We start from the raw sequence: 55607 nt of genomic DNA, 5'->3' as shown, positions 1-55607 counted from the left end.
GCGCAATCTGATCGGTCTTCTGGCCGGTGGGGCTGTGACAGCCGCCATTGGGTTGCTTTGTGTGAACTGGCTAAGCACCCGCACACGGCTGGCCGAGGATGCGGCAATTGGTGCTGTGCTGTCTGTGTTTTTCGGATTTGGCGTGGTGGTGCTGACCTATATCCAGACCATGTCCAGCGGACAGCAGGCGGGGCTGGAGGGGTTCCTTTTGGGATCAACGGCGGGAATGTTGCAAAGCGATGCGCTGGTTCTGGTTTTTGCGGCGGCGTTGACACTGGGGCTGGTGCTGATCTTGCGGCGGCCCCTGACGCTGGTGGCGTTCGATCCGGACTTTGCCCTTGCGACGGGTCGCAATGTAAACCGGATTGATCTTGCGATGATGGGTATCGTTCTGGCCGTCACGGTCGTGGGGTTGAAGATTGTCGGGCTGATCCTGATCGTGGCACTGCTGATCATTCCGCCCGTGACCGCGCGGTTCTGGACCGATCGAGTGGACCGCTTGCTGTTGGGTGCGGGTGTTTTCGGCGGGGTGTCCGGTTATGTGGGTGCCGCGATTTCGGCGGCGGTGCCGGATATGCCGACAGGGCCGATCATCGTGCTGGTGAGCTTTGCGCTGTTCCTTGTTTCGTTGCTGTGCGCACCGGGGCGTGGCGTGGTGTCGTCGGTGGTGCAACATCGCCAGTACCAACGCCGCGTGCATCTGCGTCAAGGACTGCTTGCACTGGCCCAAGGGCAACCGATCTACGAACGTCTGACTCAACGGCTGATGGAGCAGCGTGGGCTGATCCGTGGCGACGGTGTGGCAACACAAGCGGGGCGTGCCCATGCGGCCAAGGCGCTGCTGGACGAAGCACGCTGGCACGTTGTGCGCAGTGATCAGACCTATGCTGCGGCGGCGTTGCACTATGACGGGCTGACGGAAATGAACAGCGTACTGACCCCTGACCAAATCCGTGAAATTGACGCGCGACTGCCCGCGCCGCAGGTGATGTTGCCATGAACGGTTCCGAGTTTGTCCCGCTGTCACTGGTGCCGATGCTGATCGGCATCTGCGTCGCCATTGCCTGTGCATTGCCGGGAAATTTCCTGCTGCTCCGACGGCAGGCGCTGATTGGTGATGCGATCAGCCACGTGGTGTTGCCGGGGATCGTGGTGGCGTTCTTGCTGACAGGATTGGTCGCCAGCGTGCCAATGCTGTTGGGTGCGGCGGGCGCGGCGCTGGTTGCTGTCGCTGCAATCGAGGCGATACGGCGTCTGGGCAAGATCGAACCAGGGGCTGCGATGGGCGTTGTGTTTACCACGATGTTTGCAGGTGGTGTGTTGCTGTTGGAAATGTCGGATACGTCCAGTGTTCATCTGGACGTGGAGCATGCGCTGTACGGCAATCTGGAAAGCCTGATCTGGCTGGACGCGACCGGCTGGTCGTCGTTGTGGGATCCCGAGGCACTGGCCCATCTGCCGGTCGAGTTGCCCCGAATGGCGACGGCGCTGGTGGCGGTGGTGCTGTTTATTGCCGTGTTCTGGCGGCCCTTGAAAATCTCGACCTTCGATGAAGGCTTTGCGCGCACGATGGGCCTGCGCACCGGGCCGTTGGGGCTGGCGCTGGTCGTGGTTGCGGCGATTGCCGCTGTGGCTGCGTTTGATGCGGTGGGCAGTATCATTGTGATCGCAATGTTCATTTGTCCGCCTGCGGCGGCACGGCTGATGACCAACCGGCTGGAAACCCAAATCGCCTGGTCGGTTCTGTTTGCCACTCTGGCGGCAGTGATCGGTTATGTTCTGGCGGGTTATGGCCCGCTTTGGCTGGGCGCGCAGGATTCGGTGAGTGCAGCGGGTATGATTGCGACCGTTTCGGGTGTTCTGGTGGCAGGTGTCGCGTTAATGGGCCCCGCACGGAATTAGGGGGCTCTGCCCCCGGCGCTGTGCGCCGCCCCCGGAGTTTATCTGGCAAGATGAAGCAGGTCAGCTGCCACGATAGGTCGAATAGCCGAAGGGCGAGAGCAGCAGCGGGACATGGTAGTGCGCGTCAATGTCCGAGATGCCAAAGCGGATCGGGATACGGTTCAGAAAACGCGGGCTTTCAGGTAGCACACCGTTTGCATCGAAATAGGCACCTGCTTCGAATTCCAGTTCGTATTGGCCTTCGCGAAAGCCTTCTTTGGGCAGGATCGCGCTGTCGGTGCGGCCATCGGCATTGGTGACCATATGTGACACCTTGACCTTGGCGGTAGCTTCAAAGCGGTAGAGCGTGATGGACAGACCGGCGGCGGGCTGGCCCGTGCTGGTGTCCAGTACATGCGTTGTCAAATATCCCGAGGCCATTGCATTCTCTCCTGACTTTGGCACAGCTTGACCACAGCCGCGCCCGAAGCGCAAAAGGATTTCCATGAGTAACACACCCCCCAGATACCCGCGCAACATGATCGGCCATGGTGGCAATCCGCCCGATGCCAAATGGCCCGGCGGCGCCCGAATCGCCGTTCAATTCGTCATAAACTACGAAGAAGGCGGCGAAAATTGCGTTCTGCATGGCGATGCGGCGTCCGAGGAGTTTTTGTCCGAGATCGTTGGCGCGGCCCCTTGGGTGGGGCAGCGGCACTGGAATATGGAAAGCATCTATGAATACGGGGCGCGGGCCGGATTTTGGCGATTGCACCGTCTGTTCACCGGTGCGGGCATTCCGGTCACGGTCTACGGCGTTGCACAGGCATTGGCACGCAGCCCCGAGCAGGTCGAGGCGATGCAGGATGCGGGCTGGGAGATTGCCAGTCACGGTCTGAAGTGGATCGACTACAAGGATCACACCCCGCAGGACGAGGCGGCAGATATTGCTGAGGCCGTGCGTTTGCATACCGAAGTCACCGGCACCCGTCCGCAGGGTTGGTATACGGGGCGGTGTTCGGTGAACACCATACCACTGGCCGCCGAACACGACCTTGCCTACATCAGCGACACCTATGACGACGATTTGCCCTACTGGCTGGAGTTGGGGGCGCGCGCGCAGTTGATTATTCCCTATACTCTGGACTGCAACGACATGCGATTTGCCACGCCGCAGGGGTTCAACTCGGGCGACCAGTTTTTTGCCTATCTGCGCGATACCTTTGATGCGCTCTATGCGGAAGGTGTGGAGGGGCGGGCCAGAATGATGTCAGTCGGTTTGCATTGCCGTCTGGTCGGGCGGCCCGGACGGGTGCAGGCGCTGAAGCGGTTCCTGGAATATATTCAGAGCTTTGAAGGGGTCTGGTGTCCGCGCCGGATCGACATTGCAGATCACTGGCGCGCCGTGCATCCGCATCGGCGCAGGCTAAAGCCCAGCACGCTGGATCAGGCCGATTTCGTAACGCGCTTTGGTGGCATTTTCGAGCATTCGCCGTGGATCGCCGAAGGTGCTTTTGCGCTGGAACTGGGGCACGCACATGACACGGCGGCGGGGCTGCACAATGCGCTGTGCCGTGTATTTCGCAGTGCCAGTGACAAGGATCGCATGGGCGTGCTGCGCGCGCACCCTGATCTGGCGGGCAAGCTGGCCGAAGCCAAACGGCTGACCGAAGACAGCACCAGCGAGCAGGCCAGCGCGGGTCTTGATGCGTTGACCGATGCCGAGCGCGCTGCCTTTCAGGCGCAGAACGCAGCCTATGTGGACAAGCACGGTTTTCCCTTCATCATCGCGGTGCGTGATCATGACAAGGCGGGGATCATGCGGGCCTTTGACCGGCGTATTGGCAACGACACCGACGCCGAATTTCAAGAAGCGTGCAAGCAGGTCGAGCGCATTGCACGTCTGCGGCTGGAGGCCATTCTATGAGCTATGCGTTTCCCCCCGGCGGTCTGCCGGACCAGTCGGTCAATCCCGAAGGCAGTGCCGTGTTCACCACTGCCTATGCGGTACTGCCTGCGATCACCCAGCGTGATATCGTAACCAGCCTGTTGCCCGGATGGACCGGCATGCGAATGTGGCTGCTGGCACGTCCTCTGAGTGGTTTCGCCGAGACATTTTCGCAATATGCGGTCGAGTTGCAGGCGGGTGGCGGCAGCGATACGCCCGAAGTGGATACAGGTGCGCAGAGTGTTGTATTTGTGGCCAACGGGCAAGTGGTGCTGACCATTGGCGCGACGCACCATGACCTGACAGCTGGCGGCTATGCCTATATTCCGGCAGGTGTGGCATGGACAATCTGGAACCGGTCCGGCGCCGTGGCGCAGTTTCACTGGGTGCGCAAACGGTATGTGCCTGCCGAAGGTGTGGCGCATCCCGAAGCCTTTGTGACCCATGACGATGCCGTGCCCCCGACCGTTATGCCCGATTGCGACGGGGTTTGGGCCACCACGCGGTTTGCCGATCCGTCTGACCTGCGCCATGATATGCATGTGAACATTGTCACTTTCCTGCCCGGCGGGCGCATCCCCTTTGCCGAGACGCATGTGATGGAACACGGGCTGTACGTGTTGCAAGGCACCGCCAAATATCTGCTGAACACTGATTGGGTCGACGTAGGGCCGGGAGATTTCATGTGGCTGCGCGCGTTTTGTCCGCAGGCGTGTGTCGCCACCGGTGACCAGCCGTTCCGGTATCTGCTTTACAAGGACGTGAACCGTCACGCAGTTCTATGAGCCGCCAGATCACCTGTCAGCCGTTGATTGCTGCGGCCTTTGCCCCGTTCGGGGATGTGTTGGACTGTGAGGGCGATCCCGACAAGATCATCAACGCGGGTCTGTGCGGTCGGTATCATGACCGCGCGCAGATGGATTTTGGCGACGGGCGCGCGGGGATTAGCGTGTTCAACGCGCAGCCGCGCAGTTTGCCCTATACGCTGGATTTGCTGGAACGGCATCCGCTGGGCAGTCAGGCGTTCATTCCCATGAGCCATCAGCCGTTTCTGGTGACGGTCGCACCGGATGAGGGCGGCAAGCCGGGTGTGCCGGTGGCGTTTCTGACGGAGCCCGGACAGGCGATCAACCTGCACCGTGGTTGTTGGCACGGGGTTCTGACGCCACTTTCCGCGCCCGGATTGTTCGCAGTTGTCGACCGGATCGGCCAAGGCACCAATTTGCAAGAGGTTTTACTTGATCGGCCCTATATCGTGACCGCATAGTTCCCGTGGGTCGCATTCAAGACGGCCATGTTCAAACACTCAGGGACAGAGATTATGACAAACACCGCGCATGGGGCCTATGCGGACCCCAATGAGACACCCCCGATGGCGCAAGCGATTCCGCTGGGGTTGCAACACGTTCTGGCGATGTTCGCCTCGAATGTTACACCTTCGATCATCGTGGCGGGGGCCGCGGGGCTGGCCTTTGGCGGGCCGGAACAAGTGTACCTGATCCAGATGGCGATGTTGTTTGCAGGCGTTGCGACGCTGTTCCAGACCATCGGCTTTGGGCCCGTGGGGGCGCGGTTGCCGATTATGCAGGGCACCAGTTTTGCGTTTGTCGGTGTGCTGGCGGGGATTGCTGCGACCCAAGGGATGGGCGTGGCACTAACGGCCTGTCTGATCGGGGGCGTTCTGCACTTTTGCCTTGGCGCGTTTATCAAAAGCCTGCGTTGGCTGTTTCCGCCGCTGGTCACGGGTTTGGTCATTCTGGCAATCGGTCTGTACTTGATCCCGACGGCGATCAAATACGCGGCAGGGGGGGCAGCCGATTTCCAGATGGCGGCGCAAAGCTTTGGATCGTTGAAGCATTGGTCGGTTGCATTGACTGTGGTCGTAGTGGCGCTGGCGGTGAAGTTCTTTGCCAAAGGATCACTGAGCAATTCGGGCATCCTGATCGGGTTGCTGGCTGGCTATGTGCTGGCGTTTGTTCTGGGCATGGTCAACTTTGCCGCTGTGGGCAAGGCTGCGTGGATCACCGGAATTACGCCGATGCCCTTCGGGTTCGAGTTCAATCTGGGCGCTGTGATTGCAGTGACGCTGGTTTGTGTGGTGTCGGCAATCGAAACCGTTGGCGATGCCTCGGCCACCACCAAAGCGGGCGCAGGGCGCGAGGCAACTGATAACGAGATTGCGGGTGCGACCTATGCTGACGGGTTGGGCACAGCCGTGGCTGCGGTTTTTGGCGGGCTACCCAACACGTCGTTCAGCCAGAACGTGGGCATCGTCGGCATGACTGGCGTGATGTCGCGCCATGTGGTGACGATTGGCGCGCTGTTTTTGATTGTCTGCGGGTTGCTGCCCAAGATCGGGGCCGTGATCGCGTCAATGCCGTTGCCGGTTCTGGGCGGCGGCGTGATCGTGATGTTCGGGATGGTTGCGGCTGCTGGTATGAACGTGCTGACCGAGGTCAAGATGAACCGCCGCAACATGGTGATTATCGCCGTGTCATTGACCGCAGGGTTGGGCCTGAACCTTGTGCCCACGGCGGTGCAATACCTGCCGGGTGTGGTCAAAACGCTGGCGACCAGCGCCGTGGCTCCGACCGCGCTGGTGGCGATAGTTTTGAATCTGGTTCTGCCAGAGGATATCTGAAGTCCGGTTATGGCAAGATGACTTTTGCACCAAAGAAGAGGGCAGGGCGCGACAAGCGGCTTGCCCCTTTGATATGTGGTGCGGGCGGGATGGGTGTACAAAAGGCCGGTGGATAACTCTGGCTTCACGCTTTCAGAATCGGGGCGCTGCATGCTAGATATGGCGGCATGGCCATAGCAGACAACAATATCAGCGATTCACGCCCTGTAATCCGCCAACTGGATGAAAGCGCGATCAACCGCATCGCCGCAGGCGAGGTGGTCGAGCGCCCAGCCTCGGCGGTCAAGGAGTTGGTTGAAAACGCGCTGGATGCGGACGCGCGGCGCATCACCATCGACATTGCCGACGGCGGCAAGACACTGATCCGTGTGACCGATGACGGCTGCGGCATTGCCGGTGGCGATCTGGCGCTGGCGCTGAGCCGTCATGCCACGTCAAAGATCGACGGGTCGGATTTGCTGAACATCCATACCTTCGGCTTTCGCGGCGAGGCCTTGCCCAGCCTCGGGGCGGTAGGTCGGCTGAGCATTTCAAGCCGCGTTCAGGGCGAAGATGCGTTCCAGATCAAGGTAGAGGGCGGCGCGATGGGCAACGTGCGGCCTGTGGCGCTGAACGCGGGCACCGTCGTCACGCTGGGCGATCTGTTCTACGCCACGCCCGCGCGGCTGAAGTTCATGCGCACCGACCGCGCCGAGGCGCAGGCAATCACCGACATCATCAAGCGGCTGGCAATGGCAGAGCCCTTTGTGCGGTTCGAGTTGCGCGACATCACCAAGGACAGCCCGCGCACGGTGTTCGTGGCCGAGGCGCAGACGGGCGATATGTTCGACGCATTGCACGGGCGTCTGGCCACGGTCCTGGGCCGTGAATTTGCCGACAATGCGCTGGCAATAGATGCGGAACGCGACGGGCTGCATCTGACGGGATATGCCGCGCTGCCGACCTATTCGCGCGGTTCTGCCGTGGCGCAATATCTGTTCGTCAACGGGCGGCCCGTGCGGGACAAGCTGTTGGTCGGTGCACTGCGCGGGGCCTATTTCGATTTCCTCAGTCGCGACCGTCATCCAGCGGCGGCGTTGTTTCTGGATTGCGACCCGACGTTGGTGGATGTGAACGTGCATCCTGCCAAGTCCGAGGTGCGGTTCCGTGATCCGGCACTGGCGCGGGGTCTGATCGTTTCGGCGCTGCGTCATGCGTTGGCGGGGGCAGGGCACCGTGCGTCTTCGACTGTGGCGGGTGGGGTTCTGGATGCGATGCAACCGGAACGCACCGCCGCTGATGCAGGCGCTGCCCGCATCTATCAGATGGATCGGCCCAGCCTTGGCCTGCGGGCAGCGCCCTATCAGACGCCACAGCAGCACAGCGGCTTTGCCGAGATGGCGCGCGATTACAGCGGGCAGGTGGCCGCACCTGAACCTGTCGTCGAAAGCGATCCGCACGACCTGCCGCTGGGCACGGCGCGCGGGCAGGTCCACGAGAACTACATCATCGCCCAGACCGCCACGGGCATGGTCATCGTCGACCAGCACGCCGCCCACGAACGGTTGGTGTATGAAAAGCTGAAGCGTCAGATGGCCGACAACGGCGTCGCCGCGCAGGCGCTGTTGATCCCCGAGATTGTCGAGCTGAGCGACGGCGATTGCGCCCGTCTGCTGGATCTGGCGGATGATCTGGCGCGGCTGGGGCTGGGGATCGAGGCCTTTGGCGGCGGTGCCATCGCCGTGCGCGAAACCCCCGCGATTCTGGGCGAGGTCAACGCTGAGGCGATGATCAAGGACATTCTGGACGAGCTGGACGACATGGGCAGCAGCCAAACGGTGCAGGCGCGGATCGAAGCGATCCTGAGCCGTGTGGCCTGTCACGGCTCGATCCGGTCGGGTCGCTGGATGCGCGCCGAAGAGATGAACGCCCTGCTGCGCGAGATGGAGGCGACGCCGCATTCGGGTCAGTGCAACCACGGGCGGCCGACTTACGTGGAACTGAAGCTGTCGGACATCGAACGGCTGTTCGGGCGCACATGATCGAGATCGCGGGGCAGTCCTATGCGCTAAGTGATCCGCTGGTGCTGGCCGCTGCCGCGGCCGGGCTGATGTTGCTGCTGATCGTGGTGTTGCTGATCGCCACGGTACGGGCGGCGGGGCGAAGTGCGCGGATGGCGATGCCGCTGTCGCAGCAAATGCAGGTGCTGGGCCAGAACGTACATCAGTTGGGCATGGGGCAGGCGCAGTTGCAGGGCGGGTTGCAAACGGTCAGCGACACGCAGGCCCATGCGCAGGCGCAAATGATCCAGACCGTCGAGACGCGTCTGGCCCACGTTCAACAACAGATGCAGGACCGTCTGGCCGACAACGCAGCACGCAGCCAACACGCCATGACCGAGATGCAGGAGCGGATGCGCGAGACGCTGCACGGCTCGTCCAAGCAGACGACGACCAGCCTGACGCAGTTGCAGGAACGGCTGGCGTCCATCGACAAGGCGCAGGACAACATCACCAAGCTGTCGGGCGATGTGCTGTCATTGCAAGACATCCTGTCGAACAAGCAGACGCGCGGCGCCTTTGGGGAAATCCAGCTGACCGACATCGTCAGCAAGGCGCTGCCGCGCGACAGCTACCAGATGCAGGCGACGCTTTCGAACGGGCGGCGGGCCGATTGTCTGATTCACCTGCCGAACCCGCCCGGACCGATCGTCATCGACAGCAAATTCCCGCTGGAAGCCTATGAGGCGCTGCGCAAGGCCAAGACCGACTGGGAGATGAACGAGGCCGGCAAGGCGATGCGCGTGGCGGTCAAGAAGCACATCAACGACATCTCGACCAAGTATATCATCGAGGGGGAAACCGCCGATGGTGCGCTGATGTTTCTGCCCTCGGAAGCTGTCTATGCCGAGTTGCACGCGAATTTTCCCGAACTGGTTCGCGCAGGTTTCGACGCGCGGGTCTGGATCGTGTCGCCGACCACCTGTATGGCCACGCTGAACACCATGCGCGCGATTCTGAAGGATGCGCGGATGCGCGAACAGGCCGGGGCCATCCGCACCACGCTGCGCCAGTTGCACCGCGACGTCGAAATTGTGGTAGAGCGGGTGGACAAGCTGAACCTGCACTTTGGTCAGGCCCGCAAGGATCTGGACGGCATCAGCACCGCCGCCGAACGGGCAGGCAAACGCGCGGCGCGATTGGACAACTTCGATTTTGAGGAAATCGACGATGTTCCCGGCACGGTCGTACCGCTGACCACACCCGATACATGAACGCAGGCTTGTGCAGTGCTGCCGTTTGCGGCATAGGCAGCCATCCCCCAGCCGCGAAAGGCGACCCCCGTGGATTACAAGAAATCAGGCATGGCCAAGACCGGCAAGAACGCCCCGCGCCACAGCGAACACAACGCCAAGGGCACCGATAAAAACCCCTTTGGTAAAAGCACTGACAAAGCGGCCTTGTTGGCCCGCATGAAGGCCGCTGCCGAGGCGAAGAAGCCTCAAGGTTAAGCGGTCCTGTACCGTCCGGTCGTATCAATATTTCCGAAATGCAGCAGCGGCCCCGGCGATAGGCGCAGGGGCCGCTTTTGGCGCGTTTAGAAAAAGCCGAGCTTGTCAGGGCTGTAGCTGACCAACAGGTTTTTGGTCTGCTGGTAGTGATCCAGCATCATCTTGTGGTTCTCGCGCCCGATGCCTGACTGTTTATATCCGCCAAAGGCCGCGTGCGCCGGATAGGCGTGATAGTTGTTCACCCAGACGCGACCTGCCTCGATGGCCCGTCCGAAGCGGTAGCAGGTGTTCATGTCACGTGACCAGACGCCCGCGCCTAGCCCGTACATCGTGTCGTTTGCAATCGCCAACGCCTCGGTTTCGTCCTTGAAGGTGGTCACGGAAACGACGGGCCCAAAGATTTCCTCTTGGAACACGCGCATCTTGTTGTGACCTTTCAGGATTGTCGGCTGGATATAGTTGCCGCCTGCCAGTTCGCCATTGAACCGCGCCGCATCACCACCGATCAGAACTTCGGCGCCTTCTTCACGTCCGATTGTCAGATAGCTCATGATCTTGTCTTGTTGTGCCTTGCTGGCTTGTGCGCCGACCATTGTGTTTACGTCGCGCGGGTCGCCTTGTTTGATCGCCTTTACCCGTTCGATGCAGCGGCCGATGAACTCGTCATAGATGTCTTCTTGAACCAGTGCGCGCGACGGGCAGGTGCAGACCTCGCCCTGATTAAAGGCGAACAAAACAAAGCCTTCGACGGCTTTGTCCAGAAACGCGTCATCCTTGGCCATCACGTCGGAAAAGAAGATGTTGGGTGATTTGCCACCCAGCTCCAGCGTGACGGGGATCAGATTTTTGGTCGCGGCTTCCATGATTTTGCGGCCCGTGACGGTGGACCCCGTAAAGGCAATCTTGGCGATACGCGAAGAGCTGGCCAAAGCCGCGCCCACTTCTGCGCCAAAGCCGTTGACGATGTTCAGCGTGCCAGCGGGCAGCAGATCATTGATCAATTCGGCCAGAACCATGATCGCGGCGGGGGTCTGTTCGGCGGGCTTCATCACGATACAGTTGCCAGCCGCCAAAGCAGGGGCCAGTTTCCAGGCGGCCATCAGGATCGAGAAGTTCCACGGGATGATCTGGCCGACCACGCCCAAAGGTTCGTGGTAGTGGTAGGCGACAGTGTCGTTGTCGATCTCGCTCATGCTGCCTTCTTGGCCGCGCAGGACACCGGCGAAATACCGGAAGTGATCGGCAGACAGCGGAATGTCTGCGGCCATTGTTTCGCGGATCGGCTTGCCGTTGTCCCAAGTTTCGGCGGTTGCCAGAAGTTCGAGGTTTTCGTCGATCCGGTCGGCGATTTTAAGCAGGATATTGGCGCGGTCTGTGGCCGATGTCTTGCCCCACGCCCCTTTGGCCGAATGTGCCGCATCCAGTGCCAGTTCAACATCAGCCGCGTCCGAGCGTGCGCATTCGTTGATCATGCCGCCGGTGATCGGGGTCAGGTTTTCGAAATATCTGCCGTTTACGGGCGGCACGAACGCGCCCCCGATAAAGTTGTCATAGCGCAGCTTGAACGGCGAGACATAGGTGCCCGCCTGCGTGCTGGTCATATCGTTCATTGGGTTTCCTCCTTGATTATCCGGTTCTCCCTCCGGATTGCAAAGAGTGTGCATGGCGCTGTTCCGTGCGTCTTGGGGCGGGAATTTGTGCGCTGGCAAAGGTGTCTCGGTAGTGAGACAGTTTTGACTAATTTCCGTCCAGCCCAAGCCGCTTCATGCGTCGATAGAGCGTTGCGCGGCCAATCCCGAGCTGCCTTGCAGCCTCTGACACGTTGTTGCCTGCGCGGGCGAGGGCGCGAATCACAGCGGCCTTTTCCGCTTTTTCAAAGCCTGTAGGCCCGTCTTCGCGGCCCAGAATGTCGGCGGCGGGGCGGGCCACCAATGCGCCGGTCCGGCTCATGCCAAAGACGCGGCGCGCCTCGCGGGTGGCTCCGATCACCAGATCGTTGTCATTGATGGCCAGCAACGTGGCTGCCTCGACATCGTCGCTTTCGGCGACAACGATGCGCGCGGACGTATAGGCCGCCCGAAAGTTTGCCGCCTCGATTGCACGGGCGGTTTGAGTAACCTGCGCGGCGATCAGGCGGTTGAATGCTTCGGTCTGATCGGCCCGTGCCGATGACAGATCAAGCGCGCCCACGATCTGCCCGTCGGCCCCATAAATTGGCGCGTCGATGCAGCTCATTCCGATGTTGCGCGTGTAGAAATGTTCGTCTTGGTGAATGATTACATGGCGTTGCTCGGCCAGACAGGTACCAATACCATTGGTGCCTTCGCGCTCTTCGCTCCAGTTCGCACCGGTGCCCAACCCCCATTCCTCGAACGCGGGCCCGTCTGCTGCGGACAGCCGTTGGTCCAGAATGACCCCGTCGACATCCGTCAGGAAAACAGCGCAGCCGGATTGCCCGACCAGCGAAAACAGCGCATCCAGACGGGGGGCAGCGACGGACAGGAGTTTTTCCAAGGCCAGACGACGGTGATGCAAGGAGCTTTGCTCGATCCGGTCTGGTGCGCGCCGTTCGTCAGGGTTTAGCCCGTGTTTGACCGCAGAGCGGTGCCAGCTTGCCGCCACTCGGGACTTTGCGGCCGCCGAAGCGGATTGCGCGGTTTCCAACACCCGGTCTGCATGCGAGATCTTGTGCGACATCTTGCTCCCTTTGACGTCAGTCTAGGGGAGTAGAGCCAATCGCGCGATGGCGAGCAACACGGTTTTACACCGGTTCAGGCTGCCACAATCATGGAAAGCGGCGCGGATCAGATGCGAATGAACCGCTGGACGATCCTTGGCAATAGTCCTTTGAACCGCAGCGGGGCGTCGGATACGGCCAGACAGATGCAGTCTTCGCGGATGTCGGCCACGGGGATGTGGTTCACGTCCGCGTCCGCCGTTTCCACGTCGCCGCGTGCAAAATATCCGTCTTCGTCCTGAAACGCGCCTTGCAACACCATCGTCATTTCGGTGCCGTTGTGGCCGTGATCGGGCATCGCGGCACCAGCGGGAATGAACAGCAGCCGCGCCGTGGCATCGGACGATGTGGGCAGGATAGCCTGCCGCACGCCCATGCCGATGTTGCGCCACTTCACGCCTGACAGATCATCGCCGATATAGTCGCACAGCGGCGCAGGCACGGTGGTATCGCGCCGCTTGGGTCGTACGGGGGCAGATGCGGTGGGGGTGTTTTCGATACGCGCCATCACAGCAGCAAGGCTGTCGTCATCAAGTGTGGCCAGCGCGCCGGGCGTGCTGTCCAGAACGGCGCCGCCAATGCTGTCAAAGCTGGCCAGATGCGCGCGGCATTCATCGCACAGCGACAGGTGACTGGCCACAAGGATGTTGAACGCCTCGGGCAAAGCGCCTGCCGAATATCCCATCAGGATCTGATCGGTGAGGTGGTGTTTGATGTTGTTTTTCATCGCTCTTACTTCATTGCGTGGCGCAGACGGTCCAGCGCCAGACGTATTCTGGATTTGATCGTGCCCAAGGGCAGACCGGTCTGGGCGGCGATTTCGCTGTGGGTCAGATCCCCGAAATACGCCTTTTCGATCAGTGCGCGTTGTTGCGCGGGCAATTCCGCGACGGCACGCACCAGTGTTTCGCTTTCCTGCTGCAAGGCGATCACATCCGCCTGCGCCGGTTCTTCTTCGGGGCCCCAAGTCAGTTCTTCCGGCTCTGGGCGGCGTTGCTTTCGCAACGCATCAATCTTGCGGTTACGGGCGATCGTGAATATCCACGTCGCCACCGACGCCCGCGATGCATCGAACATGTGCGCCTTGTTCCAGACGGTCACCATGACCTCTTGGGCGCATTCCTCAGCCAGGGACGCATCGGCCCCCGACTTGATCAAAAAACCCTTCACTCGTGGCGCGAAGTGGCCATACAGCTCGGCGAACGCGGCGCGATCCTGCGCTTTGTGGATGCGAACCATATGGTCCACCCACAGCAAGCGTTTGTCGGCCTTTTCGCGCGTACTCACGTGTTTCAGTCCTGTCGCAGGGGCATACCCCTTGCTTTTGTCAAATCTGCCGACTCTGAGGGCGGGCGTGGGGGTGTCGAGACCTGCGAACATATCCCAGTTACGGTTCGGGTCACCAGTTGGATCATAAATTATTATTTGAACCCATTTGCATCCGAAACGCTACTTCATCCGTAGTTAAAGGATAAGAACAACGACTGCCAAGAAAGCAAAAACATAATGCCATTTGAAGACCCACGCGCCCCAAGCGGCACTGGCCACAAGAAAATCGCAGTCATCGGAGCAGGTATTTCAGGGATGGGCGCGGCTCATATGCTGGGGGACCAGAACGCCGTGACCCTGTTTGAATCCGAACCTCAGTTGGGCGGCCATGCCCGCACCCGTATGGCGGGCCGCAATGGCGACACGCCGGTGGACACCGGCTTTATCGTGTTCAATTATGCGAATTATCCGCATTTGACACGACTGTTTAACGAATTGGACGTGCCGGTGGTTCCGTCCAGCATGAGCTTTGGTGCGTCCATCGGGGGCGGTCGGCTGGAATACGGTCTGGCCAGTCTGGGAGCGCTGTTCGCGCAGCGGCGCAATGCGCTTGACCCACGATTTTTGGGCATGGTGCGCGATGTGTTCCGGTTCAACAAACGCGCCCTGCGTCTGGCACAGGACAATCCGCAGATGACGGTTGGTACGTTCCTCAAGCTGCTGGGTACGGGCAAATGGTTCCGCGATTATTATCTGCTGCCGCTGTCCGGCGCGATCTGGTCGACACCCACCGAAAAGATCATGGATTTTCCCGCCCATGCAATGATCCAGTTCTTTGAGAACCACGCACTTTTGCACCACACTGGCCAGCATCAGTGGTACACGGTCAAGGGCGGCAGCCGTGAATATGTCAGCCGTCTGGAAACGTCCCTGATCCGCAATGGGGTGGACATCCGGCTGAAAACGCCCGTGCATTCGGTGCGCCGGATTGCCGCTGGTGCGCAGATCAAGGTGCGTGGCAACGAATGGGAAACCTTCGACGAGGTGATCTTTGCCACCCATTCCGACGACACGCTGTGGATGCTGTCCGACCCGTCCGTGCACGAAAAAGCTGTGCTGGGTGCCATCGCCTATCAGCCCAACGATATTGTGCTACATTCGGACGAAAGCGTCATGCCGCGTCGCCGTCAGACATGGTCTTCGTGGGTTTACACCGAAGGGGCCGAGATTGGGTCGGAACGGATCGACCTGACCTATTGGATGAACTCGCTGCAACCGTGGCTGAAGAACGAACAGTTTTTCGTGACCCTGAACAGTCGCCGCGAGATCAACCCCGATCTGGTTTGGGATCGGGTTACCCTGCGCCATCCGGTCTATGATCTGGCAGCATTGGCCGCGCAAAAGCAGGCGGCGCAGATGAATGGCACCAACAATACATGGTTCTGCGGGGCATGGATGAAGAACGGCTTTCACGAGGATGGGCTGTCTTCGGCCTTTGACGTGGCGCAGGCGTTGCAAACCGCTCCCGACTTGTTGGCTGCCGAATGACCGCAGGTATCGACCATATCGCGGCGCAAACCTATCACGGGCGCAAGGGGGCAGTTGAGAACGCCTTTCGCTACTCGTTGGATTACCTGCTGCTGGATGCCGAAGCAGAGGTGAAAGGCCCGTCGCTGTTTACCCGCAACGGACGCGGGGTGGCGGCGTTGAACGATGAGGATCATGGTGGTGCGCCCGATAACGGGCGCGGGGCCGTGTGGGTGCGCGATGTGTTGCGCGACTGGCAGGTGCCAAATGTGGCCAAAGTTGAATTGCTCGCGCAGCCCAAACTGTTGGGGCATGTGTTTAATCCGGTCAGCTTCTGGCTGTGTCGCGGCGCGGATGGTGCGCTGCTGGCGGTGATTGCCGAGGTGTCGAACACCTTTGGTGACCGCCACAGCTATCTGGTCCACCACGCCGATCATCGGCCCATCACGGCAAGCGACCGGATGCAGGCCACAAAGATATTCCACGTCTCGCCGTTCCAACCTGTCGAAGGGGGCTATGAGTTCCGGCTTGATATCTCGGACGAACGGATTGGAATCTGGATCGACTATAGCCGCGGCCAAGGCGGGCTGATCGCCACGCTGACGGGCCGACGCGCGCCGCTGAGCAACGGGTCGATCCTGCGCGCGCTGATGCGTCGGCCGTTCGGTTCGCGCCGGGTGCTGGCGTTGATCCATTGGCAAGCACTGAAGCTGTGGATCAAACGCGGCACGTTCCGGTCGCGCCCTGCGCCACCGGTCGAAGACGTGTCGCGCGGATGAGCCGCACCGCACCACACCTTCCTGCTTTTGCCGTATTTGCGGCGCTGCTGGCGGCGGCGGGTTTGCCGATCTACATTCATGCGCCAAAGTTCTATGTCGATGAATACGGCGTTTCGTTGGGCGCGCTTGGGGCGGTTCTGTTCGGTTTGCGGCTGTTGGATGTGGTCCAAGATCCGCTGTTCGGGCGTCTGGGTGACCGCCTACGTGACCGGCGCGGGATGGCTGTGACGGTGGCTGCTGCGGTGATGGCGCTGGCGATGGTGGGCCTGTTTGCGGTGCCGCCAGTGGTGCCGCCGCTGATCTGGTTCGCGGCGATGCTGACGCTGGTGTTTTCGGGCTTCAGCTTTTTGACCATCGTTTTCTATGCCCAAGGGGTGCTGAGCGCAGACCGTCTGGCGGGGCAGGGCCATCTGCGTCTGGCCCGCTGGCGCGAGACGGGCGCATTGCTGGGAGTGTGCGTTGCAGCCATCGCACCGGTGGTCTTGGGCCTGTGGATGCAGGCGCCGTTTTCGGGTTTTGCGACAGGCTTTGCGCTGCTGGCGCTGGCCGCAATTGTGATGATGCGCGGAGAATGGTCGGGGGCTGGCTTGCCCGCTTCGACGGGGCTGGGTGCAGTATTGCGTGATGCGCTGGCGCGTCGGTTGCTGCTGATCGCGTTGCTGAATGCTGCCCCTGTGGCGGTGACGACCACGCTGTTTTTGTTCTTCGTCGATGCGCGGCTTGAGGCAGCGGGCAAAGAGGGGCCGTTGCTGTTGGCGTTTTTCCTGGCTGCGGCCTGTGCCGCACCGGTCTGGGGCATTCTGGCCGAGCGGTTCGGTCCCAAGCCTGTGTTGCTGATCGCGATGGCGCTGTCGATTTTGGCGCTGGGAGGAGCGGTGTTTCTGGGTGCGGGCGACTGGCCGTGGTTCGCGGTGATCTGTCTGGTGTCGGGTGCAGCACTGGGCGCCGATCTGACGTTGCTGCCAGCGGTTTTTGCGGCCCGTATGGCGCAGATTTCACCGGGGGCGACGGACGGGTTTGGCCTGTGGTCATTTGTGTCGAAGTTCACGCTGGCCTTTGCGGCGGTCACGCTGTTGCCCGCCTTGCAGGCTGCAGGATTCAACAGCTCCAGCTCCAGCCCCGCCGCAGCCCTGACGCTGTTGGCGGTGCTTTATGCGTTGGTGCCTTGCGGATTGAAACTGTTGGCGATGGCCCTGCTGGCTGCCACACCGATCAAGGGGGCGTTGGCATGACGGTTATCCTGAGCACCACAAGCGTCATTCTGGCCCTGCTTCTGGCGCTGGTCTGGGCGCGCAAGCGGTGGGGCGGGTTCACGGCGCAGCGCCCCGAAGATTATACGGGCATTGACGGCCCCGCTTTTGATCTGCGCAGGCATCTGGATGGTCCGCTGATCTGCGACGGGGTGATTTACGGCCCGCTTGGCCGCGTCACCAGCCGCTTTTACGCACAGATCAATTGCACGTGGGACGGCGACACCGGCGTGATGGACGAGCTGTTTGTTTACGATGACGGCAGCCAGCAAACCCGGGCATGGGCGCTGACCTGCCATGCCGACGGTCATGTCTGCGCCACCGCCGGCGACGTGGTGGGCACCGCACAAGGTGTCACTTGCGGGCCTGCGTTTCAGATGCGGTATCGGATCAGGCTGGCGGATGAATTGGGCGGTCACGTACTGCGGGCAGTGGACTGGATGTATCTGACGCCAAACGGAACCATCACCAACCGGTCGCAGTTTTACAAGTTGGGGATATGCGTGGCCGAACTGGTCGCCACAATCCGGTGCGCAGACGGCGGGGCACAGATCAAACCGACAGGGGGCACGACATGAATTGGCAGGGCAAACGGTATTGGCTGGTGGGCGCAAGCGATGGGCTGGGCGCGGCGCTGGCCCGAAAGCTCAGCGCGCGCGGAGTCGAGGTGATCTTGTCCGCACGGTCCGAAGACAAGCTGAAGGTGCTGGCTGATGCGCTTCCCGGAAAGGCCTCGGTTGTGACCATTGATATTGCAGACAGCGACAGCGTCAAAGAAGCCGCCAAGGCGGTGGGCAAGATTGACGGGCTGGTGCTGTTGGCCGGTGTCTACTGGCCTTTTGGTGCCAAAGAGTGGGATGCCGATCAGGCCGTTGCGATGGCCGACATCAACTTTACCGGCTTCATGCGTGTGCTGGGACAGGTGGTGCCCGATTTCGTCGCGCGTGACGCAGGACACATTGTAATCACGTCCAGCCTGACGGGGTTTCGCGGTTTGCCCGGATCAATCGGTTATACTGCCAGCAAGGCCGCGACCATGTCGCTGGCCGAATGTATGTACGCCGACCTGCGCAAGACGGGCGTGCTGGTTCAGGTGTGCAATCCGGGGTTCATCAAGACGCAGCTGACCGACAAGAACGACTTCAAGATGCCGATGATCATGCAGCCCGATATCGCGGCGCGCCATATGGTCGAGCATATGGAAACGGACCGGTTCAAGACCAGCTTTCCGTGGTTGTTCTCACTGGTGTTCCGGGGCGCGAATTTTCTGCCGGACTGGCTGTATTACCGTATTTTCAGCTAGGCGCTTGTTTCACAGTTGGGCCATATGGGCGTCGAACGTGGCCTTTGCACGTCCCCAGACGCCGCTGTCCATATCGGTCAGCGTGACAAGGCTGGGCAGCAGTTGGCCTGCATAATCCTCCGAACTTTCCAGAGGAAGCATCGACGGCAGATTGTCGATGGCGGTGACGTCCAGCGGGGGCGTGTCGTGAACGCGCAGCGCCGGGGCGTCCCATGTCGTGGTGCGGTCATAGACCTTGATCGGAGAAAAGTCGCTGTCGGGATCGCAGGCGATATCGCCGATCACCCGCAGCGCACGGGCGTCGGTCGTGGCCGATGCAGGCACGAACACCGGCGTGCCGGGACGGGCAAGAATGCAGTTGAAGAATAGCGCGTGCTGCAACACCTGCGGGAATGGTCCGCCGGACCGGGTTTCGGCCATGTCCCATTTGGTCACCGCGACTCCCATCGCTTCGCACAGGTCTGCCGCACCCGTGCCGACACGGCCCAAAGCACCGATGACCAGCGCATCGGGGCGGTCGGCGTCGCCCATCTCGGTCTGCAAATCGTCGCGCAATGCCTGCGCCGACGGATAGGTGCCCACAGGGCCGCACTGTGCATCACGCTGCTGAGCGGCCCAGCATTTCAACGCGACGGCAGCGCCCGCATAGCCTGCCCAGTAGCCAAAGGCAGCGACGCGGCGGCCCTCGGGCGTTACCAGATATTCCAGATCATAAAGCGTGCCGCCGCCCGCTTTGAACCGCTGCAACAGGCGCAAACCTGCGGGCTGGCCCTTGAAGGCGTGGCCGAACATGATGTGCCGGTGCGGCAGCGGCGTACCGTCTTCGGGCAGTTCCTTCAGTCCGAAGATGATCGCATCCGTCGGGGCGCTTGGCCACGAAAAGGCCTTGGCAATCCCGGCCCCGGCCTCGGCAAATCCGTCGATGGGGATACAACGGTTCGGGCTGTCTTCGACTGTTACCTTGATGCCTGCGTCAATCAGATGCCGCACCCCGTCCGGCGTCAGCCCCACACGTTCCTCATTGTCGCGTTGTTCGGCACGGACCCACAGATGTGTCATGGCAACATACCATTCGCGCGCACCGCCTTGACCGAGGCGCGGCCCTCCATCGCGGCCATGAACGCCGAAATACGTGGATAGTTTGCGGGATCGACGCCATCGCCCTTCAGCCAGTTGCAGGTTACAAACAAATACGGATCGGCAAGGCTGAGTGTGTCACCCATCACAAAGGGCCCCTGCAGCGCGTGATCTTCGATGTATTGCGCCGATGCGGCCATCGTCTGTGGCACCTTTGCCGTCATGTCATCATGGCTGGACTGCTGGTCGGCCCAGCGACTGCCGCGCATTTTGTGGGCGTGGTTTACGTGCATTGTCGAGGCCACATAGTACATCACACTGCGCATCCGGGCGGCATCCAGCGGATTTGCAGGCACCAGACCTGCTTGGGGTGCAGAGGCTGCGATATAGTCCAGCAGTGCGCCGGTTTCGGTCAAAAGCTGGCCCTGAACTTCCAGCGTCGGCACGCGGCCCTTGGGGTTCTTGGCCAGATAGGGTGCCTTGATCTGCTCGGCTTCGGCAAAGTCGACTTTGACGGGAGTATAGTCCAGCCCGGCCTCTTCCAACGTGATCGCAACGGCAATCGAGATAGTACCCGGTGTGTAATAAAGCTGCATTTGGATGGCCTTTCTGAAAGGATCAAACGTGGGTTTGCGCGTGGTGCCGATCGGGGTGTTCCAGATGCGGGACGGCATTGAACAGGACCGGACACCACGTGCCACCAACCGGAAACAGGCGGTGTTGCGAAGTGTTCATGATCGCAAGGGCCAAGTTGGCCATCGCGCGAATGTCCAAGCCCATGTGCTGACGCATCGCCATTGAGATCAGCCCGCCTGATGTAATCACCAGCGCGGGGCCGTCCCCTTCGGCAATCTCGGTCAGGGCGGTGCTGACGCGGGTTTCGAACTGTTCGAACGTTTCGGGGACGTTGACGATTTCACCATTCTGCCAAGCGGCAAAAACCCGTGGTAGGTGTGCCGTAAACTCGACTTGTTCGGTCGGGATGGGAATGCCCTGTTCGTCGCGCAGTGCGGCGGCAAGGCTGAAATACTCGAGTTCGTTCAACCGTCCGTCGCGGGTGGGAATCAGGCCGGTGTCCATCGCGTCGGCGGTTTCGATGTGGCGGCGCAGGGTGCCTGTATACAGTCGCATATGATGCTGTTTGGTCTCGCGCATGTGCGCGCCCAGCCATGCGGACTGCTGGAAGCCCAGCGGCGACAGGCGGTCATAGGATGCCTCGTCGGTGGCACCGGAATTGGCCTGACCGTGACGGATAAGAGTGATGTGGGACATGGGCAGCCTTTCGCGCTTTGCCGACCTTGTAGGCGAGGGGCGCAGGCATGAAAAGTGCCGTGCGGGGGCGGTGGTGAAATTTTCGGGGCCAGTTGGGGTCGCACCTGTAAAATGCAGGCTTGATCTCAACTATGGTTGAGGAAATACAAAGGGTATCGTCAACAGGAGAAGACGATGACCCAGATCCCCGATACCAGCACCCCGCACGTTGTGTCCGATGCCTATGTGTCATGGCGCGAATTTCTGGGCAGTGGTCACACGGCGGCACTTGTGCTGGTCAGCCTTGCTGTGATGTTGCACGCCGCCGACAGTCTGATCGTGGCCACAATGCTGCCCTCGATTGTGTCCGACATCAACGGCGCGTCGTTGGTTGGCCTGTCGGTATCGCTGTATGAAATGGGGTCGATCGTGGCGGGTGCGGCCAGTGCGATCCTGACCATGCGCATGGGGTTGCGGCATCCGATGGCGCTGGCTGCAGGGATGTTCGGGTTGGGCTGTCTGCTTAGCGCGGCCAGCCCGACGATGACGCTGTTTCTGGCCGGACGCACGTTGCAAGGGTTGGGCGGTGGCGGTCTGGTCGCGATGTGCTTTATCGCGATCGGGGTCTTGTTTCCCAGACGCTATGCCGCGCGTGCGCTGGCTGTGGTGTCGACCATCTGGGGTGTTTCAGCCTTTTTAGGGCCGCTTGTTGGTGGGGTTTTTGTGGCCTATGCTACGTGGCGCTGGGGGTTTATCTGCTTTGGCGCGGTGGCCTTTGGTTTGGGCGCGTGGGTTTTTTTGCGTCAGCACGACCAGCCGCCTTTGCAAACCGCTGGTCAGGTGTTTCCGTTCCGACGCTTGGGATTGCTGTGTCTTGCGATTCTTTTGGTTGCGGCCAGCGGGGTCAATATTGCGCTTCTGCGCAGTGGGCTGATGATTTTATGTGGTGTGGCGGCGCTGGTGCTGTTTGTGCGGCTGGACGCGCGGGCAGGTGACAACCGGATGCTGCCGCTGCGCCCGTTTGATCTGCGCACACCCATCGGGGCGGCGTTGGTGATGATCGTGACCTTGTCGATGGCCACCATTGCCATTGCGGCCTTTGGCCCGTTGCTGATCACCGCGATCCATCAGGCTCCTGCGCTGACTGTCGGCTATGTCGTCAGTTGCGGATCGGTGGGCTGGACCCTGACCGCGATCCTTGTCAGTGGCTTGTCTGAACGAACCGACCGGCTGATGATTGCGCTGGGCATGGGGTTGGTGGCGGCCAGCGTACCTGCAATGCTTTATGCGGTGCCGCACGGGTCACTGTGGCTGATCGCGTTGATTGCACTGGTGGAAGGTGGCGGCTTTGGCATGGCGTGGACTTTTGTTCTGCGGCGGACCGAGGCATTGGCCGCACCCGCCGAAGTGCAGCGCGTGGCGGGTGCGATTCCGACGGTGCAGAGGTTGGGGTATGCACTGGGTGCGGTCTATGTCGGGCTGGTGGCGAATGCTGCGGGCATTCTGACGATGACCACTGGCCCCAGTGCCATTCAGGTGGCGGAATGGGTCTATATTGCCTGTCTGCCGCTGGCGGCACTGGGGCTGGTGGCAACGGTGGCTTTTGTGCGCAGGTGAACCAAGCGACCTCTATCGGAAACGACAGTGGCGCAAATTCGGGTTCGGGCGTCGGGAATGGGAGTCCCGCATGCGTCCTCGCCTTGATAGAAGGGGGGAACGTTTTGGGAGGCAAGAGTGATGTCGGACGTCGTTAAGTTTGTGTTGGACGGTCAAGAGGTCGAGGCCGAGGCCGGTCTGACCATCTGGGAAGTGGCCAATGGCCGCGGACTGGTCATCCCGCATCTGTGCCACAAACCGGCTCCCGGATATCGCCCTGACGGTAACTGCCGCGCCTGCATGGTCGAAATCGAAGGCGAAAGGGTCTTGGCCGCGTCCTGCATCCGCGAACCCAGTGAAGGCATGGTTGTCACCACCAATTCCGCCCGCGCCGAAACCGCCCGCAAGATGGTTGTCGAAATGCTGGTCACCGACCAGCCCGCGCAAGATGTGGCCCACGATAAATCCGCCCACCTGTGGGACATGGCCGCGCTGAACGGCGTGACCCACAGCCGGTTTCCCAAGCTGGAAGAGGGCCGTATTCCGCTATTGGACGACAGCCACGTTGCGATGCGCGTGAACCTTGATGCCTGCATTCAATGCGGGCTTTGCGTGCGCGCCTGCCGCGAAGTGCAGGTGAACGATGTGATCGGTATGGCGGGACGCGGGCATGACACCTATCCGGTCTTCGATATGGCTGACCCGATGGGTGACAGCACCTGCGTCGCGTGCGGCGAATGTGTACAGGCCTGCCCCACTGGTGCGCTGATGCCTGCAACGGTTGTGGATAGCGATCAGGTGGGTGACAGCGCGGATTACGATTCCGAGGTCGAAAGCATCTGCCCCTTCTGCGGTGTCGGCTGCCAGATCAGCCTGAAGGTCAAGGACGGCAAGGTCAAATACGTTGACGGCATCAACGGCCCCGCAAACGAAGGCCGCCTGTGCGTCAAGGGGCGCTTTGGCTTCGACTATATCCACCACGATCACCGCCTGACCAAGCCGCTGATCCGTCGCGATGACGCGCCTGCCAAGGGTTTGAACGTCGACCCCGCCAACTGGCAAACCCATTTCCGCGAGGCGTCGTGGGACGAAGCACTGGATTTCGCGGCCCGTGGTTTAAAGGGGCGGGGCCGCGAAGTGGCAGGCTTTGGCAGCGCAAAATGTACCAACGAAGAGGCCTATCTGTTTCAGAAAATGATCCGTCAGGGCTTTGGCCACAACAACGTCGATCACTGCACGCGGCTGTGCCATGCGTCGTCTGTGGCGGCTTTGATGGAGAACGTCGGTTCGGCTGCTGTTACGGCCACCTTTAACGAGATTGAAAACGCCGACGTGGCCATCGTGATCGGCGCCAACCCGATTGAAAACCATCCTGTTGCGGCGACCTATTTCAAACAGTTCACCAAACGCGGCGGCAAGCTGATCGTGATGGACCCGCGCGGGCAGGCGTTGAAACGTTTTTCCAGCCATATGCTGCAATTCCGCCCCGGTGCGGATGTTTCGATGCTGAACGCGATCATGCACACGATTGTCGAGGAAAAGCTCTATGACCGGCAGTACATTGACGCCTACACCGAGAATTGGGAGGCCGAAAAGGCCCACCTGAAGGATTTCAGCCCCGAGAAAATGGCCCCGATGTGCGGTATCGACGCCGAGGTACTGCGCGATGTCGCCCGCACCTTTGCCGGAGCCAAAGCGGCGATGATATTCTGGGGCATGGGGGTGTCGCAACACATTCACGGCACCGACAACAGTCGCTGTCTGATCTCACTGGCGCTGATGACCGGACAGGTGGGACGGCCCGGAACCGGTCTGCACCCGCTGCGCGGACAGAACAACGTGCAGGGTGCGTCGGATGCGGGGCTGATCCCGATGTTTCTGCCCGATTATCAAGACGTGACCGACGAAGGCGTGCGCCGCGCGTTCACCGAGGTCTGGGGCACCGAGGACTTTTCCGGCCAGAAGGGCCTGACCGTGACCGAGATCATGGACGCGGTCCACGACGGCGACATCAAGGCGATGTATGTGCTGGGTGAAAACCCCGCAATGTCCGACCCTGATGTCGAACACGCCCGCGACGCGCTGACCAAGCTTGACCATCTGGTGGTGCAGGACATTTTTATCACCGAAACCGCCAATTACGCCGATGTGATCCTTCCCGCATCCGCCTTTGCCGAGAAATCCGGCACAGTGACCAACACCAACCGACAGGTCCAGATGGGCCGCGCTGCGGTCGCGCCTCCGGGTGAAGCGAAAGAAGACTGGTGGATCGAGGTGGAACTGGCCAAGCGGTTGGGGTTGGGCTGGACCTATACCGGACCGGCCGAGGTTTTTGCCGAAATGAAGCTGAACATGCCGTCGTTCAACAACATCACATGGGACCGGCTTGAGACGCAGAACGCGGTGACCTATCCGTCGCTTTCGCCCGAAGACCCCGGGCAGGCGATTGTCTTTGGCGAGGGTTTCCCGCGCAAGGACGGCCGCGCTAAATTCACCCCTGCGGCGGTGATCGCCCCCGATGATGTGCCTGATGCAGAGTATCCGATGATCCTGACAACAGGCCGCCAGCTTGAGCATTGGCACACAGGATCGATGACCCGCCGCGCCTCGGTTCTGGACGGGCTGGAACCCGAAGCGAACTGTTCGCTGCATCCGTCCACCCTGCGCAAACTGGGCGTCGCGGCAGGCGGGCATGTGCGGCTGACCACCAAGCGGGGCAGTATCACGGTGATGGCCCGCGAAGACCGCTCGGTTGCCCCCGATATGGTATTCCTGCCCTTTGCCTACGTCGAGGCGGCGGCGAACATCCTGACCAATCCGGCGATTGACCCCTTTGGTAAAATCCCCGAGTTCAAATTCTCGGCGGTGCGGGTCGAAGCTGCGCAGGATAACACCGTAGCCGCTGAATAGGCGGCTGCGGCGTGGTTAGCTGTATTTTTCAGTGATGAAAAAGATCGCGATAAATACAGCTGTCAGAGCGAAGGTGCCCAGTTTGCGAAAACCTGCATCCGTTGCCAGCCTGTGTGCTGTTTCGGGAAACGCCCAGTTTGCGGCCCGCATAACAAGTCTGTCCAGTCTGACAATGCTGACGACAATGGCGGTGCCCAATCCGGTCAACCAGCGCATGACCAAAAAGAATATTGCAAGCGCAACCAGTTGAATAAACACTTCGTCGGGGCCGTCAAAGCTTTGGCCGCCCAGTGAGATCATATAAAGCACGGTGAAAATTCCGGCTTTGTGGACAAAGTACGAGGCGGCGCTTTTTGCCGGTTGCGGGGCGGCGGGCCTGAGCGATTGCGGCACAGACCGAGTATGGCCATAAATCACCAGCTGTGCATTCGGCCGCCGTCCCATGCGTTTGTGGAAACCAACGCCGTCCGTGGCCCACAGAAAATGCGTTTCGATCACGCTGGCCATTTCGCTGGGATAGCCAAGCTCGGGGTCACCCAGTTGATGTACAAGATTGTCGTATATCTGTACCTCTAAAGCACGGCGCAGGGTCAGATCGTGGGCTATGTTCAACGACAACAGCGCATCCAGCATCTTTGTGTGCCATGGCCACGGGCGTAGCGCCTCGTCGAACTTTGTTTGGAATATCGAGAGTGCTTCGGCCAGATCCTCTTGCGCCAAGATGTCGAGTTTGCCAATGCCGATGCCCCACGGGGGCGGAGCAGCGGTTTTGGGTGCCGGTTTGGACGGAATGTCGGCGAACAGCTCTTCTGCATATTCAGTCTGGTCCGGTGTCGCCGGTGCGGGGGCCTTAATAATTCGGGTTGGAGGTTCGATGTCCGAAGTGTCATCGGTGCCTGTCCCGGAGGGATCGTGCGCGGGTCTGACAGGTTCGCAGAGCGGTATGGGCTGCGCATCATCCAGACCGGTGCGCCTTTCCACAATATCTTTCATGCGGGGGCGTTTGGCTGGTGTCTTGTCCCTGAGCGCTCCGTTCTTGGCCGCCGCAAAGGCATCGCGCAGTGCGCCAAAGACGGCTGGGTCATTGCGGTCGATCTGTTTTAGCCGCGTGGCATAGGCGCGTTTGACCTCACGTTCGGTCACTTGTTGTTCCAGGCCCAGTTCGGACCACGGCCAGCTAGGAGACATAATAATCGTCGATCCGGTCCAGCGTTTCGCCCATGTCGCCGCGCATCCGCGAGATTTCGGCGGGGTCTTGTCCCTCCAATGCGCCTTCGAAATTCATTAACATACCTTGCAACAGGTGTCGGTCATCACCTGTTGCCATCTCGTACAGCCGTCGGATACGGGCCAGAAAGGCGGTGTTTTCCTCGTCTTCGCGCGGGTGCAATTTGAACGATTGCATCTGTTTCAACCGCTTGGCGATGTCGGCTTCGGTCAGGTTCGATACGTTGTCGCGGATCACCACGCCCGCCTTTTTGCCGGTCGTAACCGAAGTGGCCTCGACGTCGATCAAACCCGAAGGGTCATAGGTGATGCGCACGAACAGGCCCTCGTGACCGGCTTTGCCCTTGGGCACGTCCAGATGGAACTGGCCCAGATGTACGTTGTCGCTGACTTTGGGGGCCTCACCCTGATAGACGTCGATGCGCAGTTTGGTCTGGTTGTCATCCATCGTGGAAAAACTGCGTTCGCGCGATGCGGGCAGCGGCGTGTTGCGTTCGATGATGGGTTGGAAAAAACCGCCGATCACCGTGCCGTTTTTCAGCTTGGTTGCAGTTTCGATACCCACTGAAAAGGGCGATACGTCGGTCATCACCACATCATCCAGTGCACGGTCTTCGGCCACCAGCGCGGCCTGCACGGCGGCGCCCAGTGCCACCGCGTGATCGGGATCGATCGACATTTCGGGCAGCCGTCTGAACTGGCGCGCGACCATCTGGCGGATCATGGGCATTCGGGTGGCCCCGCCGACCAGAATAACGCGGTCCAGCGCGTCGGTATCAAGGCCGGTGTCATAAAAGCACCGTTCAATCGGGCGGTGCAGGCGCTTGATCAGCGGGGCTGCGGCCTGTTCGAAGTCGTCGCGGGTCAGGGTGATGGTGTGGTGTGCGCCGTCAAGCTTCAGCTTGGCCGCAAAGTTGTCCTTGCCGCTCAGGTGTCGCTTGGCCACGTCTGCCTGAAGTCGCAATTGCTGCTGCGTGTCCTTACCCAGTTTGGCCCATGGTGTGCCGGTCTTGTCGGCCATCGCCTTGGCCAATGCTTCGGAAAAATCATCGCCGCCCAGAAAGGCATCACCGGACGAAGCCTTTACCTCCATCACTCCGTCGAAATGTTCCAGCACGGTGACATCGAAGGTGCCGCCGCCCAGATCGAAGACCAGAAACTGGCTTTCGCCGTCGCGGTCCTGCAATCCATAGGCCAGTGCCGCCGCTGTGGGTTCATTGACCAGCCGCACCGCGTTCAGGTCGGCCATCGCGCAGGCAGCCATCGTGGCCTGACGCTGACCCTGATTGAAATAGGCAGGGACAGAAACGATCACATCGCGGATGGTCTGGCCCAGAGCCGCTTCGGCGTCGTCTTTGAGTTTGCGCAGCACCAGCGCCGACAGTTCCTCGGCACGCAGGGTCTTGCGGCCCAGACGAAAGGTGGTTTTGGTGCCCATCGCGCGTTTGAACGCAGCGGCGGTGTCTTTGGGGTGGGTGGTCTGGCGGTCGCGTGCGGCCTCACCTACCAGTACATTGTCACCATCGATGGACACCACCGAAGGCGTCAGCCTATGCCCCAGCGCATTGACCAACAGGCGCGGCGCACCGTCTTCGAACACGGCAATCAGCGAGTTTGTGGTGCCAAGATCGATACCGATGATGGGCTGGGTCATGGACTTTGTACCTTGTCGCGGGGCATGTTGCCCACGTTATTTCTTGAGGCAGAGCGGTGGTCAACCGCGAGGGGCGAAGATGCAGGTAGATGGACAACGGTTTCTGAAGGATTTGCACATGCTGCGCAGCTTTGGCGCGCAGGGAGTGGGCGTGGTGCGGCCCGCCTATTCCGAACCCGACGTGGCGGCGCGGGATTGGCTGGCCGATCAGATGCGCGATGCCGGATTGCGGGTCGAAATGGACGCGATGGGCAATCTGTTCGGTCTGGCGGAGGGGCCGTCGCTGTTGTTGGGATCGCATAGCGACAGCCAGCCCACGGGCGGCTGGCTGGACGGTGCGTTGGGCGTGATCGCGGCGCTTGAGATCGCGCGGGCGGCAGGCGGCGGCGTGTCCGTGGTGTCGTTTCAGGACGAAGAGGGCCGCTTTGGCGTGACCACGGGCAGTGCGGTTTGGTCGGGCAATCTGGCGCTGGACACGGCGGATGGGCTACTGGACCATTCAGGCGTGTCCTTGGCGGATGCGCGGCAGGCGGTGGCGGGCATGGTCACCGGCGACGTCGATTCGGCGCAGTTTACCGGATTTATCGAGATGCACATCGAACAGGGTCCGTACCTGGAGGCCAACGCCGAGCAGATCGGCGTGGTGAGCCAGATCGTCGGCATCCGCGACATGGCGGTGACCCTGACCGGCCAGCAAAACCATGCGGGCACCACGCCGATGCATCTGCGGCAGGATGCGTTTCAAGCGCTGAGCGCGTTCAACACCGCGCTGAACGACCGCTTGCGCAATGTGGTGACGCCCAGCACGGTCTGGACCATTGGCCATGTGTCCCTGTCGCCAAATGCATCGTCGATTGTGCCCGGACAGGTGCGGTTTTCGATGCAGTGGCGCGACGGGGACGGCGACCGGCTGCTGCGGATGGAAACGATCATCCGCGAACTGGCCGCCGAGATTGCGCAAGAGCGCAATATGAAGCTGGACTTTGGCCCGATGCTGGGGTTGGAGCCGGTGCAGATGGACGACGGCCTGCGCAGTGCGCTGGAGACGGCAGCCGAGGCGGAGGCACCGGGGAAGTGGCGCAAAATGCCTTCGGGCGCGCTGCATGATGCTACCAACGTGTCAAAGCTGATGCCGGTGGCGATGCTGTTCGTGCCGTCGATTGGCGGGATCAGCCATGCGTTCGAGGAAGACACCGCCGAAGAGGATCTGGTGACGGGTCTGCGCGTGATGGCGCGCGCGGTTGATCAGGTGCTGGCGGGGTAAGGGGCGCTGCCCCTCGCCCTTGCGGGCTCACCCCGGAGTTGTTCTGGCAAGATGAAGATGGGAGGCGTCACGTATATATCCGCGGTCCAGAGCGCGTTGGCGGTGCGTGTCTGCCGCGCGGGACGCGGCGCGCAGGTCGGTGTGGCAAGAGGTGATCGTGCGCGGGGTGCCACCCACGGCGCCCCATTCACGAGTGACCGATGCCTCTTCGAACAGGTTGCGCGAAATCTCGACGCGGTAGAACAGCGGGCGGGCTTTGCCGGTGCGGTAAAGAAGGGCTTGCAGCATCGTCAGCTCCAGTGGACGTCTCCGAGAAAGATATAACCTGCGCCGTAGATTGTCTTGATCAATTGCGGGTTTTTTGGATCTTCGCGCAGTTTTGTGCGCAGCCGCGAGATGCGCACATCCATCGCGCGGTCAAAGCTCTCGCCCGCACCGCCGCCCAGCGACTCCTGCATCTGCGCGCGCGAGATCAGGCGGCGCGGGCTGGACAGGAACAGGCGCAGCACTTCGCCTTCGGCGTGGGAAAAGGGGGTTTCCGAACCCGCGTCGTCGGTCAGGACGTAGCGGTCAAAGTAGGCGGTCCAACCCTGGAATCTGGCGGTGTTGCCACTGTGCACGGGTTGCTGGGTGGATCGCAGGCGGGCGCGGACGCGGGCCACGACTTCGGCGGGATCGAACGGTTTGATGATATAATCGTCGGCGCCCAGTTCCAGCCCCGTCACCTTGTCCTGCACCTGCGCGCGGCCCGAGATGATGATGACCGTGGCCCCCTGTTCCAGGGCCAGCCGGTGCACAATGGTCAGCCCGTCGGTGTCGGGCAGGCCCAGATCGACCAGACAGACATCGGGCTGGTGGGTTTTCAGCGCTGCCTCGAAGGCCGAGGCGCGGGCAAAGCTGAGGGTGCGAAATCCGGCCTCTTCCAGCGCGTCGGCCAGCATGGTGCGAATGGCCGGTTCGTCGTCAAGGATTGTTACAAGGGGGCTGTCGGGTTTGCTCATTGGGCGGCCTGTGGCATCAGAAGCGCGGCAAGGTCGTCCGCTGAAAAGGGTTTTTGTAGGACCGGCGCGCGTTTCAGGGCGGCGCGGTGCGTGGGATCGCTGACCGGCAGCGAGGTCATCAGGATGATCGGTGTGCCTGCGTCTTTCAGGCGGTCTGCCAGATCAATGCCCGAGGCTGCGCCCAGCCGGATATCGCTGAGGATCAGGCCGATGTCGGGCAGATCGGCGGTAAGGGCGGTGGCCTCGTCGACGCTGGCTGCCTCGACTACGGAATGGCCCAGCCCCATCAGCATATCGCGGTAAAGCGCGCGCAGGTCGTCGCGGTCTTCGACCAGCAGGACCATGCCGCCTGTCACCGGTGCGGGGCGGTTCAGCGGCAGACGCAAACGTACTTCGGCACCGGTGCGGGTGTTGTTCAGGCCGAGGTGGCCCCCAGCGGATTTCGTCATGTCATAGACCATTGGCAGACCCAGCCCCGAACCTTCGCCGCCTTTGGTGGTAAAGAACGGATCGCACGCCTTGTGCAGGGCCTCTTCGGAAAAACCGGGGCCGGTGTCGGTAACGGTGAATTCCACCCAAGTGTCCCCGAGCGCTGCAGCCGTCAGAGTGATGGTTCCCTTTGCGCCACAGGCGTCGCGGGCGTTCAGGATCAGGTTCAGCAGGCTGTCCTGAACCATGCCGGTGTCCAGCAACAGCGGCCCTGCGGGCAGGGTGCAGTCAACGCGCAGGGTCTGGCCAGCGGGCAAGGTGGGCGAGGCCAGAGTGGCCACGTCGGCCAGCAGACCTGCCACTTCGACCGGACCGGGGCGCAGGACGCGTGCGGCGGTGGCGTTGGCGATGCCGTCCAGCAGGTGGCCGCCACGACGGGCGGCGGCGCGCGTGCCTTCGATCAGGGGCGCTGCGTCTTCCGGCAGGCCATCCATGCGTTCGAGCTTGCTTTGCAGGCCGAGGATGATGGTCAGAAGGTTGGAAAAGTCATGCGCCAGACCGGATGTCATCTGTGCCGCCAAGGCCCGTTTGCGGTTTTGTTGCAGGGCAACACGGGCTTGGGTTTCTTCGGTCACGTCCATCGATAGGATATAGGCACCCTGCGCAGTATCGGGGGTGAATGCCGCGCGGATGCGGCGGGCGCTGGGGGCGTCTGTAAATTCGAACACCGATGCGCGGCCTTCGTAGGCGGATTGCAGGTGCGGTGCGATCAAGGTGTAGTTCGCGGGGCCAAGTGCGTCAGAGATGTGCAAGCCCATAAGGTCGCGGGGCCGGTCGGGGATGATGCTGGACAGGCGGCGGTTTGTATAGGTGTAATGGCCGGTTTCATCGACGTGGGCGATGTGGGCTGGCATCATTTCGGTGACCAGACGGGTGCGGGCCTCCATTTCGGTCAATTCGCGCTTGGCCTCTTCCAGAGCGGCGACGGTGGCGGACAACTGGCGGTTGGTCGCGGCCAGTTCTTCCGAGCGTGACAGCACCATATCCGACAGCGCATCCGAGCGCGCGCGCAGCATGTGCTCTTGATCCTTGGTGCGGGTGATGTCGGTGTAGACTGTGACCCAGCCCCCCTGAGGCAGCGGCGCGCCTTCGACCGATATGGTGCGCCCGTTGGCGCGGGTGCGCTCCATATAATGCGGCTCGAACGCGCGGGCGGTGCTGACACGCTCTGACACAAAGGCCTCGATGTCGTCGATTGGGCCGTATTCGCCGTGGGTGGCAATGTGACGGATTGTGTCTTCGAACGTGGCCCCCGGTTTGACCAACATATCGGGCAGGTTGAACATCTGCTGGAACGCCACATTGCAGACCGATAGCCGCAGGTCGTTGTCATAGATCGACAGCGCCTGAGCGATCAGGTTCAACCCGGCGGTGGTCAGCGCCCTGTTCTGGTCATCGTTGCGTGGCACGTGGCAATCCTCCGCCGATGGGGGTAGCACCACGGGCCGCATTCGCAAAGGGGTGGTTTGCGCGGGCCCGCGAAGGTGGGTACAGATTGCGCCATGAGAACCCTTGCTGCAATCGTACTAATTTGCACCGCTACTGCTCCGCAGGCGCATCCGCATATCTTTATTGATACGGGTCTGACCGCAATCGTGGACGACGCGGGTGCTTTGCAGGCGGTCAAGGTCACATGGGCCTATGATGCGTTCTATTCGCTGTTGATCACTGAAGATTACGGGCTGGATCCGGACGGCAACGCGGTTCTTACACCGGATGAAGAAGCGCAATTGCGTGGCTTTGACATGCAGTGGATTGAAGGGTTTGATGGCGATCTGGTGGCACGGCTGGATGGTGGGTCGTTGGAACTGTCGCGCCCGCGCGATGTGACGTTGGTCATGCGCGAAGGGCGTCTTGTCACAACGCATGTGCGGGACGTGGCGGGGACACCTGCGATGGCAGGGCATATTTTGTCGATGAAGCCGTTTGATCCGACCTATTACACTTCTTACGATGTCACCATGAACGTGAGGGTGCAGGGTCTTGAGGGCTGCGCCATCGTGCGGAACCTGCCCGATCTGGATGCGGGGATGCAGCAGCTTCAGGGGGCGTTGACCAAGCTGGGCCGAGATCAGGATGCGATTGAAGAGGGGTTCCCCGAAGTGGGCGAAGCCTTTGCCACCGAAGTCGAGATAACATGCGCGGACCGCTGATCGTTCTGTTGGTGGTGGTGGCCGCGCTGTGCTGGTGGCTGTGGCCCGGTGGCGGGATGGGGCAAATCGGTCAGATGGCTGCCGGATACCAACGTTCCTTTCAAAACGAGATGGCGCTGACGTTGCGCGCCACGCGGGCGGGCAATTCCGGCGCGTTCTGGACGCTGCTGGGTGTGTGTTTTGCCTATGGGTTCTTTCACGCGGTTGGGCCTGGGCATGGCAAGGTGCTGATTGGCGGCTACGGGCTGGGGCGTCGGGTGACGGTATTGCGGCTGGGGGTGATTGCGTTGCTGTCGTCGCTGGGGCAGGCGGTGACCGCGATTGTGTTGGTGCAGGGCGGTCTTTGGCTGTTTGCGCTGACTCGCGAGCAGATGGTCGGTGCGGCCGAAGATGTTATGGCGCCGGTCAGTTACGGTGCGGTTGTGCTGATCGGGCTGTGGTTGTTGGGGCGTGGTGTGCGGCGGCTGGTACGGCGTCCTTTGGCGGGTGATCACGGCGAGCATGATCACGACCATGCGCACGATACTTGTGCCAGTTGCGGCCATCGCCATGCCCCCAGCGTCGAGGAAGTCGCGGGCGTTCGATCGCTGCGCGAGGCGTTGATGCTGATTGCGGGTGTTGCGATCCGACCCTGTACGGGGGCGTTGTTCGTATTGGTGATCACGCATGGCATGGGCATTGTGGCTGCGGGGATTGCAGGTGTCTTTGCGATGGCGATTGGCACGGCGGTGGTCACCGTCGCCGTGGGCACCGGAGCGGTGGGGCTGCGCAGCGGTTTGCTGGCCAGCGTAGCGGGTGGCCCGCTGGCTGCAAGCCTTCTGCCTGTGGTCGAGATTGCCGCCGGCGCGCTGGTTGTGATCGGTGCGGGCGGGTTGCTTTTGCGCGCCGTGTAACAATTCGTTAGAATTTGGCAAACATCACGAAAAAGTTGACCGCGAGTGTGCTTCGAACATGATTTGCGGTGAGGATTCGCAAGTCGTGCGAAAAGGGCCTGTCGCGGCAACCGCGGCGGGTTTGGGAGGAGAACACATTGACCAAGACGCTGGAAGGCGCCGATGGACTGACGTCCATACCGGCGTTGCTGCACCGCAATGCGACCAAGTTCGCAGATGCTCCTGCTTACCGCGAAAAAGAATTCGGCATCTGGCAAAGCTGGAGCTGGTCGCAGGCACTTGAGGAAATCGAGGCGCTGGCGTTGGGTATGATCGACCTTGGCGTGGCCGAGGGCGACTTTGTCGCGGTGATCGGGCGCAACCGGCCACGGCTGTATTGGGCGATGATGTCCGCGCAGATGTGCGGTGCCGTTCCGGTGCCGCTCTATAATGACGCGGCTGCCGAAGAAATGGCTTATACCCTTGGCCATTGCGGTGCAAAATACGTGATCGCGGGCGACCAGGAGCAGGTCGATAAGGTCATGGATATTCAGGGCGGACTGCCGCAGTTCGAAGAGATGATCTATCTTGATGCGCGCGGCTTGCGGAAATACGATCATGAAAAGCTGCGCTCGTACGAGCAGGTGCAGGAAACCGGACGTGCCAAGCGCGACGACCTGATCGCAGACATGAAGGCGCGCATCGCCAAGCTGGATTACGACAGCACCGCCGTGATGCTGTACACATCGGGCACCACGGGCAACCCCAAGGGCGTGGTGCTGAGCAACCGCAACGTGATCGAAACCTCGCGCACGAGTTCGGAATTCGACCATCTGCGCCAGACAGATGACATTCTGGCATATCTGCCGATGGCATGGGTGGGCGATTTTATCTTTTCCGTCGGACAGGCGTTGTGGACAGGGTATTGCACCAACTGCCCCGAAAGCCCCGAGACAATGATGACCGACCTGCGCGAGATCGGGCCGACCTATTACTTTGCCCCGCCGCGCGTGTTTGAAACCCAGCTGACCAACGTGATGATCCGCATGGAGGATGCCAGCAAGCTGAAGAAACGCATGTTCGATCACTTCATGGCGCACGCACGCAAGGTGGGTCCGGCGCTGCTGGACGGCAAGCCTGTCGGGTTCATGGACCGGATGAAATACAAGCTGGGCGATCTGCTGGTCTATGGCCCGCTGAAAAACACGCTGGGCTTCACCCGCGTGCGCGTCGGCTATACGGCGGGCGAGGCGATCGGTCCGGAAATCTTTGATTTCTACCGCTCGCTGGGGATCAACCTGAAACAGCTTTACGGCCAGACCGAAGCCACCGTTTACATCACCGCACAGCCCGATGGCGAAGTGCGTAGTGACACCGTGGGCGTAGTTTGTCCCGGGGTCGAGTTGAAGATCAACGACACGGGCGAGGTGTACTATCGCTCGCCGGGCGTGTTCGTTGAGTATTACAAAAACCCCGAAAGCACCGCCGACACCAAGGACGCCGAAGGTTGGGTGGCCACGGGTGACGCGGGCTTTATCGAGCCGGACACAGGCCATTTGCGCATTATCGACCGTGCCAAAGACGTGGGCAAGATGGCCGACGGGTCGCTGTTTGCGCCGAAGTACGTCGAAAACAAGCTGAAGTTCTATCCCAACATTCTGGAAGCGGTCGTGTTTGGAAACGGGCGCGACGAATGCACCGCGTTTATCAACATCGACCTGACAGCGGTCAGCAACTGGGCCGAGCGTAACAACATCGCCTATGCCTCGTATCAGGAACTGGCGGGCCATCCGCAGGTGCTGGCCATGATCCAGAGCCACGTCGAGGAAACCAACCGCTCGGTGGCCGACGACGAGATGCTGTCGGGTTGTCAGGTCCACCGTTTCGTCGTGCTGCACAAAGAACTGGACGCCGACGATGGCGAGCTGACCCGCACCCGCAAGGTGCGCCGCAAGAAGATCGAGGAGAAATTCCACGACATCATCACGGCGATGTACGACGGGTCCGATCACATCAGTACGGTGACAGAAGTGACCTATGAGGACGGTCGCAAGGGCGCGATCAAGGCGACGCTGGAAATTCGGACGGCAGCTGTCGAGCAGGTCACCACGCGGATGGCGGCGGAATGATGGGTTTTGTATCGCATCCCGTCGGCCTTCGGGCTTTGGCAAGTCGTCGCTCGGACGGGGAATTCTTAGAACCAGAGAAGCAGGGGGAGGTGTGATGCTGGATCAAGCAGAAGGCTACACAACCGCGGATGGACGCAAGATTGGTCCGGTGGTCATGGAGATGAAGAACATCACCCTACGCTTCGGCGGTGTCGAGGCGATCAAGGACATCTCGTTTGATATCCGCCAAGGCGAGATCCGCGCAATCATCGGGCCGAACGGGGCGGGCAAATCGTCAATGCTCAACGTGATCTCGGGATTTTATGTGCCGCAAGACGGACAAGTGTTCTATCAAGGTGCGCTGCGTCCGCCGATGAAGCCGTTTCAGGTGGCACGGCAAGGTATTGCGCGGACATTCCAGAACATCGCGCTGTTCGAGGGCATGACTGTTCTGGACAACGTGATGACAGGGCGCTTGACCCATATGGAGACCGGCCTGTTCTGGCAGTCGATGTGGAAGGGCAAGGCCGAGGCGGAAGAGACCGCCAACCGTGAAGTCGCCGAGAGGATCATTGATTTTCTGGAAATTCAGGCGATCCGCAAGACGCCTGTGGCGCGTCTGCCTTACGGTTTGAAAAAACGGGTCGAACTGGCACGCGCGCTGGCTGCCGAGCCGTCCTTGCTGCTGCTGGACGAGCCAATGGCGGGGATGAACGTCGAGGAGAAAGAGGACATGAGCCGCTTTATCCTGGATGTGAACGACGAATTCGGCACCACCATCGCCCTGATCGAACACGACATGGGCGTGGTGATGGACCTGAGCGACCGCGTGGTCGTGATGGATTACGGCAAGAAGATCGGTGACGGCACCCCCGACGAGGTGCGCGGCAATCAGGCAGTAATCGACGCTTATCTGGGGGTCGCACATGACTGATGCAACGATGTGGAATGTGAAGGAACTGCGCGATGTCTGAGGCTTTTCTCTATACGGTCGAGGTGTTCCTGAACGGGCTGATGGCCGGGGTGCTTTATGCGCTGGTCGCACTGGGCTTTGTGTTGATCTACAAGGCGTCGGGTATTTTTAACTTTGCCCAAGGGGTCATGGCGCTGTTTGCGGCGATGACGCTGGTGGGTTTCCAGAACGGGCAGGTGCCCTTTGCGCATCTGATCAACGCGACCTTTGGCGTGCATGTGTCGACCTTTGGCTGGAACCTGCATTCGGTTTTTGCGGTGTTTCTGACCGTATTGGTGATGATTGCGCTGGCTTGGGCCGTGCAGCGGTTCGTGTTCCGGCATCTGGTGGGGCAAGAGCCGATCATTCTGTTTATGGCAACCATCGGTCTGGCCTATTTCCTCGAAGGCCTCGCAGACCTGATGTGGGGTTCGGAGATCAAGACGCTGGACCTGTGCTGGGCTGCGGGCGCGTGCCTGCCGCAAGGCGGGAACGTCTGGGTCGAAGAGGCGACGCAGGGACTGGGCGGCGAAGGGTTCTACGGCTTTTTCATCGACAGCCTGGATATCGTCGCGGCGCTTGTGGCGATGGTGCTGGTCGCGGCCCTGGTGGCCTTTGCGCAGTATACCAAACAGGGCCGCGCGATGCGGGCTGTGGCAGACGACCATCAGGCGGCGTTGTCTGTGGGTGTGTCGCTGAACTTTATCTGGATACTTGTGTGGTCGCTGGCAGGCTTTGTCGCTTTGGTGGCGGGCATCATGTGGGGCGCAAAGTCGGGCGTTCAATTCTCGTTGTCACTGATCGCGCTCAAGGCGCTGCCGGTGCTGATGCTGGGCGGTTTCACATCCATTCCCGGTGCGATTGTTGGCGGTCTGATCATTGGCGTGGGCGAGAAGCTGTTCGAGTTTCTGATTGGCGCGCCATTTCTGGGTGGGGCCACCGAAAACTGGTTTGCCTATATGCTGGCGCTGTTGTTTCTGGTGTTCCGCCCGCAAGGTTTGTTCGGGGAGAAGATCATTGAACGTGTTTGATCCGGTGCGAGCCACAGCGGGGGCCAGCCCCCGCACCCCCGGGATATTTCCGGCCAAAAGAAACAAAGGCCTGCGGGCTGTGGGAGATCTCTGATGTTTTATCGTGAAGCGGGCGAATTTCGCACGACCTACAAGGAAGACAGCCAGACCTTTCCGATCAAGTTCGACCGGTGGCGGTACTACTTTGTACTGTTCATTGCGATTTGTGTCATTCCGTTCATGGTCAACGACTATTGGGTGAACTCGATTTTCCTGCCGTTTCTGATCTATGCGATTGCGGCGATCGGGTTGAACATTCTGGTCGGCTATTGCGGTCAGGTTTCTTTGGGCACGGGCGGGTTCATGGCTGTAGGAGCCTATGCCTGTTATAAACTGATGACAGCGTTTCCTGACGTGAGCATGTTCATTCACGTCATTCTGGCCGGTGCGATCACGGCAGCGGTGGGGATGCTCTTTGGGCTGCCATCTTTGCGGATCAAAGGGTTCTATCTGGCGGTGGCGACACTTGCGGCGCAGTTCTTTCTGGTCTGGTTGTTCAACCGCGTGCCGTGGTTCTACAACTATTCCGCTTCGGGTCAGATCAACGCGCCCGAACGCGAGACCTTTGGCGTGCTGATCACCGGGCCGAACACCGAAGCCTGGGCTGCCTATCTGTTCTGTCTGGTCTTTACCGTTGTCAGTGCCCTGATTGCGCGCAACCTGACCCGTGGGTCGGTGGGGCGTAAATGGATGGCCATTCGGGATATGGACATTGCCGCCGAGATCATCGGGGTGAACCCATTGACCGCCAAATTGAGCGCCTTTGCCGTATCGTCGTTTTTTGTTGGCATCTCGGGTGCGTTGTTCTTCAGTGTCTATTTGGGCGCTGTCGAGGTGGGCGAGGCGTTTGGCATCAACAAATCGTTTCTGGTGCTGTTCATGATCATCATCGGCGGGCTGGGCAGCATCTTTGGCAGCTTTGCCGGAGCGGCGTTTTTGGTGTTGTTGCCCGTGGCGCTGAAGGTTGTGGGCGTGGACTGGCTGGGATGGCCGACGGATATCGTGGCGCATTTGCAGCTGGTGATCGTGGGGGCACTGATCATCGTGTTCCTTATCGCTGAACCGCATGGCATCGCGCAGCTGTGGCGCGTGACCAAAGAGAAATTGAGATTGTGGCCATTCCCGCATTAGCGGGGCTGGTTGCCAAGACTGGCGGGGAAAACCCCGCCCTACGCAGGTTCCGAAAGGGGCTGCATCGGAAAAACCAAGGGAGGAAACACCGATGAAGATGAAGTTTGCAACAATGGCTGTCGCGGCTGTTATGACTGCGGGCCCGGTGATGGCGGACCTCGTGTTCCCGTCGCTGAGCTACCGGACTGGTCCATATGCGGCCAGCGGCATTCCCTTTGCGGATGGCTATGCCGATTATTTCACTCTGCTGAACGAGCGTGATGGCGGCATTGGAGGTGCCAAGATCCGCATGGTAGAATGCGAGACCGGCTATAACACCGAAAAAGGCGTGGAATGCTACGAATCCACCAAAGGTGAAGGCGCGCTGGTTTATCAACCGCTGTCCACTGGTATCACCTACCAACTGATCCCAAAAGCGACAGCAGACGGTATTCCGATCCACTCGATGGGCTATGGCCGGACATCTGCCGCCAACGGCACTGTGTTCAGCCACGTCTTTAACTATCCTGCCAACTATTGGGATGGTGCATCGGGCGCGATCAACTACCTGCTGGACGAGAACAGTGGTGACATCAACGGTAAGAAAATCGCCTTGATCTACCACAACTCGGCCTATGGCAAAGAGCCGATCCGCACGTTGGAAGAACTGCAAAAGATCCACGGCTTTGAGCTGACATTGCTGCCCGTCGACCACCCCGGTCAGGAGCAAAAATCGCAGTGGCTGCAAATTCGTCGTGACCGTCCCGACTATGTCGTGATGTGGGGCTGGGGTGTAATGAACCAAGTTGCGGTGCAAGAGGCCGTGAACATCCGTTATCCGATGGAAAACTTCATCGGCGTGTGGTGGTCGGGTTCCGAAGCAGACGTGATCCCTGCGGGTGCCGCAGCCAATGGCTATAAGGCGCTGACGTTCCACGGTGTGGGCAAAGACTATCCTGTCTATGACGATATCCAGCAATATGTCGTGGATGCTGGCAAGGCTGCCGGTGCGGGCGACCAGATCGGTACGGTCCAGTATAACCGTGGTATGTATGCTGCGATGCTGGCCGCCGAAGCTGCGAAAACCGCTCAGGACATCCACGGCACACCGGACATCACTCCTGCGATGATGCGCGATGGAATGGAAGCACTCGAAATCACCGAAGCAAAGATGGCCGAGCTGGGCCTTCCCAACTTTGGCCCCGAGTTCAAAGTGTCGTGCGAACAGCATGGTGGCCCCGGTCTGGTGGGCGTGACCCAATGGGATGCAGCGGCGGGAGAATGGAATTTTGTTTCCGAATTCAAACCGACGGATCGCGAGCTGATCGGTCGTTTGGTGGCCGAAGATTCCGCTGCCTATGCGGCTGAAAACTCCATCGAGCCGCGTTGCAACTAAACCCCTTTCTCCGGCGGCGCAGGCCGTCGCCGGAGACTTTCTTGAACATTTCCATCGGGATACGTTGATCATGCTGGACGCCGGAAAAACTGACGAGACCTTGCTTGAGGTCAACAATATCGAGGTGATCTATAATCACGTCATTCTGGTGCTGAAGGGCGTCAGCCTGTCGGTGCCCAAAGGCGGGATTACGGCCCTTTTGGGCGGCAACGGCGCAGGCAAGACCACAACGCTGAAAGCGATCAGTGGCCTGTTGGCATCCGAGCGTGGCGAAGTCACCAAAGGGTCGATCAAATATCGCGGTGATGCGATCCAGCACACAGACCCTGCCGAGACCGTAAAACGTGGAGTGGTGCAGGTTATGGAAGGCCGTCACTGTTTTGAACACTTGACCATCGAGGAAAACCTGCTGACCGGTGCCTATACGCGCACCGACGGCAAGGGCGCTACGGCGGCGGACCTTGAAATGGTTTACAATTATTTTCCGCGCCTGCGCGAGCGGCGAAAATCGCAGGCCGGCTACACCTCCGGGGGCGAACAGCAGATGTGTGCGATTGGACGCGCCCTGATGAGCCGCCCTGAAACGATCCTGCTGGACGAACCCAGCATGGGTCTGGCACCGCAACTGGTAGAGCAGATTTTTACGATTGTGAAATCGGTGAACGAGAACGAAGGCGTGTCGTTCCTGCTGGCAGAGCAGAACACCAACGTGGCGCTACGCTTTGCGCACTATGGTTATATTCTGGAATCGGGCCGCGTGGTGATGGACGGCCCCGCAGCCGAACTGCGCGAGAACCCCGATGTAAAGGAATTCTATCTGGGGATGTCGGACGAAGGCCGCAAATCGTTTCGCGATGTGCGATCTTACCGCCGTCGCAAACGTTGGCTGAGCTGACCGAAGCGGATTGCGGGCTGCAGCCTATTTTCAAACAGACGAACAGGACATTTTCCGATGCCGGACACAGCGTACTTTGATGATCTGGAAACCCGCAGCGCGGACCAGCGGCGGGCCGAACAGGCCACCCTGCTGCGCAAGCGTCTGGCGTCGATCACGCAGGCACCTGCGGATTGGCGTGCGGCTGCGGCCGAAGTTCAGGGCCCCGACGATCTGGTGGCGCTGCCTGTAATGCGTAAATCGGACCTGTCGGCGTCGCAAAAGGAAAATCCACCCTTTGGAGGGATCGCCGTCAGCAATCTGGCGCATGTGTTCCAGTCGCCCGGTCCGATCTATGAGCCGGGGGGGATCAGTCACGACTGGTGGCGGATGGGGCGCTTTTTGCACGCGGCGGGCATTGGCAAGGGTGACATCGTCCAGAACTGCTTTGGTTATCATCTGACGCCTGCGGGCATGATTTTTGAATCTGGCGCGCGGGCGGTGGGCGCGGCCGTGCTGCCTGCGGGCACGGGACAGACCGAACTGCAGGTGATCGCGGCGCGTGACATCGGCACCACCGCCTATGCGGGTACGCCGGATTATCTGAAGGTGATTTTGGACAAGGCCGACGAGATGGGCGTGACGCTGAAGTTGTCGCGCGCGGTTGTCGGCGGCGGCGCGCTGTTTCCCAGCCTGCGTCAGGAATACGCTGACCGCGGTATCGCCTGTTTGCAATCCTATGCCACTGCCGATCTGGGTAACATCGCTTATGAGACACCGGCGATGGAGGGCATGATCGTGGACGAAGGCGTGATCGTGGAAATCCTGACGCCCGGCACCGGCAATCCTGTGGAACCGGGTGAAGTGGGGGAGGTCGTCGTGACATCGTTGAACCCGGATTATCCGCTGATCCGTTTTGCCACCGGCGACATGAGCGCCGTGATGGCCGGACAAAGCCCGTGCGGGCGCACCAACATGCGCATAAAAGGATGGATGGGGCGCGCCGACCAGACCACCAAGATCAAAGGAATGTTCGTGCGCCCCGAGCAGGTGGCAGCACTGGTTGCCAAACACCCCGACATCGCGCGTGCCCGCGTGGTGGCACGGCGTGACGGGCAGCAGGATGCGATGACAGTGCAGATTGAATCCGATGGTGGCGATGCGCAGACCTTTGCCACAAGCGTGGTCGACACGCTGAAGCTGAAAAGCACGGTCGAGATCGTGCCTTTGGGCAGTCTGCCGCGCGACGGTTTGGTGATTGAAGACCAGCGTACATACGACTGAGAATGTCGCCGGCCGCATAGGCTGTTTGGGGGGCTCGGCCCCCGCGCCATGCGGCGCGCCCCCGGAGTTTTTTAGCAAGATGAAGGATCAGCCCACGATCATGCGGATCAGCATCCATGTGCCCATGCCTGCCATTGCGATGTTTTCGCTAAGCGAGATGAAACCAAGGGGTACATTGTCGTTGCCGCCCGTGCAGGCGCATTTTAGGTCGCGTTTGTCGATATAGACCGCCTTGATCACTGATACTGCGCCGATTGTGCCCACAAACAGGGCCAAGGGTGCTGCAAGCCACAGGGCGACACCCGCCAGCATCAGCACGCCTGCGACGGCTTCGGCGTAGGGGTAGATATAGGCATAGGGCACCCAGCGCCGTGCCAGCAGGTCATAGCCCAGAAACATCGTTGAAAACTGTTCAACGTCCTGTAGTTTTTGCAAGGCGAGAATGGTCATGGCGGTGGCGACAAACCACGGGATTACACGCCAGCTGAGTGGCGTGCCGTAGGTGGTCATTGCAATGGCCAGCGCGATCAGAAACGAGATGATAAAAATGGCCAGCACAGGGCGATAGGTCTTTTCGTCGCCGTCGCTAACGTGTTGACCGAAAAACCGGCGCAGGTCGTCGTGGCCGCCTATACGCTCGGTTCCGATAAAGGTTTGAGGCGTGGTTTTTACATCATGTTCGGCTTTGAAGGCGTCGGTTTCCTCGCGGGTGGTCAGGTGGTGGTCTTCGACGGTGTAGCCGTTACGCTGTAGCAGGGATTTTGATTTCAGGCCGAATGGGCACAGATGGTCTGGCATGACCATGCGGTACAGGCGGGCGGTTTTGCGGGGCATTGTGTTACTCCTTAAGGTCAGTGATCAGCGCCTGCATCTCGTTGATTTCCTTGCGTTGTGCCGCGATGATACCGTTAGCCAGTTCGCGCACGCGCGGATCGGTGATATGCGCTCGTTCGCTGGTCAGGATCGCGATGGAATGGTGCGGGATCATCGCCTGCATCCAGTCGATCTGATCCACGGTTTGCTGTGATCTGACACCCCAAAGGCCCGCACCGAACAATACCGCTGAGACCACGATGATGCCGATGTTGGCCGAGCGGCTGGGGTACATGCCCCACATAAACAGCAGCATCACCGCCATCATCAGCGCGCCCATATAAACTGCCATCCATGCGCGGGTTTCGCTGAAATAGACGTGATCAAAGGCGTAGGTGTTGAAATACATGGCCACGAACATGACGGCACTTGATGTCAGGATCATCGCGAAAAATCGGGTGTAGTGGCTCATCTCACTCTCCTTGTACTATCGGTAAAACGGGTTTCCAGCGCAGGAAGGTTCCGAAGTTTCTTTGCGCGTTGTGGAGAAAACGTGATGATGGGTGGCTGGCGGATGCCGCGTGCGGCGGCTAGGACTGCCATCAGGATCGTTGTGCAGATCAGGGGCAGGCGCGCGCATGTGGATGGTACGGGTGTTGGTTTTGATTGCGTACGGTGCGTTGGCGGCTTGCGGGTCCAAGTCTGAAACAATGGACGCACCCGTGACGCCGTTGTTGTTCAATGCCGCAGATATAGCGGTGCAGGACAAGCTGCTGATCCTTGTTCCCGGATCGATGACGCCGCTGGGCATTTTCGATCCTGTGGTAGAATGGCGGTCCAAGGGCTATGCTTTTGCCGCGTACAGGTTTCCCGGTATGGACGGGCGGCCGCTGGACGGGCCGCTGAATATTGCACGTGCCGCACAGACCATCGTTACGCTGGCCGAGCGCTATCCTGACAAGCAGATCAAGCTGTTGGGCTTTTCCACTGGTGCGCCGATTGCAATGCTGGCGGCCAAGCAGATCGGTCCGCGTGCGCAAGTGGCGGCGATGTCGAGCGCGGTAGAGTTCGGCGGTGGCGCGCAGACAGGGCTGCGCGGGATCGACGACATTCTGGTGGCTGCGACGCGGGCAAAGTCGGTGAACACGCGCAAGGTCTGGGAGGACTACTTTCCGGTTTTGTTGTTCGGACGGCAGGGCGCGCGTTCGCCCGAGCGGGCCGATGACATTGCCCGCATTACCAGCCGCCCGAAAAAGATCGTAATCGAGCCGTCGTTCAATATTTTCAAGGCGCATACGATGGCGCTGGTCGGATGGCAGTTGCCCAAGGGGTTCACACTGCCGCCCGGACAGGTGCATTTCTATGCAGGCAGCGCTGACACGGTGTTCCGGCCACATCAGGTGCGCCGGTTTGCCAAGGAAATTGGCGGCGCGCCGATTACCTTTTATCCCGGCTTGGGGCATTTGCTTTATGTGGCCGAGCCGCGTGTGTTCGATGATATTCTGGAGTTCTTCGAACAGGGCTGACACGCAGGGCATGGTCTGGTCATTCCGACAGAAATAGTCGAAATACAGGCTATGAGCGATCAGGCATTGAATACTGCGGGGCGGCCTGCACGGGCGCGGCTGGCTCCGCGCGGGTTAGCGACGGTGGCATTGCTGGCGGCGGGCGTCTGTCTGTTGCCGATGGTCGCGGTTTTTCTGGCATCGATTGGCGGCGGCTTTGACACGGTGCGGCATCTTTTGCAGACGGTGCTGCCGCGCTATGCGGGTAATACGCTGGCGCTGGTTCTGCTGGTGTCATGCGGGACGTTCATGATCGGTGTCGGTGCCGCATGGTTGGTGACGATGACACGGTTCCCCGGTGTGGGGCTGTTCGAAATTGCGTTGGTGTTGCCGTTGGCCTTTCCGGCCTACGTGCTGGCCTATGCCTATACCAGTATTCTGGATCACCCCGGCGTGGTGCAATCGACGCTGCGGGCCGTGATGGGTTGGGGGCCGCGCGACTATTGGTTTCCCGAAATCCGCAGCCTTGGCGGGGCGGCGTTGATGCTGGTGCTGGTGCTATATCCTTATGTCTATCTGTTGGCGCGGGCGTCGTTTTTACAGCAATCGGGCACCACGTTCCTAGCGGCGCGGGCCTTGGGCAGTTCGGTCTGGGGCGCGTTTTTCAAGGTCAGCCTGCCGCTGGCGCGACCTGCAATTGCGGCGGGCGTACTGCTGACGGTGATGGAGACCATCGCCGATTTTGGCACTGTTGCCTATTTTGGTGTTCAGACCTTTGCCACGGGTATTTACACCAGTTGGTTCAGTCTGGGGGATCGCACGGGGGCTGCGCAACTGGCGTTGTGTCTGCTGGGCTTTGCGCTGTTGCTGGCGATGCTGGAGCGTGCGCAAAGGGGGCGGGCGAAATATCATGATCCATCCCGTGGCAACAAAGGTGGCAACCCGCCCGTTGAGCTGACGGGCATCCGTGCTGCGCTGGCAATGGTGCTGTGCGGCGTGCCGGTGCTGTTGGGCGCGCTGCTGCCCATCGTGGCCTTGGTGGCAATGGGGCTGGGGTCCGAGCAGGATCTGACCAGTGCCCGCTATTTGGGATTTGCGCAAAACTCGCTGATGTTGGCGGCCATTGCGGCTGTTCTGACCCTTGGTGCGGCGATTGCCGTTGGATTTTACAACCGCATTCAGCCAAGATCATTGGCACGCGGGGCCGCTTATGTGGCGCGGCTGGGCTATGCGGTGCCGGGCGGGGTGATCGCGGTGGGGCTGATGGTGCCCTTTGCCGCTTTTGACAACCGTCTGGATGCGTGGATGCGGGCCACCTTCGATATCTCGACGGGCCTGCTGATCACCGGTTCGATCTGGCTGCTGATCATCGCTTACATGGTGCGGTTTCTAGCGGCGGCGTTGGGGGCATACGAGGGCGGGCAGGCGCTGGTGCATGTGAACATGGATGCGGCCAGCCGGTCGTTGGGCAAAGGGCCGATGGCAACCTTGCGCCGTGTGCATTTGCCGATTTTGACGCCCAGCCTGCTGACGGCGGCGCTGATTGTTTTCGTCGATGTGATGAAAGAGCTGCCAGCGACGCTGATCATGCGTCCGTTCAACTATGACACATTGGCGGTTCAGGCATACCGGTTGGCCAGTGACGAGCGGCTGGACGGGGCTGCGGTGCCATCGCTGGTGATTGTTGCGGTCGGGGTGCTGCCGGTGATTCTGATCTGTCGTCAGGTCGGGCGCAGCCGGTAATCGCGGGCAGCCCCAGAGGGCCGCCCGCATAGGTCTGCTTCAGCTTTCGCTGTCGTCACCGATTTTGTCCCATGTTCTGGTTTCGAAATCCGATGCGTCGTGGCGTTCGCGCAGTTGGAATTCGGGTGCACCAAAGGTGCGGTTGACCATGCGGCCCCGTTTTACGGCGGGGCGTTCGTCGATCTTTTTCGCCCAAGCCAGCACGTTGGTATAGCTTTCCGCGTCAAGGAAGGTCGCGGCGTCGTAGAGGCGGCCCAGAACCAACTGGCCGTACCACGGCCAGATCGCGATATCTGCGATCGTATAGTCATCACCGGCGATATAGGGATGGTCGGCTAGTTGCCGTTCCAGTACGTCAAGCTGGCGCTTTGCTTCCATGGTGAAACGGTTGATCGGGTATTCCCACTTTTCCGGTGCATAAGCGTAGAAATGGCCAAAGCCGCCACCCAGATAGGGCGCGCTGCCCATCTGCCACATCACCCAGTTCATTACTTCGGTGCGGGCAGGGCCGGAGGCGGGCAGGAATTCGCCAAATTTTTCGGCCAGATGAAACAGGATCGATGCGCTTTCAAAGACGCGCACGGGCGTGTCGCCTGAACGGTCCATCAACGCGGGAATTTTCGAGTTCGGATTGATTTCGACGAAACCCGAGGAAAATTGGTCGCCTTCGCCAATGTTGATCAGATAGGCGTCGTACTCCGCGCCTGCGTGACCTTTTTCCAGCAGCTCTTCCAGCATAACGGTCGCTTTGACACCATTCGGCGTGGCCAACGAATGCAGTTGCATGGGGTGTTTGCCGACTTCCAGTTCTTTGTCGTGGGTCGGGCCCGCGATGGGACGGTTGATATTGGCGAATCGGCCGCCGCTTTCTGTGTCCCATGTCCAGACCTCTGGGGGCGTGTACGTGTCGGTCATTATAATTGCCTTTCGGTGAGTGGTTTGGTGACAACTTATGGTCTTGTGCGGAAGGCGCAAGACCATGCGGGTGCATCATCAGCAGGTGCCTCCCCCCGGTGCAGGCAATAAAAAAGCCGCCCCAAGGGACGGCTTTCTCAAAATTGATCTGGCGTAAGCTCAGCCTTGGCGGGCTTTGAACCGGCGCTGCGTCTTGTTGATGACGTACACACGGCCTTTGCGACGCACAACGCGGCAGTCACGGTGCCGGTTTTTGAGCGAGCGGAGCGAGTTGCGAACCTTCATGGCGCTTCTTCCTCATGTTTCATGGCGCGAAGCAGCGCCGGGGTTGCGGGTGTCCGGGCGGGGTGCCCGAACTGTGAATAGAATGGTGGGCGATACAAGGATCGAACTTGTGACCCCTTCGATGTCAACGAAGTGCTCTACCGCTGAGCTAATCGCCCACTCTGGCCTTCGCAAAACTTTGCCCCAAACGAAATTGGGGCGCGAGATTTCGCGCCGGTAGGGGGGCGTATAAAAGGAGTCGGAAGCGGGATCAAGGGCTTTTGATACGCGTATTTCATGCGCTATGCTAATAACATGAGGAGACGCCATGCCCAAGCTTGCCTACGAAGTGTTGCACCCGGACGCGAACACGTCCTGTGTTGTATTTGCGTCGCCTCATTCCGGGCGGGATTATCCTTGGCGATTCTTGCGGACGACAGTTCTGAACGAGCATCAGGTGCGGTCGTCCGAAGATGCCTTTGTCGATATGCTGTTTGATTGCGCACCCCGTTTTGGCGCGTGCTTTCTTAAAGCAGGCGCGCCGCGTGCTTTTGTCGATTTGAATCGCGCGGCGGACGAACTGGACCCTGCGCTAATCGAAGGTGTACGCCAGAAGGGGCACAATCCGCGAGTCGCATCGGGGTTGGGGGTGGTGCCGCGTGTCGTGGCGAACGGGCGGGCGATCTATCGTGGAAAGCTGTCCATTGAGGAAGCGGAACGGCGCATCGAAATGTATTGGCGACCCTATCACGGGATGCTGCAACACCTGCTGGATGACGCACATAGGCGGCACGGGCAGGCGGTGTTGATTGACTGTCATTCCATGCCACATGAGGCGATGGACAGTGTGGTGCGTGGCGGAATGAAACGCCCCGACGTTGTGTTGGGCGATCGTTTTGGCGCTGCTGCTGCGGGCGAGGTGGTGGACCAGATCGAGGCGGCTTTTGTCGCCGCAGGATTCGTCGTGACCCGCAATGCGCCTTTTGCCGGAGCCTATATTACGCAAGCCTACGGGCGTCCAACGCGCGGGCAACATGCGGTGCAGGTCGAAATCGACCGCAGTTTGTACATGAATGAGGCGCTGGTGCGACCCAACGGTAGCTTTGACGAGGTGCGGGCGCGTCTGGCGGCGGTAGTGGGCGAGATTGCGCAGATCGGTCAGGGGCGGATGCCGCTGGCTGCCGAATGATCTGACGCCTCGTTACACTGGCTCTTGCGGTATTTGCAGGTAGCGTTGCACTGACTTTTCAGGGGAGAGACAGTGATGAATCTGGATCAGGCAATTTCGGAACGGCGCAGCATCAGAGGATTCAAGCCCGATCCGGTGCCCCGCGAACTGCTGGAAGAGATTATCGCGCTGGCCAACCGTGCGCCGTCGTCAATGAACACCCAGCCTTGGCATTTTCATGTTCTGACCGGTGCGCCACTAGAGGCAGTACGCACAGGCAATTCCGAGCGGATGCTTTCAGGCGTGCCGCCGCAGCGTGAAATCTCAAGTCACGGAGCCTATCAGGGGGTGCATCGCGACCGGCAGGTCGAGATCGCAATTCAGTTGTTCGAGGCGATGGGTATCGAGCGCGATAACAAGGAGAAGCGACAGGATTGGGTGATGCGTGGCTTTCGCCAGTTTGATGCGCCGGTGTCGGTTGTCGTGACCTTCGACAAGGGGCTGGAGGACGACACGATTGCACATTTTGATCTGGGCGCTGTGACCTATGGTCTGGTTCTGGCCGCGTGGAGCCGTGGTTTAGGAGCTGTGATCAACGGTCAGGGGATCATGCAGTCGCCTGTGGTGCGTGAAAATGCCGGCATTCCGGATGATCAGGTGATTCTGACCTGTGTGGCACTGGGGTGGCCGGATGAAGGATTTTCGGCCAACTCGGTCGTGTCACGGCGGCGGAATGTGGGTGAAACCGCGCGGTTTGTAGGGTTCGACCAAGATTGTCCGTGATCAGCGTAGCGCGCGGCCTTTAACGATTGCATCAGGGCCAAAGCGGCTACGAATCTGGTCCGTGGCGCGTTCAGCCTGACTGCGCTTGGCTTTGTCGGGGTCCAGCAGGTCGCCTTCGGTGTCGGCCCGGTCTGCGTTTACAAGATCCGAGATGCCGCAGCCCAGCAAACGGTAGGGGCCTTCGTTGCCGACCTGCTCGAACAGGGCGCGGGCGGTGCGATAGATGGTATCGGCCATTTGCGTCGGGCTGTGCAAGGACAGGCGCCGCGTCAGCGTGGTGTGGTTCGCACGTTTGAGTTTCAGGGTGACGACGCGGCCCGCCAGATCTTTGGCTTTGGCGCGATCTGCCACCTTTTCAGCCATGCGCCACAAATGGCCGTCAAGAATGTCGGGATCGGCGGTGTCGTCGTTGAAGGTGGTTTCGTTTGAAATTGATTTCATCGGCTCGTGGGCTGTCACCCGCCGCGCGTCGATGCCGCGTGCCAGGTGCCACAGCCGATCGCCCATCGCGCCGAAACGGGCGAGCAGATCCTGCTGGTCCCAGCGTTTGAGGTCTGCAAAACTGCGTATCCCTGCCTTGTCCAGAGACGCTTGTGCCGCGTGGCCAACACCCCAGATCAGGCGCACTGGCTTATCATGCAGAAAGCTTTCTGTTTCGGCCTTGCCGATTACCGAAAACCCGTGCGGTTTGTCCAGGTCAGAGGCGATTTTGGCCAGAAATTTGTTGTGCGACAGGCCGATTGAACCAGTCAGGCCCAATTCGGTGCGCATTCGCTGGATCAGCCGTGCCAGCATGACTGCGGGCGGTGCGCCGTGCAGGCGTTGCGTGCCACCAAGGTCCATGAACGCTTCGTCCAGTGAAAGGGGCTGGATGGCGGGGGTCAGGTCCTCCATCATCGCGCGAATGGCACGGGACGCTTCGACGTAGGCGGCCATGCGCGGTTTGACGATGATCGCATCGGGGCACAGCTTGAGCGCCTGAAACATCGGCATAGCCGAGCGCACACCGCGAATGCGTGCGACATAGCAAGCGGTGGAGACGACACCGCGCCTGCCGCCGCCGATAATCACCGGCTTGCCCTCAAGGTCGGGATTGTCGCGCTTTTCGACCGAGGCATAGAAGGCGTCGCAATCCATGTGGGCAATACACAGACTGTCGAGTTCGGGGTGTGCGACGACACGCGGACTGGCGCAGGCCGGGCAGCGGCGTGCGGTGTCGAATTGGTGCAGGCAGTCTCGGCAAAGGGCAGGCATGGCATTGCATCTGTGCTAGAGTGGGGGCCAGTTTAGCGCGGGAATGCGGGAATGAACATGCTATTTGCAGGCGCCAAGCTGGCGCTTTTTATTGGTGCACGGCTGGCGGTGATCCGGCGCGACGATATTGCCGGCATTCCGTGGCCTGATTATCTGGACCTGCCCGGTGGCGGACGCGAGGGCGATGAAAGCCCGCTGGCCTGCGCGTTGCGCGAAACCAGCGAGGAACTGGGGCTGAATGTTCCGGCAGAAGCTGTGAGTTGGGGCAAGCGGTTTATCGAGGATGATGGCGACAAATGGTTCTTTGCAGGTCATCTGCCGCAAGAGGCAGGAGGGCGGATTGTTCTGGGGGACGAAGGCCAGAGCTGGCAGTTGATGGCGCCACAGATATTTATCGCCCATCCCAAAGCCGTGCCGCAGTTTCAGACGCGGTTGGCGCTGTTTCTGTCAGGTACTGCGGGAGATGCGTTTGAAGTGTGAGAAAGCTGATATTCAAAAGAAAGGCCCCCCGCAAAATGAGCGGGGGGAGGTGACGAACTTCAGGAAGAACCAGTTCGTCGGGGAGTATCACCTGTCATATTACATACCCAGTTTTCGCGTTTTGCGCGAGTAAGGAAATCCTGACCCGTCCTATATGCTGTGGCCTGTGCCAAATTTCCCACATTCTGTGCTGTCACGGCAGGCTGGCGAGGATGTCTTTTGCTGCTTGGGTGGGGTTGGCTGCGGCCCAAATGGGACGTCCGACAACGATGTGATCTGCCCCGTCGGTGATCGCCTGTGCCGGTGTCGCCACGCGTTTCTGATCACCCAAGTCGGCCCCCGCAGGACGCACGCCGGGTGTGACGATCAGGCGGTTCGCTGCTTCGGGCAAGGCGCGGATCATCGCAGCCTCTTGCGGCGAGGCGATGATACCGTCGGCCCCTGCTTCAAATGCGCGGCCTGCCCGTTCGACCACCAGATCGGCGGTGGTGCCGTCCTTGATCAGGCTGTCGTCCAGATCGGCGCGGTCCAGCGAGGTCAGGATAGTGACCGCGAGGATTTTCATGTCCGTCCCGGAAGCGCCCTCTTTGGCGGCGCGGACCACGTGCGGGTCGCCGTGCACGGTCAGGAAATCCAGTTCGAATTGCGCCAGTCCCCGCACCGCCGCCTCGACGGTGGCGCCGATGTCGAACAGTTTCATGTCAAGAAAGATGCGCTTGCCCTGTTCCTGCTTCAACTCGTTTGCCAGCCCCAGCCCGCCGCCTGTCAGCATTCCCAGTCCGATTTTATAAAACGTCACGGCGTCGCCAAGATCCTGCGCCAGTTTCAGTCCGGCGATGGCATTTGGAACATCAAGGGCGACGATCAGGCGGTCATTGGGCGATTGGGTCATGTGCGGGCTCCTTTGCGCTGTGAAGCGCTTAGCGCGAATGGGCTGCTTGCGGCAAGTCTGCGGGGCGGCGCATGTCGGCAAAAAAGCCCGGATGGCCAAAAGCGCATCCGGGCAGAGCATCAGAGACCTAGCAGGCAGGCACATGTCTCTGGAAGCGCGGCGTCAAATGTGCGGGGACAGATTACACATTCGACCAAGCCGCTATGCTATGCAGCGAGGCGACGCAGCATAGCAATGGGGTTCATTTTCACGTTCTGGCGCGTTTGGAACTTGCCCGCACGGGCTCGGTTCTGCGCGTCGGTCAAAGTAGAAGAAGACGACAGGCCGTGCGGTCCCGCATGACGCCGCAGCGCCTGCGTTGCGAGGCCCGAAGCCGCATTGGCGTATGTCATTGTGATCGGTGCATCGATGGCGCACGCATACTTGCGCGCACCTTGGGGCGCGTGGACTGTGACCAATGCTTCGAAACTTTGCGTCGTTGCATTGTAGATCACGCTGTTTAGCTCAACCGGATGTTGCATTCTGACACCTGTTTGTTGTCTTGTAGATAATAAACGTTTCATATGTAGTTTTTGTTTCATGAGTGAGTGGCTCTTTATAAGTCATTGACTTATAGTGATTATTATCGAAGCGATTGCTGTAGATTCCTTGTGGGATGGGCGGCTGCGTCTATTTCGGTGCTACACAGCGACGGGCGGGGATCAGGCATCCCTGTAAACCGACCTTGGCGCAAAACCGGCGATTTCTATCTAACGAAATCTTGAACGATGATCTCGGGGTGCCCAAATTGGGATCAAGGCCCTTCACCGTTGCGTGTGCTGCATAGTCAGGCACGCGGCATTATCGGGGCGCTTTTACAAAGGAGAATATCTATGGACTTGTCCAAGTTCACAGAGCGGTCGCGCGGTTTCGTGCAAGCAGCGCAGACGATCGCCACACGGGAAAGCCATCAGCGTCTGGCGCCCGAGCACATATTGAAAGCATTGATGGATGATGATCAGGGGTTGGCCAGCAATCTGATCGGACGGGCCGGTGGGAAGCCCGCCCGCGTGACCGAAGCGCTGACCTTGTCGTTGGACAAGATGCCCCGCGTCACCGGCGAAGCGGCGCAGGTCTATCTGGATAACAACACGGCCAAGGTTCTGGCCGAGGCCGAAGCGCTGGCCAAGAAGGCGGGCGACAGCTTTGTGCCGGTCGAGCGTATCCTGATGGCGCTGTGCATGGTCAAATCCGGTGCCAAGATGGCGCTTGAACAGGGCGAAGTCACGGCGCAGGCGCTGAATTCGGCGATCAACGACATCCGCAAGGGGCGCACGGCAGATTCAGCCAGTGCCGAGGACAGCTATGAAGCGTTGGAGAAATACAGCACCGACCTGACCGAGCGGGCCAAGCAAGGCAAGATCGACCCGATCATCGGCCGCGACGAGGAAATTCGCCGCACGATGCAGGTGCTCAGCCGCCGGACCAAGAACAACCCTGTTCTGATCGGGGAACCGGGCGTGGGTAAAACCGCGATTGCCGAAGGTCTGGCTTTGCGCATCATCAACCGCGACGTGCCCGAAAGCCTGCGCAACAAGAAGTTGCTGGCGCTGGACATGGGCGCGCTGATCGCCGGAGCCAAGTATCGTGGCGAGTTCGAGGAACGTCTGAAGGCGGTCCTGAACGAAGTCACCGATGCTGCGGGCGAGATCATCCTGTTCATCGACGAAATGCACACGCTGGTTGGCGCGGGCAAGGCCGATGGCGCGATGGATGCGGCCAACCTGATCAAACCGGCGCTGGCGCGGGGTGAATTGCACTGCATCGGTGCGACCACGCTGACTGAATACCGCAAATATGTGGAAAAAGACGCGGCATTGGCCCGCCGGTTCCAGCCCGTGATGGTGCAGGAACCCACGGTCGAAGACACGATCAGCATTCTGCGCGGCATCAAGGAAAAATACGAGATGCACCACGGGGTGCGGGTCAGTGACAGCGCCTTGGTCGCAGCGGCAACGCTGAGCCATCGCTATATCACCGACCGTTTCCTGCCGGACAAGGCCATCGACCTGGTGGACGAGGCGGCCAGCCGTCTGCGCATGGAAGTCGACAGCAAGCCCGAAGAGCTCGATGCGATCGACCGACAGATCCTGCAATTGCAGATCGAGGCCGAAGCTCTGCGCGCCGAGGATGACGCGGCCAGCAAGGACCGTCTTGGAACGCTGGAAAAGGATCTTGCCGATCTGCAGGATCAAAGCGCCGAAATGACGGCGCAGTGGCAGACCAACCGCGATGCCATCGCCTCGGCGCAGGGTATCAAGGAACAGCTGGACCGTGCGCGTGCCGATCTGGACATCGCCAAGCGCGAGGGCAATCTGGCAAAGGCGGGCGAGCTGTCTTATGGTGTGATCCCGCAACTGGAGCGCCAGCTTGAAACGCTGGACGCGACCGAGGCGGACGCCAAGACCGCCGACACCGTGCGCCCTGAACAGATCGCCAGCGTCGTCGAGCGCTGGACCGGTATCCCGACGTCGCGGATGCTGGAAGGCGAACGTGACAAGCTGTTGCGCATGGAAGACCAGTTGCACAGCCGTGTGGTGGGTCAGGACAGCGCCGTGCACGCGGTGGCCAATGCGGTGCGCCGAGCGCGGGCCGGTCTGAACGACGAAAACCGTCCTCTGGGCAGTTTTCTGTTCCT

General features: G+C 60.4%; 52 protein-coding genes and 1 tRNA gene (2 of these 53 only partly in view). 32 read left to right on the top strand and 21 right to left on the bottom strand.

The features are described 5' to 3' along the window. Both SULPSESMR1_RS14340 and SULPSESMR1_RS14335 read left to right on the top strand, forming a co-directional pair. Positions 1–1000, top strand: partial view of a metal ABC transporter permease gene (locus SULPSESMR1_RS14340; RefSeq protein WP_089421433.1) — the 3' portion only. Its footprint begins 206 nt before the window's first position; the window shows 1000 of its 1206 coding nt (coding positions 207–1206); its start codon lies off the left edge, out of view; its stop codon occupies positions 998–1000. Beyond that, entirely contained in the window at positions 997–1902 is a 906-nt protein-coding gene (locus SULPSESMR1_RS14335) for a metal ABC transporter permease (protein ID WP_089421432.1), read from the top strand. The genes SULPSESMR1_RS14340 and SULPSESMR1_RS14335 overlap by 4 nt, the downstream gene beginning before the upstream one ends. 60 nt (positions 1903–1962) lie before the next feature. On the opposite strand, the gene uraH is transcribed toward SULPSESMR1_RS14335, so the two are convergent. Then, complete coding sequence (gene uraH, locus SULPSESMR1_RS14330; RefSeq protein ID WP_089421431.1) at positions 1963–2322, bottom strand: hydroxyisourate hydrolase; 360 nt, start codon at positions 2320–2322, stop codon at positions 1963–1965. A 64-nt stretch (positions 2323–2386) separates the two neighbouring features. On the opposite strand from uraH, the gene puuE reads away from it, so the two are divergent. From puuE to SULPSESMR1_RS25260, 7 genes are all read left to right on the top strand, one after another. Next, a complete protein-coding gene (gene puuE, locus SULPSESMR1_RS14325) occupies positions 2387–3808 on the top strand; it encodes an allantoinase PuuE (RefSeq protein WP_089421430.1) in 1422 nt (473 codons plus the stop codon). Further along, positions 3805–4614, top strand: coding sequence for a bifunctional allantoicase/(S)-ureidoglycine aminohydrolase (locus SULPSESMR1_RS14320; protein ID WP_089421429.1), 810 nt, complete (start codon positions 3805–3807; stop codon positions 4612–4614). Before puuE ends, SULPSESMR1_RS14320 begins: the two co-directional genes overlap by 4 nt. After that, positions 4611–5096: an ureidoglycolate lyase gene (locus SULPSESMR1_RS14315; protein ID WP_089421428.1), complete on the top strand. Its 486-nt coding sequence runs from the start codon at positions 4611–4613 to the stop codon at positions 5094–5096. The genes SULPSESMR1_RS14320 and SULPSESMR1_RS14315 overlap by 4 nt, the downstream gene beginning before the upstream one ends. A 54-nt stretch (positions 5097–5150) precedes the next feature. After that, positions 5151–6470 (top strand): uracil-xanthine permease family protein, encoded by a 1320-nt coding sequence (locus SULPSESMR1_RS14310; RefSeq protein WP_089421427.1) that lies wholly within the window; start codon positions 5151–5153, stop codon positions 6468–6470. Between the two features lie 167 nt (positions 6471–6637). Next, positions 6638–8491, top strand: coding sequence for a DNA mismatch repair endonuclease MutL (mutL, locus tag SULPSESMR1_RS14305; RefSeq protein ID WP_089421426.1), 1854 nt, complete (start codon positions 6638–6640; stop codon positions 8489–8491). After that, positions 8488–9723: a DNA recombination protein RmuC gene (locus SULPSESMR1_RS14300; RefSeq protein ID WP_089421425.1), complete on the top strand. Its 1236-nt coding sequence runs from the start codon at positions 8488–8490 to the stop codon at positions 9721–9723. The genes mutL and SULPSESMR1_RS14300 overlap by 4 nt, the downstream gene beginning before the upstream one ends. A 90-nt stretch (positions 9724–9813) precedes the next feature. Beyond that, positions 9814–9960: a hypothetical protein gene (locus SULPSESMR1_RS25260; RefSeq protein WP_162791903.1), complete on the top strand. Its 147-nt coding sequence runs from the start codon at positions 9814–9816 to the stop codon at positions 9958–9960. A gap of 86 nt (positions 9961–10046) precedes the next feature. On the opposite strand, the gene adh is transcribed toward SULPSESMR1_RS25260, so the two are convergent. The 4 genes from adh to SULPSESMR1_RS14280 form a co-directional block, all read right to left on the bottom strand. Then, positions 10047–11570 carry an aldehyde dehydrogenase gene (adh, locus tag SULPSESMR1_RS14295; protein ID WP_089421424.1) on the bottom strand — a complete coding sequence of 508 codons (1524 nt, stop codon included), beginning with the start codon at positions 11568–11570 and terminating at the stop codon, positions 10047–10049. 127 nt (positions 11571–11697) lie between these two features. Then, the gene (locus SULPSESMR1_RS14290; RefSeq protein WP_089421423.1) at positions 11698–12657 is read right to left on the bottom strand and encodes a GAF domain-containing protein; all 960 of its coding nucleotides are present in this window, start codon (positions 12655–12657) and stop codon (positions 11698–11700) included. Between the two features lie 107 nt (positions 12658–12764). Then, positions 12765–13424 (bottom strand): ChrR family anti-sigma-E factor, encoded by a 660-nt coding sequence (locus tag SULPSESMR1_RS14285; RefSeq protein ID WP_089421422.1) that lies wholly within the window; start codon positions 13422–13424, stop codon positions 12765–12767. A 5-nt stretch (positions 13425–13429) separates the two neighbouring features. Beyond that, the gene (locus SULPSESMR1_RS14280; protein WP_421086565.1) at positions 13430–13993 is read right to left on the bottom strand and encodes a sigma-70 family RNA polymerase sigma factor; all 564 of its coding nucleotides are present in this window, start codon (positions 13991–13993) and stop codon (positions 13430–13432) included. A 210-nt stretch (positions 13994–14203) separates the two neighbouring features. Here SULPSESMR1_RS14280 and SULPSESMR1_RS14275 point away from each other — a divergent pair, with 210 nt between their 5' ends. The 5 genes from SULPSESMR1_RS14275 to SULPSESMR1_RS14255 are packed head-to-tail and all read left to right on the top strand — an operon-like array spanning position 14204 to position 18825. Further along, on the top strand, positions 14204–15514 hold the full coding sequence (locus tag SULPSESMR1_RS14275; protein ID WP_089421420.1) for an NAD(P)/FAD-dependent oxidoreductase: 1311 nt from the start codon (positions 14204–14206) through the stop codon (positions 15512–15514). Continuing rightward, entirely contained in the window at positions 15511–16272 is a 762-nt protein-coding gene (locus tag SULPSESMR1_RS14270; protein WP_089421419.1) for a DUF1365 domain-containing protein, read from the top strand. The genes SULPSESMR1_RS14275 and SULPSESMR1_RS14270 overlap by 4 nt, the downstream gene beginning before the upstream one ends. Next, positions 16269–17504 (top strand): MFS transporter, encoded by a 1236-nt coding sequence (locus tag SULPSESMR1_RS14265; RefSeq protein ID WP_089421418.1) that lies wholly within the window; start codon positions 16269–16271, stop codon positions 17502–17504. The genes SULPSESMR1_RS14270 and SULPSESMR1_RS14265 overlap by 4 nt, the downstream gene beginning before the upstream one ends. After that, positions 17501–18100, top strand: a complete 600-nt coding sequence (locus tag SULPSESMR1_RS14260) for a DUF3833 family protein (RefSeq protein WP_089421417.1) — start codon at positions 17501–17503, stop codon at positions 18098–18100. Before SULPSESMR1_RS14265 ends, SULPSESMR1_RS14260 begins: the two co-directional genes overlap by 4 nt. Continuing rightward, on the top strand, positions 18097–18825 hold the full coding sequence (locus tag SULPSESMR1_RS14255; RefSeq protein WP_089421416.1) for an SDR family NAD(P)-dependent oxidoreductase: 729 nt from the start codon (positions 18097–18099) through the stop codon (positions 18823–18825). The genes SULPSESMR1_RS14260 and SULPSESMR1_RS14255 overlap by 4 nt, the downstream gene beginning before the upstream one ends. A 9-nt stretch (positions 18826–18834) precedes the next feature. Here SULPSESMR1_RS14255 and SULPSESMR1_RS14250 read toward each other — a convergent pair whose 3' ends face one another. The 3 genes from SULPSESMR1_RS14250 to SULPSESMR1_RS14240 are packed head-to-tail and all read right to left on the bottom strand — an operon-like array spanning position 18835 to position 21174. Next, complete coding sequence (locus tag SULPSESMR1_RS14250) at positions 18835–19884, bottom strand: saccharopine dehydrogenase (RefSeq protein ID WP_089421415.1); 1050 nt, start codon at positions 19882–19884, stop codon at positions 18835–18837. Then, positions 19881–20498 (bottom strand): glutathione S-transferase family protein, encoded by a 618-nt coding sequence (locus tag SULPSESMR1_RS14245; protein WP_089422342.1) that lies wholly within the window; start codon positions 20496–20498, stop codon positions 19881–19883. The genes SULPSESMR1_RS14250 and SULPSESMR1_RS14245 overlap by 4 nt, the downstream gene beginning before the upstream one ends. Positions 20499–20520: 22 nt before the next feature. After that, the gene (locus SULPSESMR1_RS14240) at positions 20521–21174 is read right to left on the bottom strand and encodes a histidine phosphatase family protein (protein ID WP_089421414.1); all 654 of its coding nucleotides are present in this window, start codon (positions 21172–21174) and stop codon (positions 20521–20523) included. Positions 21175–21348: 174 nt separating this feature from the next. On the opposite strand from SULPSESMR1_RS14240, the gene SULPSESMR1_RS14235 reads away from it, so the two are divergent. Both SULPSESMR1_RS14235 and fdhF read left to right on the top strand, forming a co-directional pair. Next, positions 21349–22770, top strand: coding sequence for an MFS transporter (locus tag SULPSESMR1_RS14235; RefSeq protein ID WP_089421413.1), 1422 nt, complete (start codon positions 21349–21351; stop codon positions 22768–22770). Between the two features lie 120 nt (positions 22771–22890). After that, a complete protein-coding gene (gene fdhF, locus SULPSESMR1_RS14230; protein ID WP_089421412.1) occupies positions 22891–25659 on the top strand; it encodes a formate dehydrogenase subunit alpha in 2769 nt (922 codons plus the stop codon). A 15-nt stretch (positions 25660–25674) separates the two neighbouring features. Here the strand turns inward: fdhF and SULPSESMR1_RS14225 are convergent, their stop codons facing one another. Next, positions 25675–26847 (bottom strand): hypothetical protein, encoded by a 1173-nt coding sequence (locus tag SULPSESMR1_RS14225; protein WP_114284792.1) that lies wholly within the window; start codon positions 26845–26847, stop codon positions 25675–25677. Next, a complete protein-coding gene (locus SULPSESMR1_RS14220) occupies positions 26837–28540 on the bottom strand; it encodes an Hsp70 family protein (protein WP_089421410.1) in 1704 nt (567 codons plus the stop codon). The genes SULPSESMR1_RS14225 and SULPSESMR1_RS14220 overlap by 11 nt, the downstream gene beginning before the upstream one ends. Positions 28541–28619: 79 nt before the next feature. Between SULPSESMR1_RS14220 and SULPSESMR1_RS14215 the strand changes: the two genes are divergently transcribed. Beyond that, the gene (locus SULPSESMR1_RS14215) at positions 28620–29804 is read left to right on the top strand and encodes a hydantoinase/carbamoylase family amidase (protein WP_089421409.1); all 1185 of its coding nucleotides are present in this window, start codon (positions 28620–28622) and stop codon (positions 29802–29804) included. Between the two features lie 27 nt (positions 29805–29831). Here SULPSESMR1_RS14215 and SULPSESMR1_RS14210 read toward each other — a convergent pair whose 3' ends face one another. From SULPSESMR1_RS14210 to SULPSESMR1_RS14200, 3 genes are read right to left on the bottom strand one after another with little or no spacing between them, the layout of a single operon-like run. Further along, the gene (locus SULPSESMR1_RS14210) at positions 29832–30092 is read right to left on the bottom strand and encodes a WGR domain-containing protein (RefSeq protein WP_089421408.1); all 261 of its coding nucleotides are present in this window, start codon (positions 30090–30092) and stop codon (positions 29832–29834) included. A gap of 2 nt (positions 30093–30094) precedes the next feature. Then, a complete protein-coding gene (locus tag SULPSESMR1_RS14205) occupies positions 30095–30805 on the bottom strand; it encodes a response regulator transcription factor (RefSeq protein WP_089421407.1) in 711 nt (236 codons plus the stop codon). Next, on the bottom strand, positions 30802–32703 hold the full coding sequence (locus tag SULPSESMR1_RS14200) for a PAS-domain containing protein (protein ID WP_089422341.1): 1902 nt from the start codon (positions 32701–32703) through the stop codon (positions 30802–30804). Before SULPSESMR1_RS14200 ends, SULPSESMR1_RS14205 begins: the two co-directional genes overlap by 4 nt. A gap of 93 nt (positions 32704–32796) precedes the next feature. On the opposite strand from SULPSESMR1_RS14200, the gene SULPSESMR1_RS14195 reads away from it, so the two are divergent. The 9 genes from SULPSESMR1_RS14195 to SULPSESMR1_RS14155 all read left to right on the top strand — a co-directional run bounded on the left by SULPSESMR1_RS14195 (position 32797) and on the right by SULPSESMR1_RS14155 (position 43113). Then, positions 32797–33447, top strand: coding sequence for a DUF1007 family protein (locus SULPSESMR1_RS14195; protein ID WP_089421406.1), 651 nt, complete (start codon positions 32797–32799; stop codon positions 33445–33447). After that, positions 33432–34340: a nickel/cobalt transporter gene (locus SULPSESMR1_RS14190; RefSeq protein ID WP_089421405.1), complete on the top strand. Its 909-nt coding sequence runs from the start codon at positions 33432–33434 to the stop codon at positions 34338–34340. The genes SULPSESMR1_RS14195 and SULPSESMR1_RS14190 overlap by 16 nt, the downstream gene beginning before the upstream one ends. Before the next feature lie 137 nt (positions 34341–34477). Further along, positions 34478–36448: an AMP-binding protein gene (locus SULPSESMR1_RS14185; RefSeq protein WP_198362801.1), complete on the top strand. Its 1971-nt coding sequence runs from the start codon at positions 34478–34480 to the stop codon at positions 36446–36448. 94 nt (positions 36449–36542) lie between these two features. Continuing rightward, a complete protein-coding gene (locus SULPSESMR1_RS14180) occupies positions 36543–37361 on the top strand; it encodes an ABC transporter ATP-binding protein (protein WP_089421404.1) in 819 nt (272 codons plus the stop codon). A gap of 32 nt (positions 37362–37393) precedes the next feature. Further along, a complete protein-coding gene (locus SULPSESMR1_RS14175) occupies positions 37394–38410 on the top strand; it encodes a branched-chain amino acid ABC transporter permease (protein WP_089421403.1) in 1017 nt (338 codons plus the stop codon). A gap of 93 nt (positions 38411–38503) precedes the next feature. Then, positions 38504–39580, top strand: a complete 1077-nt coding sequence (locus SULPSESMR1_RS14170; RefSeq protein ID WP_089421402.1) for a branched-chain amino acid ABC transporter permease — start codon at positions 38504–38506, stop codon at positions 39578–39580. A gap of 91 nt (positions 39581–39671) precedes the next feature. After that, the gene (locus SULPSESMR1_RS14165; RefSeq protein ID WP_089421401.1) at positions 39672–40955 is read left to right on the top strand and encodes an ABC transporter substrate-binding protein; all 1284 of its coding nucleotides are present in this window, start codon (positions 39672–39674) and stop codon (positions 40953–40955) included. Between the two features lie 70 nt (positions 40956–41025). Then, positions 41026–41850, top strand: a complete 825-nt coding sequence (locus SULPSESMR1_RS14160; RefSeq protein WP_089421400.1) for an ABC transporter ATP-binding protein — start codon at positions 41026–41028, stop codon at positions 41848–41850. 57 nt (positions 41851–41907) lie between these two features. Beyond that, the gene (locus SULPSESMR1_RS14155) at positions 41908–43113 is read left to right on the top strand and encodes a phenylacetate--CoA ligase family protein (protein WP_089421399.1); all 1206 of its coding nucleotides are present in this window, start codon (positions 41908–41910) and stop codon (positions 43111–43113) included. An 87-nt stretch (positions 43114–43200) separates the two neighbouring features. Here SULPSESMR1_RS14155 and SULPSESMR1_RS14150 read toward each other — a convergent pair whose 3' ends face one another. Beyond that, positions 43201–43947, bottom strand: a complete 747-nt coding sequence (locus SULPSESMR1_RS14150) for a MauE/DoxX family redox-associated membrane protein (RefSeq protein WP_089421398.1) — start codon at positions 43945–43947, stop codon at positions 43201–43203. Between the two features lie 4 nt (positions 43948–43951). Continuing rightward, entirely contained in the window at positions 43952–44398 is a 447-nt protein-coding gene (locus tag SULPSESMR1_RS14145) for a DUF305 domain-containing protein (RefSeq protein ID WP_089421397.1), read from the bottom strand. 166 nt (positions 44399–44564) lie between these two features. Here SULPSESMR1_RS14145 and SULPSESMR1_RS14140 point away from each other — a divergent pair, with 166 nt between their 5' ends. Both SULPSESMR1_RS14140 and SULPSESMR1_RS14135 read left to right on the top strand, forming a co-directional pair. Then, positions 44565–45452, top strand: coding sequence for an alpha/beta fold hydrolase (locus SULPSESMR1_RS14140; protein ID WP_089421396.1), 888 nt, complete (start codon positions 44565–44567; stop codon positions 45450–45452). A gap of 51 nt (positions 45453–45503) precedes the next feature. Then, on the top strand, positions 45504–47174 hold the full coding sequence (locus SULPSESMR1_RS14135) for an ABC transporter permease (protein WP_089421395.1): 1671 nt from the start codon (positions 45504–45506) through the stop codon (positions 47172–47174). A 39-nt stretch (positions 47175–47213) separates the two neighbouring features. On the opposite strand, the gene yghU is transcribed toward SULPSESMR1_RS14135, so the two are convergent. The 3 genes from yghU to SULPSESMR1_RS14120 form a co-directional block, all read right to left on the bottom strand. Further along, entirely contained in the window at positions 47214–48089 is an 876-nt protein-coding gene (gene yghU, locus SULPSESMR1_RS14130) for a glutathione-dependent disulfide-bond oxidoreductase (RefSeq protein WP_089421394.1), read from the bottom strand. A gap of 159 nt (positions 48090–48248) precedes the next feature. After that, positions 48249–48374 carry a type B 50S ribosomal protein L36 gene (gene ykgO / locus SULPSESMR1_RS14125; protein ID WP_005850168.1) on the bottom strand — a complete coding sequence of 42 codons (126 nt, stop codon included), beginning with the start codon at positions 48372–48374 and terminating at the stop codon, positions 48249–48251. Positions 48375–48457: 83 nt separating this feature from the next. Further along, positions 48458–48532 (bottom strand) — tRNA-Val (locus SULPSESMR1_RS14120). A gap of 149 nt (positions 48533–48681) precedes the next feature. Here SULPSESMR1_RS14120 and SULPSESMR1_RS14115 point away from each other — a divergent pair. Both SULPSESMR1_RS14115 and SULPSESMR1_RS14110 read left to right on the top strand, forming a co-directional pair. Further along, the gene (locus SULPSESMR1_RS14115; RefSeq protein ID WP_089421393.1) at positions 48682–49542 is read left to right on the top strand and encodes an N-formylglutamate amidohydrolase; all 861 of its coding nucleotides are present in this window, start codon (positions 48682–48684) and stop codon (positions 49540–49542) included. Between the two features lie 75 nt (positions 49543–49617). Next, entirely contained in the window at positions 49618–50304 is a 687-nt protein-coding gene (locus SULPSESMR1_RS14110; RefSeq protein WP_089421392.1) for a nitroreductase, read from the top strand. Here SULPSESMR1_RS14110 and SULPSESMR1_RS14105 read toward each other — a convergent pair whose 3' ends face one another. Then, entirely contained in the window at positions 50305–51558 is a 1254-nt protein-coding gene (locus tag SULPSESMR1_RS14105; RefSeq protein WP_089421391.1) for a DNA polymerase IV, read from the bottom strand. It lies immediately after the preceding gene. 51 nt (positions 51559–51609) lie between these two features. Between SULPSESMR1_RS14105 and SULPSESMR1_RS14100 the strand changes: the two genes are divergently transcribed. After that, positions 51610–52038, top strand: a complete 429-nt coding sequence (locus tag SULPSESMR1_RS14100) for an NUDIX hydrolase (protein WP_345889514.1) — start codon at positions 51610–51612, stop codon at positions 52036–52038. A gap of 193 nt (positions 52039–52231) precedes the next feature. Here the strand turns inward: SULPSESMR1_RS14100 and pyrF are convergent, their stop codons facing one another. Further along, positions 52232–52930: an orotidine-5'-phosphate decarboxylase gene (gene pyrF, locus SULPSESMR1_RS14095; protein WP_089421389.1), complete on the bottom strand. Its 699-nt coding sequence runs from the start codon at positions 52928–52930 to the stop codon at positions 52232–52234. A 206-nt stretch (positions 52931–53136) separates the two neighbouring features. Next, positions 53137–53511, bottom strand: coding sequence for an orotidine 5-phosphate decarboxylase (locus tag SULPSESMR1_RS14090; RefSeq protein ID WP_157729025.1), 375 nt, complete (start codon positions 53509–53511; stop codon positions 53137–53139). 291 nt (positions 53512–53802) lie between these two features. On the opposite strand from SULPSESMR1_RS14090, the gene clpB reads away from it, so the two are divergent. After that, positions 53803–55607 carry the 5' portion of an ATP-dependent chaperone ClpB gene (clpB, locus tag SULPSESMR1_RS14085; RefSeq protein ID WP_089421387.1) on the top strand. It continues 811 nt past the right edge of the window, so only the first 1805 of its 2616 coding nucleotides appear in the window; it begins with the start codon at positions 53803–53805; its stop codon lies off the right edge, out of view.

Origin of the sequence: Pseudosulfitobacter pseudonitzschiae (assembly GCF_002222635.1) — a bacterium.
Lineage (GTDB): Bacteria > Pseudomonadota > Alphaproteobacteria > Rhodobacterales > Rhodobacteraceae > Pseudosulfitobacter > Pseudosulfitobacter pseudonitzschiae_A.
This window is presented reverse-complemented; position numbering and strand designations above follow the sequence as displayed.

What these genes read in the sequence shown, in the direction of transcription:
- SULPSESMR1_RS14335 (WP_089421432.1), top strand. Translation starts at nt 997, where the DNA reads ATGAACGGTTCCGAGTTTGTCCCGCTGTCACTGGTGCCGATGCTGATC.
- uraH (WP_089421431.1), bottom strand. Translation starts at nt 2,322, where the DNA reads ATGGCCTCGGGATATTTGACAACGCATGTACTGGACACCAGCACGGGC.
- puuE (WP_089421430.1), top strand. Translation starts at nt 2,387, where the DNA reads ATGAGTAACACACCCCCCAGATACCCGCGCAACATGATCGGCCATGGT.
- SULPSESMR1_RS14320 (WP_089421429.1), top strand. Translation starts at nt 3,805, where the DNA reads ATGAGCTATGCGTTTCCCCCCGGCGGTCTGCCGGACCAGTCGGTCAAT.
- SULPSESMR1_RS14315 (WP_089421428.1), top strand. Translation starts at nt 4,611, where the DNA reads ATGAGCCGCCAGATCACCTGTCAGCCGTTGATTGCTGCGGCCTTTGCC.
- SULPSESMR1_RS14310 (WP_089421427.1), top strand. Translation starts at nt 5,151, where the DNA reads ATGACAAACACCGCGCATGGGGCCTATGCGGACCCCAATGAGACACCC.
- mutL (WP_089421426.1), top strand. Translation starts at nt 6,638, where the DNA reads ATGGCCATAGCAGACAACAATATCAGCGATTCACGCCCTGTAATCCGC.
- SULPSESMR1_RS14300 (WP_089421425.1), top strand. Translation starts at nt 8,488, where the DNA reads ATGATCGAGATCGCGGGGCAGTCCTATGCGCTAAGTGATCCGCTGGTG.
- SULPSESMR1_RS25260 (WP_162791903.1), top strand. Translation starts at nt 9,814, where the DNA reads ATGGCCAAGACCGGCAAGAACGCCCCGCGCCACAGCGAACACAACGCC.
- adh (WP_089421424.1), bottom strand. Translation starts at nt 11,570, where the DNA reads ATGAACGATATGACCAGCACGCAGGCGGGCACCTATGTCTCGCCGTTC.
- SULPSESMR1_RS14290 (WP_089421423.1), bottom strand. Translation starts at nt 12,657, where the DNA reads ATGTCGCACAAGATCTCGCATGCAGACCGGGTGTTGGAAACCGCGCAA.
- SULPSESMR1_RS14285 (WP_089421422.1), bottom strand. Translation starts at nt 13,424, where the DNA reads ATGAAAAACAACATCAAACACCACCTCACCGATCAGATCCTGATGGGA.
- SULPSESMR1_RS14275 (WP_089421420.1), top strand. Translation starts at nt 14,204, where the DNA reads ATGCCATTTGAAGACCCACGCGCCCCAAGCGGCACTGGCCACAAGAAA.
- SULPSESMR1_RS14270 (WP_089421419.1), top strand. Translation starts at nt 15,511, where the DNA reads ATGACCGCAGGTATCGACCATATCGCGGCGCAAACCTATCACGGGCGC.
- SULPSESMR1_RS14265 (WP_089421418.1), top strand. Translation starts at nt 16,269, where the DNA reads ATGAGCCGCACCGCACCACACCTTCCTGCTTTTGCCGTATTTGCGGCG.
- SULPSESMR1_RS14260 (WP_089421417.1), top strand. Translation starts at nt 17,501, where the DNA reads ATGACGGTTATCCTGAGCACCACAAGCGTCATTCTGGCCCTGCTTCTG.
- SULPSESMR1_RS14255 (WP_089421416.1), top strand. Translation starts at nt 18,097, where the DNA reads ATGAATTGGCAGGGCAAACGGTATTGGCTGGTGGGCGCAAGCGATGGG.
- SULPSESMR1_RS14250 (WP_089421415.1), bottom strand. Translation starts at nt 19,884, where the DNA reads ATGACACATCTGTGGGTCCGTGCCGAACAACGCGACAATGAGGAACGT.
- SULPSESMR1_RS14245 (WP_089422342.1), bottom strand. Translation starts at nt 20,498, where the DNA reads ATGCAGCTTTATTACACACCGGGTACTATCTCGATTGCCGTTGCGATC.
- SULPSESMR1_RS14240 (WP_089421414.1), bottom strand. Translation starts at nt 21,174, where the DNA reads ATGTCCCACATCACTCTTATCCGTCACGGTCAGGCCAATTCCGGTGCC.
- SULPSESMR1_RS14235 (WP_089421413.1), top strand. Translation starts at nt 21,349, where the DNA reads ATGACCCAGATCCCCGATACCAGCACCCCGCACGTTGTGTCCGATGCC.
- fdhF (WP_089421412.1), top strand. Translation starts at nt 22,891, where the DNA reads ATGTCGGACGTCGTTAAGTTTGTGTTGGACGGTCAAGAGGTCGAGGCC.
- SULPSESMR1_RS14225 (WP_114284792.1), bottom strand. Translation starts at nt 26,847, where the DNA reads ATGTCTCCTAGCTGGCCGTGGTCCGAACTGGGCCTGGAACAACAAGTG.
- SULPSESMR1_RS14220 (WP_089421410.1), bottom strand. Translation starts at nt 28,540, where the DNA reads ATGACCCAGCCCATCATCGGTATCGATCTTGGCACCACAAACTCGCTG.
- SULPSESMR1_RS14215 (WP_089421409.1), top strand. Translation starts at nt 28,620, where the DNA reads ATGCAGGTAGATGGACAACGGTTTCTGAAGGATTTGCACATGCTGCGC.
- SULPSESMR1_RS14210 (WP_089421408.1), bottom strand. Translation starts at nt 30,092, where the DNA reads ATGCTGCAAGCCCTTCTTTACCGCACCGGCAAAGCCCGCCCGCTGTTC.
- SULPSESMR1_RS14205 (WP_089421407.1), bottom strand. Translation starts at nt 30,805, where the DNA reads ATGAGCAAACCCGACAGCCCCCTTGTAACAATCCTTGACGACGAACCG.
- SULPSESMR1_RS14195 (WP_089421406.1), top strand. Translation starts at nt 32,797, where the DNA reads ATGAGAACCCTTGCTGCAATCGTACTAATTTGCACCGCTACTGCTCCG.
- SULPSESMR1_RS14190 (WP_089421405.1), top strand. Translation starts at nt 33,432, where the DNA reads ATGCGCGGACCGCTGATCGTTCTGTTGGTGGTGGTGGCCGCGCTGTGC.
- SULPSESMR1_RS14180 (WP_089421404.1), top strand. Translation starts at nt 36,543, where the DNA reads ATGCTGGATCAAGCAGAAGGCTACACAACCGCGGATGGACGCAAGATT.
- SULPSESMR1_RS14175 (WP_089421403.1), top strand. Translation starts at nt 37,394, where the DNA reads ATGTCTGAGGCTTTTCTCTATACGGTCGAGGTGTTCCTGAACGGGCTG.
- SULPSESMR1_RS14170 (WP_089421402.1), top strand. Translation starts at nt 38,504, where the DNA reads ATGTTTTATCGTGAAGCGGGCGAATTTCGCACGACCTACAAGGAAGAC.
- SULPSESMR1_RS14165 (WP_089421401.1), top strand. Translation starts at nt 39,672, where the DNA reads ATGAAGATGAAGTTTGCAACAATGGCTGTCGCGGCTGTTATGACTGCG.
- SULPSESMR1_RS14160 (WP_089421400.1), top strand. Translation starts at nt 41,026, where the DNA reads ATGCTGGACGCCGGAAAAACTGACGAGACCTTGCTTGAGGTCAACAAT.
- SULPSESMR1_RS14155 (WP_089421399.1), top strand. Translation starts at nt 41,908, where the DNA reads ATGCCGGACACAGCGTACTTTGATGATCTGGAAACCCGCAGCGCGGAC.
- SULPSESMR1_RS14150 (WP_089421398.1), bottom strand. Translation starts at nt 43,947, where the DNA reads ATGCCCCGCAAAACCGCCCGCCTGTACCGCATGGTCATGCCAGACCAT.
- SULPSESMR1_RS14145 (WP_089421397.1), bottom strand. Translation starts at nt 44,398, where the DNA reads ATGAGCCACTACACCCGATTTTTCGCGATGATCCTGACATCAAGTGCC.
- SULPSESMR1_RS14140 (WP_089421396.1), top strand. Translation starts at nt 44,565, where the DNA reads ATGTGGATGGTACGGGTGTTGGTTTTGATTGCGTACGGTGCGTTGGCG.
- SULPSESMR1_RS14135 (WP_089421395.1), top strand. Translation starts at nt 45,504, where the DNA reads ATGAGCGATCAGGCATTGAATACTGCGGGGCGGCCTGCACGGGCGCGG.
- yghU (WP_089421394.1), bottom strand. Translation starts at nt 48,089, where the DNA reads ATGACCGACACGTACACGCCCCCAGAGGTCTGGACATGGGACACAGAA.
- ykgO (WP_005850168.1), bottom strand. Translation starts at nt 48,374, where the DNA reads ATGAAGGTTCGCAACTCGCTCCGCTCGCTCAAAAACCGGCACCGTGAC.
- SULPSESMR1_RS14115 (WP_089421393.1), top strand. Translation starts at nt 48,682, where the DNA reads ATGCCCAAGCTTGCCTACGAAGTGTTGCACCCGGACGCGAACACGTCC.
- SULPSESMR1_RS14110 (WP_089421392.1), top strand. Translation starts at nt 49,618, where the DNA reads ATGAATCTGGATCAGGCAATTTCGGAACGGCGCAGCATCAGAGGATTC.
- SULPSESMR1_RS14105 (WP_089421391.1), bottom strand. Translation starts at nt 51,558, where the DNA reads ATGCCTGCCCTTTGCCGAGACTGCCTGCACCAATTCGACACCGCACGC.
- SULPSESMR1_RS14100 (WP_345889514.1), top strand. Translation starts at nt 51,610, where the DNA reads ATGAACATGCTATTTGCAGGCGCCAAGCTGGCGCTTTTTATTGGTGCA.
- pyrF (WP_089421389.1), bottom strand. Translation starts at nt 52,930, where the DNA reads ATGACCCAATCGCCCAATGACCGCCTGATCGTCGCCCTTGATGTTCCA.
- SULPSESMR1_RS14090 (WP_157729025.1), bottom strand. Translation starts at nt 53,511, where the DNA reads ATGAAACAAAAACTACATATGAAACGTTTATTATCTACAAGACAACAA.